The following is a 57,671-nucleotide window of genomic DNA, read 5'->3' as shown; positions in this document are numbered from 1 at the left end:
CATGGAGGTGATATGCAATCCTTCTTCCACTTCTTTATTATAATCATCTAAATCTAATCTAGATGTTCTTAGGTAAAAGGTATATGCTTGGTCCATACGCCCTAGCTTGGCTGCTTGTATACTATGCACACATGGAGACAGAGAAGACTCATGTACCGTAAATGGCTCATAAAAATCAAAGTGTCTTTCTAATTCTTCTTGGGTAAACTGGTCTTCAAAAAAGTAGAAGCCTTGTAAGGTATCTGCTTGTTTTATGTAAGGTGAACGTAGAATACGGTCCCAACTCCATTTTTGGTTAATGGGCCTCTCTGAACGCGGTAAATCTTTTACCTGAACCATTTCTTTATCTAAAAAACCATCTTGTTGTAGGTACACTTGCAAATCCTCATCAAACGGAAAATACATGTCTTTTGCCACTTTTTTCCATTGGTCTAGCTCGTTGTCCGTAAGTTTAGTATGCCCCATGATACGCTCATAATCCTCATGGTATCCTTCCTTAACTTTAGCAATCTGTTCTAGCGTATAATCTATGCACCATTTTGCCAAGTAGTTGGTATACCAGTTGTTATTTACGTTGTTCTCATATTCATTAGGCCCCGTTACTCCAAGTATAACATATTTATTTTTTTGTGCGCTGTAGTTAGCACGCTGTTGCCAAAACCTTGCGATACCTATGAGTACTTCTAAGCCCATTTCTGGAATGTAACTGTAATCTCCTGTATATCTGTAATAATTAAAAATAGCAAAAGCTATCGCCCCATTTCTGTGAATTTCCTCAAAGGTTATCTCCCACTCGTTATGGCATTCCTCACCATTCATAGTTACCATAGGGTACAATGCAGCTCCATTAGAAAACCCTAATTTTTCTGCATTCTCAATAGCCTTCTCTAGATGATTGTAACGGTATTTTAAAAGTTTACGAGCAACTGTTTGGTCTTTGGTAGCCATGTAAAACGGCAAACAGTAAGCTTCCGTGTCCCAATAGGTGCTACCACCATACTTTTCGCCTGTAAAACCTTTTGGCCCAATGTTTAGCCTAGAATCCGTACCTAAATAGGTCTGATTTAGTTGGAAAATATTAAAGCGAATACCTTGTTGCGCCTTTACATCGCCATCAATAGTAATATCACTCATACTCCATATTTTGGCCCACGCTTGTTTTTGGTCTTCTAGTAGTTGTTCAAAACCAATTTTTGTAGCCCTATCTAAAACCGAATTAGCTGCGTCTACCAACGCAGAAGCCTTATGATTAGTAGATACTGTGTACCCACCAAACTTAGTAATGGATACGGTTTCTCCTTTTTTAGCATTTGCAATATAACTAAGAGAAGCAGACGTTTCCTTGCTTTCAGAATCCTCTAAAACTACCTCCGTACCCTCTACTGCTACATTGCTTTGCATAAAAGTACAAGTGGCAAAATTAGTTTTTAAGGTATGCGCCTCTATAAAAGCTCTATTATCCTTAATTTTTACACTTGTTGTATTCCAAAACTGGTCATTCCAATTGGTATCCCTGTTGGTTATACCCGAATCTATATATGGAGAAACGACAACCTTTGCATCCTTATTATTTAGGGTGATATTATATGAAATAGCTCCAACCTCATCCATAGTTAAACTTAGAAAACGGGTAGTAGTTACAGTAATTGCTATACCATTGGCCAGAGTAGCATTAAATTGACGCTTGTACCACCCTTCTTGCATATTCAATTCTCTTCTGAATCCACTTACATCGGTACATGTATTTAAATCTAGCTCCTCTCCATCAACCGAAATTCCTATCCCAATCCAATTAGGAGCGTTTAATACTTTGGCGAAATACTCAGGATAACCATTTTTCCACCATCCAACTTTGGTCTTATCTGGATAATATACTCCGGCTATGTAACTCCCCTGAAAAGTTTCTCCCGTATAATTCTCCTCAAAATTGGCACGTTGCCCCATAGCTCCGTTACCAATACTGAATAAACTTTCTGAAGATTGTACACGCTCCTTGTCAAAACCCTCCTCTATAATGGACCAGGGATTGGCCTTAATGTAATCTTGATTCATGATTCTAGTTATGTAGTTGTTAGTAGTTTTCTTTTAAGTAGACTCCCGCTCAATAAGCGTAGGCTCTATAATTTTAGTTTGAAAATATTCCTCCTCCTCGGATTCATCTTCAATACGTTTTATTAACATCTTTGCCGCCGTTTCTCCCATACTCTCCCCATGTTGTGCGATTGAAGTTAAGGAAGGATTGGAATATTTAGAAAGCAAACCATCTGTAAACCCTATAACCGATACTTCTTCTGGCACCTTCATACCCAATTCCTTGACTACTTTTAGACCAAAAACAGCAAAAATTTCGTTTACACATAGTAAGGCATCCAGAGTGATGTTTGCGATAAAATCACGAATTAACGCCTCCTCCATCTCCATGGTCGGCATTTTAAAGATATTTTTATCGTTAACTGCAATATTACTATCCGCATGGGCCCGCAAGTAACCTCTGGTTCTTTCTGAGCCAACACTTAGATAATCTTCCGTAGTTAGTAGAGCAATGTTTCTTTTACCCATATCTAACAACTTTTTGGTAGCCTTGTAAGCGCCTAATTGATCATCTATAATAACCTTATCGCACTGCACCGAATTTGTAACCCTATCAAACAAAACTAAAGGTATACCCTGTTCTGTCACCTCCTTGATATGATTATAATCTCCTTTTTGTTGCGTTTCTGAAGATAACGACATGATAAAACCATCGATACTACCGTTTGCAAGCATTTCCATGTTAATCACCTCTTTATCAAAAGATTCATCAGAAAGACAAACTATTACATTATAGCCCAAACTATTAGCGTACTTTTCTACACCGCTTATCACCGTTGCAAAAAAATGGTGCACAATATCTGGGATTATAACACCAATGTTTTTAGTTCGCTTATTTTTTAAGCTTACCGCAATATTATTAGGCCTGTAATTATATAATTTGGCAAAAGCTTGGATTTTCTCTTTAGTATCTCTACTTATTTCTTCACTATTTTTTAGCGCTTTAGAAACGGTAGATATAGAAACATCTAATTCTTTGGCAATATGCTTTAGGGTTATTTTTTTCTTCAATTTGTGCTAATTTTTAGATTCCTATAAAGATAGTTCTAATTGTAAATTTAACATATGCCTCTGCTTAAAATAAGTGTAGGAATTACAATTTAAAACAACATAAAATTGCAAAAAAGTAAGCTATTTCTTACCTTCATTTTTAATAAAACCGTAAATTGAGCCTTCAACTTATATGAAATGCATAATTAAAGAGATTTATTATTGCAATACCCTTAAATATGATCAATTTGTCAACACGAAACCGATTTCGTAAGATTTTTCATGCCCATGGTGCACATATTAACATAAATTTTATATATGTTTAACTCTTAAAATTAACTAAACTTAAAAATTAATTATCTATGAAGATTACGCTACTAAAAAGCTTGTTACTGCTTGGAGCATTCGTTTGCTTTGGGTCCATACAGGCTCAGACGGTGTCCGGTACAGTGTCGGATGCTAATGGACCGTTACCCGGCGCCAGTGTCTTGGTAAAGGGTACTACAAACGGTACACAAACAGATTTTGATGGTAATTACACCTTGAATAATGTTGATAGCGGCGCCACTTTAGTGTTTAGCTATATTGGGTTTTCTTCCCAAGAAGTTGCTGTAGGTGGTCAGTCTACCATTAATGTTACCCTTCAAGAAGATGCTCAAGCGTTGGATGAGGTGGTGATTGTAGGTTATGGTACGCAGGTAAGAAAAGAAATTACTACTGCAGTTACCAGTGTAAGTACGGAAGATTTCAATCAAGGTGTTATTAATGAACCAACACAACTATTACAAGGAAAAGTTGCTGGTTTAAACATCGTTAATAAAGGTGGAAATCCAAATGATACTCCTGTAATTAGACTTAGAGGTATTTCTACCGTTGGTGGTAATGCTGAACCACTTGTGGTAATTGATGGAGTTTTAGGTCAATCTTTACAAAATGTTGATCCGAGTGATATTGAAAATATCACTGTATTAAAAGATGGTTCCGCTGCCGCAATTTATGGAACACGTGGTTCTGCTGGGGTAATACTAGTTACAACAAAATCCGGTGGTGCAAACCAACCGTTTAAAATTAACTACAACGGCCAATTCTCCTCTCAGTTTGCAGCTAACCAAATCGAATTAATGAACCGTGAAGAATTTTTGGCAGCCGGAGGAACAGATTTGGGTAGTGATACTGACTGGAGGGACGAGGTAACCCGCAATGCTATTACTCAAGTACACAATATTGCTGCTACTGGGGGCTCTGAAGATGCTAATTACCGTGTTTCTTTGAACTTTAGAGATACTGAAGGTATTTTAAAGAATAGCGGATTTCAACAATTTAATGCCAGAACAAAGCTTACTGGAAAAATTCTTAATGATAAACTTAGGATTACTTTCAACTCTGCACTAACAAACAGAGAGAGTGATTTTGGATTTAATGAAGCATTACGTTATGCAGTTGTGTATAACCCTACTGCCCCTGTATTTGGAGCTGATGCCCCTTTCGCTTTCAATTCACCACAATTTGGAGGTTATTTTGAAACTTTGGGCCTTTTTGATAGTTTCAACCCTGTTTCTATTTTAGAACAAAATAAGAATACTGGTGTTACTAACACATTAAATTATACACTGGATTTTAAATACACCATAAGCGATGCCTTAACAGCAACCTTAACTGCTGGTGAGCAAAAAGCCAATGGTACTAATAGACAATACTACCCTACAACTAGTTTCTTTCGCGGGAACGCTGTAAGTCCATTTAGAAAAGGTAGAGCAGATTTTACCACATTTGAAAACAACAACCGTTCCTTAGAATTTTACGTTGACTTTAATAAGCAATTCTCAGAGAAATTTAAATTAGGGGTAACTGGTGGGTACTCTTTCCAAGAATTTGACAGCAATGGTTACTACTTACAAATAGGAGATTTTCCTCCAGGCGTAGACTTTGATTTTAGTAATGCAATAGAAGTATCACAAGATTTACTAGAGGCTGGGCGTATTCAAGCCAATAGCTACAGAAATGATGATGATAGAATAATTGCCTTCTTTGCAAGAGCTAATGCCACTTTTGACGATGCTATATATTTAAATGCTTCGTTGAGAAGAGAAGGGTCCAGTCGTTTTGGTTCAGATGAACAATGGGGTCTTTTCCCTTCTCTTGCCGTAGGTGCAGACCTTAACAAGTACTTAGAATTAGATAACGTAAACCTGTTAAAAGCGCGTGTTGGATACGGTGTGACTGGTGCAACTCCAAGAAACGTTGGTTTGTCTCAATCTACCTTTAGTGTAGCCAACGGTCCTAACGGATTTGGTTCTGCGGCAACAGGTTTAGGAACAAGAGCTCCAAACCCAGGATTAAAATGGGAAGAAAAAAGAGAGCTTAACTTCGGTATCGAATTTGCCATGGATAGAATGTCCGCAACCTTAGACTTGTACAATAGAGATGTTGTCGATTTCATTACAGAAGTAAATATAGATGCTGCAGCAAACCAAGGTTTCAGAACACAATTCCAAAACGGTGGTGAATTAAATACAAAAGGTATTGAATTAAGCTTAAACTATGACGTTATCAAAAACGATGATATGTCTTACACTTCTGGTTTAATCTTCTCTACCTATAAATCAACATTAGAAGAAAACACTGGAGGTACTAGAATTATAGCAAATTTAGGTGCTCCTGGTCAAAATGACACCAACGTTATTTTAGTTAAAGAAGGGGAAGAAGTTGGTCAAATCTGGGGTCCAAGATTTTCTGGCGAAGTGGATGCTAACGGATCTCCAATCCTTGTAGATTTAAATGGTGATGGTGAATTGGTTACTGACCAAGGAGATGCTTTGGCAGAAAATGCCGACTTTGAAGTGTTGGGTAAAGGTCTACCCGATTTCACTCTAGGTTGGACTAACCAATTTCAAATGGGCAACTGGGATGTAAACATGTTCTGGAGAGGAGCATTTGGTCACAGCTTGGTGAATGCCTTTAGAGCTTTCTACGAACCAAGAATCGGGTCTCAGTCTTCTTACAATTTTGTCAACACAGACCTAGCCAGAGATGATATTAGAACAGCTAAATTTAGCTCTTACTATGTAGAAAAAGCAAGTTTCTTTAGATTAGATAACTTATCAATTGGTTACAACTTAGACTTAGGTTTAGATTACATAAAAGGAGCAAGAATTTCTATTGCTGGCCAAAACCTATGGACAATCACCAATTATACGGGTACAGATCCAGAGCCTTCATTACAAGATTTTGGACCAGTAGACAATGGTGCTGTTTTGGATACAAGTACACCACAAGTACTTGCTCCTGGGGTAGACCGTAGATATAACTACTTTACAAGTACGACTTTTACCTTAGGATTAAACATTAATTTCTAAAAAAAAAGCAATGAAAAGAATTATAAGATCAACATATATTGTCGGGGCCTTGCTTTTAGGAGTTTCGTGTACCGATTTAGATGAAACACTAGAAGATGAATTTACCACTGAATTCTCTGATAATGGTGTTCAAGTAATAGAAGGTGCTACTGAAGGTGGCGGACAAGTTCCTGCCGCGCTTCAAGCAGCTTATGGAAGATTAAGAGGTGGTTCTGCCAATCATGGAGGATACTATTCCGTACAAACCGTTTCTTCTGACGAAATGGCCATTGGCCAAAAAGGTGGTGACTGGTTTGATGGTGGTATTTGGTTGCGTATGCATAGACACACCTATGGGTCCGCCAACGGTCCATTAAATAACATGTGGACAGAAACTTATGCTGGTATCTCTGAAGCAAACTTAGCATTAGAGGGTAGCCTAACTGCTGCTGAAGAAGCACAAGCTAGAACAATCAGAGCATTATTTTATTGGAGGCTACTAGACACTTTCGGTCGTGTTAAAATAATTACTTCATCTACTGGTGATGCTCCTCAAGCCACCAGACAAGAAGTTTATGATTTTGTAGAGAGCGAATTGCTAGATGTCTTGGGTATAACTGCGGTTACAGCTTCCATGGATTTATCAGGAAGTGCCCTAGGTACAGATGCTGACCCGTATATAATCAATCAGTATGCTGCATTGGGTTTATTAGCTAAATTATACCTAAATGCTGAAGTTTACACGGGTACTGCTATGTACAATGAAGCTGATTGGGCTGCATCTTATATAATAGATAATGGACCTTACCAAATATGTGGCGAAGGTTGTACGGTGACAAATTTAGCTAAAAGACCAGCTGTAGATAGTGATCCAGAAAATTTAGAAGGATACTCAGCTGTTTTTGCACCAAACAACCAATATAATCCAGAATTGATTTGGGCAATTTTCTATGATGAGACTTCTGCTACAGGTATGAACTTTAGCCAGATGAACTTTCACTACAGTACTCAGCTTACTTACGCATTAGACCAACAACCATGGAATGGTTACCAAGTATTAGAGGAGTTCTACAATAGCTATGATGATGCTGATGCCAGAAAGCAAGCAAGCTTTTTAGCTGGAGCGCAAACCGATTTTGATGGTGCTGCGTTATTAGATTATGCTTCTGATGACCCAACCCTTGTTGTAGAATACACTCCGGAAATCAGTGAATTAGAGCCTAACTCTCCTAGACAGAGCGGTGTAAGAGCTGCTAAGTTTAGTCTACAGTTGTTCGGTCGTCAAGAAATGAATAATGATTATCCTCTTTTCCGTCTTGGTCAAGTTTACCTTATTAGAGGTGAAGCTAGAGCTAGAGCAGCAGGAGATTGGAGCTTGGCGTTACCAGATGTGAACATCACAAGAGAAAGAGCAGGTTTACCTGCTGCCACCACTATGGATGCAGATACATTCTTAGAAGAGAGAGGCCACGAAATGTTCCAAGAATCTGCTAGAAGAACTGACTTAATCCGTTTTGGGAAATACGGAGAAGCTTGGTGGGAAAAAGGTGCTAGTGATGCTAGTAAAACGATTTTCCCTATTCCACAAGATCAAATTAATGCTTCTAATGGTACCCTAACACAGAATCCAGGCTACTAAAAAGAATCTTAATTAGTAATTTTAAAGGGTTGTTCAATAGAACAACCCTTTTTTTACTCCAATAAATGAGCAGACTCTTATTATTATCCTTTTTAATAGTCCTATTTACTTCTTGCAACAAAGAGGAAAACCAAAACCTTACTAAAGGAGATTCACTTTTCATATTAAAGGACAGTAATGTAACTGGTATTTACTTTAATAACGAGTTAACCTATACGGAGGATTTCAATCCTTATCTATACAGGAATTTCTATAATGGTGGAGGCGTTGCTATAGGCGATATAAATAATGATGGCTTAAATGATATTTATTTTACCGGCAATCAAGTAGGCAACAAACTCTATCTAAATAAAGGGAACTTTACTTTCCAAGATATCACACTAAAAGCAGGTGTAGCATGTAATAATATTTGGTCTACAGGTGCAACCATTGTAGACGTTAACGGAGATGGACTACAAGATATCTATGTTTGCAAAGCAGGACCGCCAGGAGGTACAAACCGCGCTAACGAGTTGTTTATTAACCAGGGAGATCTAACTTTTAAGGAGGAGGCTAAAAAATATGGTTTAGCAGTGAAAGGCCTTTCCGTGCAAGCTTCATTTTTTGATTATGATAAAGATGGGGATCTTGACTGCTACTTACTTAATAATTCACTAAAAGCGGTGGGCGGTTTCGACCTTATAAAAGACCAAAGAACAATTCCGGATAAAAGCGGTAATGGAAACAAATTTTTTATTAATGATGGTGGCAAATTTATTGAAGCATCTGAAAAGGTTGGTATTTACACAAGTAACATAGGGTTCGGATTAGGAATTACCCTTGGAGATTTTAATGATGATCATTGGACAGACATTTTCATATCCAATGATTTTTTTGAAAGAGATTACTTATATATCAACAAACAAGATGGTACTTTTTCCGAACAATTAGAAACCTACTTTTCATCCATATCCATGGGTTCCATGGGTGCGGACCTAGCTGACTTGAATAACAACTTAAAACCAGAGCTAGTAGTAACAGAAATGCTACCTTTAACTGAAGAGCGAAGAAAAACAAAGACCATTTATGAAAACTGGGATAAACAGCAACTAGCTGTAAAAAAAGGATACTTTAACCAATTTTCCAGGAACACCTTACAAACCAATTTAGGTGACAAAAACTACGTTGATATAAGTAGGGCTAGTGGGATAGCCGCTACAGAATGGAGTTGGAGCGCACTCTTTTTTGATGCCGATAACGATGGCCTAAAAGATGTATTTATATCAAATGGAATTTATAAAGACCTTTTAGATAGAGACTACCTTTCATTTGAAGCAAATGATCAAGTCATTTCAGAAAAAATAAGAAATAAGGAACCAGATGTTATCAAAAAATTAATTGATGCCATGCCTAGCCAAGCCGTACCTAACCAAATGTTTCAAAATAATGGTGGATTGAATTTTACTTCGGTAAATACAAAGTGGGGATTAGATAAACCTAGTTTTAGTAATGGTAGTGTTTATTCTGATTTAGATAATGATGGAGACCTAGATTTGGTAGTTAATAACGTAAACATGCCATCTTTTGTCTATGAAAACACCAGCAAAAATCATAACAATACGTTAAGGCTTTCGTTAAAGCAGAATGGCAACAACAACCAAGCCATAGGATCTCAATTTTATTTTCGAAAAAATGGTACTACCATAAAATTAGAAGACAATTATATTACAAAAGGTTTTCAAAGTAGTGTTTCTAGTACCATCCTGGTTAGCATGAAAAAAGAAGAATTGGCAGATAGCCTTTATATTGTTTGGCCAAACAATGATTTAACGGCTCATGCTTTAAATTGGGACCTAAAACAACTCACAATACAGAAAGAGCAACATACTATTCTAGATATTAACAAGTTACCCAATACCAACAAAGAACGCATTCTAATTCCAGCGGATTCTTTATTTGCGTTTGAGCACAAAGAAAATTTATTTTCAGATTTTAATAAAGAAAGGTTATTACCCCAAATGTATAGCAATGAAGGTCCGGGTGTAGCCACTGCAGATTTAAACCAAGATGGTATTACAGACGTTTTCATTGGAGGAGCAAAATTTCAATCCTCCTCCCTATTTCTTTCCAATGGCGCAAAAGACTTTTTGGAAAATACTACTTTTTTTGAGTCCGACAATAGATCAGAGGTAACTAAAGCCATTTTCATTGATGCAGATAATGATGGGGACCAAGATTTGTACGTGGGCCACGGTGGAAAAGCATTTGCTAACCAAGCGACTGAACTAGATGACGTATTATACCTAAACGACAAGAATAGTTTTACAAAAAGTAAGTTACAACCCAAGTTTCCAAAAAAAATAAATACGGGAGCTGTTGTCAAAGGAGATATTGATAATGATGGTGATATAGACCTAGTGGTAGGTGAGCGTTTTATAACCGCCACCTATGGCTTACCAGGATCAATTTACATTCTAAGAAACAATGGTAATGGCCAATTTACAGTAGAATCGCCAAAAGAATTAAAAGATATTGGGATGATTACATCATTGCTTGTACAAGACATAAATGGTGATCAAAAACTAGATATTGTAGTCGCCGGTGAATGGATGTCTACTAAAATATTCCTTTACACCAATGAATCTTATAAGGACGCTACTAATACCTATGGCCTAGCTAATCAAAATGGCCTTTGGACATCCTTATTACTACAAGATGTAGACAAAGACGGCGATTTAGATTTATTGGCCGGAAATATAGGCACCAACAACTTTTTTTCCAACGATATGAAAATGTACGTTGGAGACTTTGACCAAAATGGATTTGTGGAACAAATAATATGCAAAGAATTAGATGGCTTATATTTTCCCATTGTAGATAAAGATGAGCTCATAGCACAAATACCCTCATTAAAAAAGAAATTTGTATACTACAAGGACTACGCAAATACAGATATAAGTCAATTTTTTAGTCCAGAGGTATTAAAGAATGTAAGAAATCTAAGCCTTACTACCTTAGAAAGCACTTTATTTATAAATGATGGTGATAAATTTACTGCCCAAACACTACCGCAACCCTTACAATTAAGTCCTATATATACCATAAAGGCAATTGATATTGATGAAGATGGGGAAAAGGACTTAATTTTTGGAGGTAATCAATTTTTAGTTAAACCTCAATTTGGTAGTTATGATGCTTCTAGAGGTTGGGTTATATTTGGCACTAAAAACGGTAATTTAGAAGGCGAACCTATATCTCTTCAAATTAAAGGGCAAATAAGAGATTTTGCTTGGATTAAAAATCGCTTGACAGTTTTTTTAAATAATCAAAAAGTAATGTTTTATGATGTTAAGAAATAGCTTGTTGATGTTTATATTATCTGTTGTAATTCTGGTTAGTTGCGATAAGAAATCCAAATACGAACAAGTAGTGTTGGAGGAAAAAGCAACTGGTAAAATCTACGACAGTCTTTTTTTTGACTTTACTTTTGGACAAACAAAACAACAGTTCTTTAATCAGTGCTGGCAATTAAACAACCAGCAAAAAGTTTCACAGGGACCACAAAACAGTTTTGTACAATATATACTGCCCAAATCTCCAAAAGACAGCGCAACATCTAGTATTGTAATGCTCTTCTACGGTATTTTTGATAAAGACCAAATTATGACAGGGATGGATTTTAAATTTTACCATAGTGGTTGGTCTATTTGGAATAAGGATTTGCAGGCAGAAAAGCTCTTGCCTCAAGTAAGAGATTCTCTTTTAAAATGGTATCCAGGAAACGATTTTATCGAAGTTAAGGGCAAAAACAGTTCCGAAATATTTTTAACTAAAGTAGATGGTAATCGTAGAATAGTAATTGAACCGCTAAAAGACACCAAAGATATTGATGTTAGAATAGACGATTTAAGATATGAACAAAAGACAAAATAATAAATTGATGAAGTATACAGGATATTTAAGTTTATTGATTCTCATCATTTCATGTTCTAAATCTGACAAAAAACCAGATACACTCTTTGTATTAACAGACAGTACAGAAACCGGTATTTCATTTAGTAATGAGTTAACCTATACCAATGATTTTAATGTATACAAATACAGAAACTTCTATAACGGTGGTGGCGTGGCTTTAGGGGATATTAACAATGATGGTCTTTTAGACATTTACATGACTGCCAATCAAAAGGAAAACAAATTATTTTTGAATAAAGGTAATTTTACTTTTGAAGATATTACCAAAACCGCCAAAGTTGCTGGCAACAAACCCTGGTCTACTGGTGTAACTATGATAGATATAAATGCCGATGGAAACTTAGATATATACGTATGTAATTCCGGTAATTTAGATGGCACAAACAAACAAAACGAGCTTTTCATTAATAATGGCGATGGTACGTTTACAGAACAAGCTGCAGCCTACGGTCTGGACGATAAAGGTTTTTCTACACATGCTTCTTTCTTTGACTATGATAAAGACGGGGATTTAGATGCCTATATTTTGAACAATTCTTATCAAGCTATTGGCAGCTTTGACCTTAGAAGAGTGGAAAGACCCAAAAAAGACCTTTTGGGAGGCGATAAGTTACTTAGAAACGACAACGGGAAATTTGTTGATGTTAGCCAAGAAGCAGGTATTTATGGTAGTGTCATTGGCTTTGGACTGGGTGTTACTGTAGGTGACGTAAATAATGATGGCTGGGAAGATATTTATATTTCAAATGATTTTTTTGAGCGAGACTATCTATACATAAACCAGCAAAATGGAAGCTTTAAAGAAGACCTAGAAAATCAAATTTCTAGTACAAGTGCAGCCTCAATGGGAGCAGATATGGCAGACATCAACAATGATGGATATAACGATATTTTTGTAACAGATATGCTTCCATCAGAATATGAAAGACTAAAAACAGTCACAACATTTGAAGATTGGAATAGATATCGTTTAAAAGTTAACAATGATTATCACCATCAATTTACACGCAATACTTTTCAATTAAATAATGCCAATGGGTCTTTTAGTGAAATAAGTAGGTTAAGTGGTGTTAATGCGTCTGATTGGAGTTGGGGTGCTTTGCTGTTCGACATGGACAATGATGGGTATAAAGATTTGTTTATCGCCAACGGTATTTACAGAGATATAACTAACCAAGATTACCTACAGTATATTTCCAATGAAGAAATAATGAAATCCATTGTAAACAACAATACCGTGGATTATAAAAAGCTCATAGAAATTATCCCATCTAACAAAGTGGCAAATCATGCCTATAAAAATTCTGGTGGTCTGCTTTTTGAAAATTTTGAAAATAGTGGCCTATGGACCCCAAGCTTTTCAAATGGATCCGCTTATGGAGATTTAGATAATGATGGCGATTTAGATTTAATTGTGAACAATGTTAATATGCAAGCGTTTGTCTATAAGAATACAGCAGTAGAAAAGACAAATGGCCATTACATTAAATTCGATTTAAAAGGCGAAAAAAACAACCTCTTTGCAATAGGAGCCAAGATAGTTTTAGAAGATAACCAAGCTATAGAAAACCAACCAGCAAGGGGGTTTCAATCAAGTATAGATATAAGACCTAATTTTGGGTTAAAAAACAATGATCCAGTATCTGGCATCATTATTTGGCCATCTGGCAAGGAGACCAAATTCAGCAATCTTGCACCAAATAAAACGTATGAGTTCTCAGAAAAAGATGCTGACATTAAAACACAACATGACCAGTTAAATACATCTGATTCTTATTTTTTTGAGCGTACTAATATTACTGACTTTAAGCATAAAGAAAATAAGTTTGTAGATTTTTACAAAGACAGGTTACTATATCATTTTTATAGTACCCAAGGACCAAAAATGGATAGTGGCGACATCAATGGTGATGGCATAGAAGATTTAATAATTGGTGGTTCTAAAGGGAATACTACGACCATACTTTTGGGTAACCCTTCAAATTACAAAGCTTTAGAGAATAATTTTTTTGATGCTAGCCTTAGACAAGAAGATACAGACGTTCTCCTATTTGATGCAGATAATGATGGAGACCTAGACCTCTATATCTGTAGTGGAGGAATAGAATATGGAAGAAATTCCCAAGATTTTAAAGATCGGCTCTATTTTAATGACGGTAAAGGAAACTTTAACTTAAGTAGACAAATTTTACCAAACAATAAGGGTTTTTATAGCACGTCAACTGTAAAAAACATGGATGTTGATGGAGATGGAGATCAGGATTTATTTGTTGGAGAGCGCTTAGTTCCTCTTCAGTTTGGCCAAGCGTGTTCTGGATTTATCTTGTCCAATGACGGTAAAGGTAATTTTACGGACGTAACCACATCTGTTGCTCCCCAGTTAAAAAACTTGGGAATGATTACTGACGCCGAGTTTTCTGATATTGATAATGATGGAGATCAAGACTTAATTGTTGTTGGAGAATTTATGGGTGTTAGCTTATTCATTAATACAGATGGAAAATTTAATTTGGATACCTCTAGTAGTCTAAATCAGTACAAAGGTTGGTGGAATACCATTAAGAAAATAGATTTAGACAATGATAAACTTCCTGATTTTGTTCTTGGCAATCAGGGTTTAAATAGTAGTTTTAAAGCAAGTAAGGATCTACCTATTACGCTATACACCAATGATTATGATGCAAATGGGTTCATAGATCCAATCCTTGCCTTTAGAAGCAAAGATGGAAAAGACTATCCGTATGCACTTCGGCACGATTTAATAGACCAAATAAAACCTTTAAAGAAGACATTCCCAGATTACAATAGTTTTAAGGACAAAAGCATGGATCAAATGTTTACTCCTGATCTGGTTAATTCTTCCAAGAAAATAGAAACCAATATTTTGGAGTCGGTTATCTTAAAAAACAAAGGTAATGGCGAATTTGAAGTAATTGTTTTACCCATAGAAGCTCAATTCACCTCTATTTTTTCAATTCAAAATTTGGATTATGATCATGATGGAGATCAAGATTTAATAGTTGCAGGTAATTTATTTGGGGTAAAACCAGAGGTTGGCAAATATGACGGTCTAAAGGGTCTAGTGTTGGAAAACAAAGGAGATTTTAAATTTGTTCCGCATAAAGACGGCCTTGGATTAAAAATAGAAGGTGAAGTTAGAGATATGCACATTATCAATAATATTTTGGTGGTCACCAGAAACAATGATACTATTTTAACATTTGAATTAAAAGCGAATGATTAGAGTTAAGAAATCTGCCCTGTTTGTTTTAGTAATCCTCGTTTTTTTTTCGTGTACAGATAAAAAAGACATTTCTAAAGAAGTACAAATACAACCCGCCCATATTTATTTTAATTCTTTGGACGCCTCTAAAACCGGAATAGAATTTTCTAATAACCTAACTTTTAGAGATAGTTTAAACATTATAGATTACCTCTACTATTACAACGGTGGCGGTGTTGCGTTAGGCGATATAAACAATGATGGTTTGGATGATATTTACCTAAGTGCCAACCAATCTACGGACAAACTATATATAAATCTTGGTGATTTTAAATTTAAAGAAATTACCAAAGAAGCTGGTCTTAAAATAGACAGTACTTGGTCTAGCGGTGTTACCTTAGAAGATATAAACAACGACGGCTTTTTAGATATCTATGTATGTAAGGTTGGCAAATATAAAGACCTTGATGCTAAAAACTTACTATATATAAACAATGGAAACAACACCTTTACGGAAAAAGCTGAAACCTACGGTTTAGCGTTTAGTGGATTATCTACACAAGCTTCTTTTTTTGATATGGATAATGATGGTGATATGGACATGTATTTAATGAACCATTCTACCCACACAACACGTAGTTACAACAATATTAGCGCTAGAGATACTCATGATCCTATTTCAGGTGACCGCTTATATGAAAACCTTCTTAGTGATGGCCAGCGAATTTTTAAGGATGTTACAGATAAATCTGGGATATATTCAAGTCCTCTTGGATATGGATTGGCCTTGAATACTTCGGATATAAATGACGACGGCTATATTGATATATATGTAGGGAATGATTTTCATGAGAACGACTATTTGTATCTCAATCAAGGTGATAAAACGTTTAAAGAGGTAGGTCAGGACTATTTAGGGCATACTACACGCTTTACCATGGGTGTAGACGTAATGGATATGAATATGGACAACAAGCTAGATATTTTTACGCTAGATATGATGCCCAACAATAACGAAATCTTCTTGAAATCAGGCGGAGAAGACTCGGATAAAGTTGCAAAAATAAAAGAGAATTATGGGTTTGGAGAACAGTATGCACGTAATACCTTTCAACTAAACCAAGGAGACCACTTCACAGATGTTGCATTGCTTACCAATACTTTTGCTACGGATTGGAGCTGGAGTGTTTTGTTACAAGATTTTGACCTAGATGGCTTAAATGATATATACATTACCAATGGAATATATAAGCGCCCTAACGATTTAGACTATATTAAATACTTAAGTAATTTAGATTTTTCTTCATTTACCAAGGAGCAAACCACCAAAATAAAAAAAGAGCTAATAGAAAAAATGCCTACAATTAAACTACCCAATACGGTGTTTAAAAATAATGGCAATTTAAATTTTGAACCCTTTACGTTAGAAGCGGGGCAAAAACCCTCCTATTCTAATGGAGCAGCATATTCTGACTTGGATAATGACGGCGACTTAGATCTTGTAGTAAATAACATAAACCAACCAGTTAGCATTCTAGAAAATACCAGTAAACGAGATAATAATAATTACTCCAGTATAAAATTAGATGGCAATGAATTATTGCATAATACTAATGGCGCTAAAGTATATTTATATTCCAATAATAATGTACAACGTAAAGATTTATCTACCGTAAAAGGTTTTCAGAGCACCTCAACTAGAATTTTAAGCTTTGGTCTAGGTAAAAGCAAAAAGATAGATTCTGTAAAGGTTGAATGGCTAGATGGTACGGAAGATGTATTTCTAAACGTTCCTTTAAACCAAACAACCGTACTTAATAAGACAGTAAAAGCCAAGAAACAAAGTACGCCACAATCCCTTAGTCATACTTTTACTACTTTCCCTTATGTTCATTTAGAAAACAACTATTTAGATTATGAAAGGGAGAGTTTAATTCCAGAAAAATTATCTACAGAAGGCCCCTGTGTAGTCTATGCGGATTTTAACAATGATAGTCTTCCAGATTTATATCTTGGTGGTGCTAAATATCAATCTCCCTCCTTATTTATAAACGCCGGCAATGGTGATTTTAAGCTTAAAAAAGTAGAAAGCCTATTAAAAGATGGGGTTTATGAAGACACGGATGCTGTTGCTTTGGATATTGACAATGATGGGGATTTAGACCTTTATGTTATGAGCGGAGGCAATGATAATGCAGAAGGAAGCGATTATCTTGAAGACAGAATATACATCAATGATGGTGCAGCCAATTTTAGACGCTTACCGTTAGATATGCTTAAGAACAATGGAGGGAGTGTTTCTACCATAGACTTTAATACAGATGGTCATTTAGACCTCTTTATAGGCAATAGGTCTATACCAGGCGGTTACGGGCTATCACCATCTAGTTACATTCTAGCAAGTAACGGTAAAGGACAATTCAACGTTGCGGCAAAACTAAGAATGGGAATGGTAACTGACAGTCAATGGGCAGATATTAATCAAGATGGACTTCCAGACCTAGTTGTAGTGGGCGATTGGATGCCAGTTTCTATTTATCTGAATAAAGGGGAAAACAAGTTTGAAAATGCCACTCAAGATTTTGGATTGGAGAACACCAACGGAATGTGGAACACAGTAAAAGTAATCGATTTAAATAAAGATGGAAATTTAGAAATACTAGCAGGAAACACCGGCCTTAACCATAAATGGAAAGCATCCAAAGAAAAACCTGTAAAACTTTATCTAGATGATTTTGATAAGAATACGCAATTAGACCCAATTATTTTTTATGACTTCTTTGGGTCGTACGTTCCATTCGCGAACAAAGACAACCTTTCTAGCCAAATACCTAGTCTTAAAAAAAGATTTCCAGATTATAGTTCTTTCGCGTCCGTAAATAGTCTAAATGATTTATTTCCTAATAAAGAAGAAACGGTTTTGGAGATAAAGGAAATTAAAGAATTAAGGTCTATGTTATTCAACCTAAAGAATGGTAAATATACCGGCACCGTTTTACCTGTACAGGCGCAATTTAGTACCATTGAAGATTTTGCTATTGACTTGGAAAAAAAGCAGATTCTTTACGTTGGCAATTACTCTGGTTTTGTTAATGAACTCGGCAATACTGAGGCCAATGCCGGCGGTATTATCAAATATACCAATACATTGGATTTAAAACATAAAGAAAACTTAGAACTACCCCCATTTATAAATGCGAGAAAGATTATCCCTCTAAATACAACATATTATCTGGTATTAGTAAACAACGGCAGTAGTTATATATTAAAACAAAGAAATTAAAATTAAAAAAGGGCTATCGATATATTTATCGATAGCCCTTTGCTTATTTTTTTTCTTTCAAGATTTACTTAGCAAAATACCAATATATAGCAATTACGATTATACATATTATTGCGCCAAACTGCTTAACATATTTAAACGGCGTAATATTTACTTGTTTACTGTACTCTTGAATATAAGGTGTTTCTCTAGGCTTAAAATATCCTATTATTAACATCAAAATCACATTAAATAGGAAGAGTGATGCTGATACGTGCAAAAAATGCGGATAAGCCTCTGATTCAATTAAGCTAAGTTGCACAGAATCTGTAATTCCAGCTTTTGCTGCTTCATCAAGAGCATTGGCAACTAATTTTGGTTTTACAATAAACTGACTTATAATATACATTACGCTTCCAGCAATTATTCCAATTTTGGCAGCGATTGCAGGGACTCTTTTGGTTAAATAACCTACCACAATAATGGTAAAAATTGGTATACTATAAATACCATTAATCTCCTGCAAATAGTTAAATAAACTGCCTGCATTCGCAATTAATGGCGCTATAAACATTGCGGATAGTGCCAAACCTACCCCAAATATTTTTCCATATTTAACCACTGTTGTTTCCGCTGCATCTTTATTGATGTGTTGTTTATAAATATCTATACCAAATAAGGTTACAGAACTATTTAAAACACTATTAAAAGAACTTAAAATGGCTCCAAATAAAACAGCCACAAAAAAACCAACTAAATAATCAGGCAGTACCGCTCTTACCAATTCTGGATATGCTATGTCACTACTAGCAAGATTTCCTTCAAAATAATAGAAGGCAATCATACCCGGAAGCACTAAAATTAAGGGACCAAGAATTTTTAAAAAGGCAGCTAATAAAAGTCCTTTCTGCCCTTCGGCTAAATTTTTAGCACCAAGTGCACGCTGTATAATTTGTTGGTTAGTACCCCAATAAAATAATTGAACTAACATCATCCCAGTAAAAATGGTAGAAAAAGGAACTTCTTGACCTCTATTCCCAGTAGAATCAAAACGTTCGGGATTCGCATTCATTAAAGTATCTAAACCTCCAAAAACACTACCATCGCCAATAGTCATTAAACCAAATACCGGTATTAAAATACCTCCTATCATTAAACCTATGGCATTAATACTATCAGAAACCGCAACAGCTTTTAAACCTCCAAATACGGCATAAATAGAACCAATAATACCTATACCCCATATACAGATTACTAATGCAGTTTTATCGGAAACACCTAGCATTTCTGGTATATTAAACATTCCACTTATCGCTACTGAACCAGAATATAAAATTACAGGTAATAATACCACTACATAACCTGTTAAAAACAGACCTGAAGTAATTGTTTTGGTAGAAACATCAAAGCGGTCTGCTAAAAACTGAGGCACCGTAGTTAAACCACTTTTAAGATACCTTGGTAATAGAAATATAGCTGTCACTACCATTGCAATAGCTGCCAACGTTTCCCAAGCCATAACGGATAATCCATCTTTATAAGCACTACCGTTTAAACCCACTATTTGTTCAGTAGATAAATTGGTTAATAAAAGTGAGCCTGCTATTACCCCTGCAGTTAAGCTTCTACCTCCTAAAAAGTAGCCATCCGAGGTAGTTTCATTAGTTGACCTAGTTGATAAATAGGCAATAAGTGCCACGAGTCCGGTGAAGCCAACAAAAGAGATTATTCCAAGCATTTAATTGTCTATTTTGAATATATTCTTGTAAATATACAGGTCTTTAAAAAAAACAGAAAAAGAATTAGAATTTTCTAAGAATGTTGGAATTTAATACGCATTATTTAACAAACAACAGATATATCTAAATACTTATTTACCGTCGCTAACGCTATTTAGCTATCTTATCTTATTTTTGTTTCGTATTAAGTACGACCACAACAATAAATTTCAGAATGAATAAATTAAAGCTATTTGTGCTTGTTGCGGCTTTGATATCCGCATGTAACACAAACAAGAAACCCATAACAATTTCTCCAGAAGATTTTCATACTTCCGTTGATAAGGTAACTGAAATCATGATTCATGATATCTTCTCACCACCAGTAGCCAGCCGTATTTTTGCCTACCCCAACATAGCTGCTTATGAGATTTTAGCCAAAAACGACTCTAGCTACCTATCGCTGGCCGGGCAATTAACTGATTTGAATGCCATACCAGAACCAAATTCCGAAGAAAACCTTAATTATGATTTGGCCGCCTTAATTGCACATATGCAATTAGGCAAACAATTGATTTTTTCCGAAGCCAAATATGATGTTTTGATTGATAGTCTTTACACACAATGGGAAAACCAAAACGAAAAGGAGTTTTTTGCTTCTAAAGAATACGGGCTTAGTGTTGCAAAACATATCACGGATTGGATGAATAAAGACAACTACAACCAAACCCGTACCATGCCTAAATTTACAGTAGATTCTGACGACCCTACCCGTTGGCAACCTACTCCACCAGCGTACATGGACGGCATAGAACCACATTGGAACAAGATTAGACCTTTTGTTATTGATAGCGCGGCGCAATTTAAACCTATTCCACCGCCGCCATTTTCCATGGAAGAAGGAAGTGATTTTTACAAAGAAGTTAAAGAGGTTTATGATATTAGCAATGAAATTACTGCTAAAGGAGACGACTCTGAAGAAGTGGCCATTGCTAAATTTTGGGATTGTAATCCCTATGTTTCGGTCACTAGAGGGCATCTTATGTTTGCCACCAAAAAAATTACCCCTGGAGCTCACTGGATTGGTATTGCCAAAATAGCCGCTAGAAAAAGTAATGCTAATTTGATAGAGACCGTACACACTTATACCAAAACATCTTTAGCCATTGCGGACGGTTTTATTAGCTGTTGGGATGAAAAATATAGAAGTAACCTTATTAGACCAGAAACATTAATAAACGAATATTTTGATGAAGCTTGGGTGCCTGTTTTACAAACCCCTCCTTTTCCAGAATACACAAGCGGTCACAGTGTGGTTTCTGGTGCTGCCAGCACAGCTTTAACAAGCATTTATGGTGACAATTTTGCTTTTGATGATGATACAGAAATACCCTATGGCTTGCCCGTGCGCTCATTTACTTCCTTCAACTCTGCTGCAGAAGAAGCTGCTATAAGCCGTATGTACGGCGGCATACATTATCGAGCCGCAGTTGAAGTTGGTGTTAAACAAGGACGGAATTTAGGTAAGTTCCTTGTAGATAATATTAAAATGAAGGTAGATTAATATAAAGATTATAAAAACTCTAACAACAACTATAGAGTCATTCTTACTAAAGCTGTTTAACTTTAATAACAAAATTTATTAAATGGTTAAACAGCTTTTTTTATTACTTATTTTTAGTATCACCCTAGCTAATTGCCAAAACAGCGGTAATTTAAAGGTATTAACAGACTTACCATCGAGCCAAAAAGAGAACTCTGGTTTGGCTATTTATGGTGATAATCTTTGGCTTATAGAAGATAGTGGAAATAAAGATGAAATTACCCAAATGAACCTCAAAGGAGAAATTCTTAAGGATTTGGAGGTAAAAAATGCAAAAAATAAAGATTGGGAAGACCTAGCTCAAGATAACTCTGGCAATCTTTACATAGGTGATTTTGGCAATAATAGTAGCGACAGAGAAGATTTAGTGATTTACAAACTTCCTAACCCAGAAGTTGAACCTGGGGATAAGATTGATGCGGAAAAGATTAAATTTAGTTACCCCAACCAACTAGAAATTCCTTCCAAAAAAAAAGACCGTCATTTTGATGCCGAAGCTTTTTTCCACTGGGGCAACAGCCTTTACATTATCACTAAAAATAGAGCAAGGCCATACGATGGTAAAACCTTTGTTTTTAAAGTGCCTGACACTCCTGGAAACTACAAAGCAGATTTAGTAGCCACTTGGAACACATGCAATAATCAACAAAAATGCTCTATAACTAGCGCAACCATATCTAAAGATGGTTCTAAGATTGCGCTGATTAGCTATGGTTATTTATGGTTAATCACCAATTTTACCTTGGATGATTTTACCCAAGGTGATATTGAAAAAATTGATTTAGGGTATAACGGCCAGTTAGAATCTGTAGTGTTTTATGACGACAATACACTTCTTCTTTCAGATGAACGCAGCCACGGTATGGGCGGTAATTTATATTCTTTTAGCTTAAATTAAAACCCGAAGCCTATACCAAAAGCAAAACGCATACCATCTGCACTATTAAATAAGCTCACATTCGCAGAAATTAAATCGGACCCATTTAGAAAAAATCCACCTCCATAGCTATTATGCCATTGTCCAGAAGCATCATTAGGTTGCCACACTCGCCCATAATCAAAGCCGGCAAAAACACCTGGAGTTACAGGCAAAATACTAGTACGCCTTTTTCTAAAACTCAAACGTAAATCTGTTTTTTGAGAATAGGCAGTCTTACCCGTGAAACGTTGAAAACGATAACCTCTTAAGCCATTGCTTGCACCCAAGGTTGCCCCTTGGTAAAATTCGTAACCATTACCTATATTAAAATGCCCTTTAAATTCTGTAGCCAGAACCAATTGCCCGTTAGAAGATATTCTATGGTCAAACGCAATTTTGGGAATTATGTACCCAAACGTATTTTCGGACTCCGTTATATTAGCCTTATAACCACTAACCAAACTGAATGCCATACCCATTGTTGGGTAGGCTTCATTATCTGTATTGACATAACTATACTCCCCTTCTATGCCTAAAAATTGCAACTTATTCTCCTCTCCATTAGCCACGTAAAATTCGTTTACAAATCGGCCTTCAGATTCTTCTACTTCAATATCTTCAAAACTACTCCCTAAGCGTACTTTAGACCCCAATGGCCCTCTCCATACAAAAGAGGGTGAAACTGCTAGGGTTCTTAATTTTACCCTATTATAGTCTAAACCTAAATCATCATCCAAATTTTCTGTTTCGTTACCAAAACCAAAGAAATTCTGGGTAAAATTAGGGCTGGTAAATTGTGCTTTTACTTCTAGATTTACATTTTCTAGTACATTTTGAAATTCACCTCTATAACCTAGCTCAAAACCACTGGTAGCAAAGTAATATGCCCCATTTAACACGTGTTGTTGGGTAAATGGATTCTGCCTAAAACCATTATAGGTGTAGGTATTGGTAAAGCCAACTTTTACACCATCATCTGGATTAAAGCCAACCGCAGGTAATAATTGATTTGTACTTGCTTTTATTTTTAAGAATTGGTAACTATTGGTATCATAATCATTTATTTTATTAATATGCCCACCAAAGGCTTCATCGTATGTATTTTTCTTAGTTTTAAAATCATAAACATGTACGCCTTTAGCTTGTTCATTAATTTTATAAATATCATTATTCTGACCCCCTACTAGCCTAATTTTAATTTTACCTCCCTTTCCGTTTACTTCAAAAATATCATCATCATCTAAACCATAAACCCAAATCTCTTTGGTGTATTCAGGGTCATACAATTTATCAAAAAACAAGTCTTTCTTCTGACCTCCTTTATTACGATATACCTTAACATCTACTTTATTATTTGGCAAGGATTGTATTACAAAATAATCGTCCTTATCAGTTCCCGTAATTACACTGTATTTATTTAAAACTTTAAAATAGTCTCTCGCTGTATGCCACAGCCCTTTTTTACGTTCTAATAAAGTGTGTTTTATTTTTGCTACAGTCTCATCCTTCACTTCTTCTGGAAAATTGGACAACCCTTGATTTATAACCTCTTCTGTAATGTTCTTTTGTAGAAAACGAGCCTGTTCCTCCCATTGCTCTAGCGTAGTTTCTGACAATAAAGCCATATCTAAAGCAAAAGTTTTAGGGCTAGAATTAAAACCCTTAACACTGGTTATTTCTTCTTTAAAACCTTCGAACAAGCGTAAACCAGGAATAATTTTGGTTGCAACAGACATTAAAGCCCCATCGCCCATAATGGAATACACTTGGTCTCTATCTCTTGGGATTGGCTTTAAAATTTTATCGCCATTTTCTTGCTTAAATTGCGCCCAGCGCCATTGGTCATTATGGCGGTCCCAATCACCTATTAACATATCAAACAAACGTGCACGAACATAGCTATCCGCATCTAACTTGTATTCCTCGTCTTTTCTTAATTTTTCAAAAAGCTTATCTGTACTTTCTATTTTTTCAGCATAACCAAAACTAGGTATATCATGCCCTTCAGACACATGTTCCTCTATCATATACAATTCGTCCCCAAAATCGGTATTAAAATCTTCTAAGGCCTTTTGCTTAGGGATATAATACAATTTGGGGTTAGTATGGAACAGGTTTGCTGCGTCAGACAATTCGCCCACAGTAAAGGGAGCATATGGGTGAGAGCCTGTGTAAAAATCGGCAAGAATTTCTTCTGTTTTAGTGTTTTCAAACTCCCCAATAACATATTCATTTTTAAATGCTAAAGCTTGTAAATATAGCTCTGCACTTTTTTTTAAGGCACGCATAACGTACTGCCTACCATCTTTCGCCTCTAAACGCAAGGACTTAGATTGATGTCCTCCCCCTTTACGCACTGGCTTTAAGCCACCATACAAGGTATCTAAATCTACCGTTTTTGCCTTTACTGGAGTTGCATAGTACTTACGGTAACGCTCGCCCCACAAGGTTTTAAAGAAAGCCGTCTTCTCTACCTCTTCTTCTGTATAGACCGATGCATTTACGTATTCAGGAAAGTCTAAATCACCCTCATATTTAAAATATTGTCTGTCCGGAGGTAATACCAAACTACTAAAAAGGTGTTGTTCTTGAGTAGTATTTGCCCCGTAGAAATCTACTTTAGAAGAACCGTCTGTATAAACTTCCATTATAGCATATCCACGACTACCCGTTGTAAACTTACTACCATTAAGCAATCTTGTATATCCTTTTTTTGCACCCGAACCACTTACTATCTGCGGTATATTTTCTTCTACAATGTATTGTAAAGTATGCTCGTGACCCGAGACAAACACTACTTTTTCTGAGTATTGCGCCAAGGTTACAACACGCTTTTTCAATTCGTTATAGCGCTTATTACTTTGGTCTTCTATAGATCCTCCAGAAGTTCTACGTAGTACGTTTACCAAGGTTCCAAAAATAGGAAGTGGAACTTTAGAGGTTGCTTTTAAATGCTGCTTAAAAGAGAATTGTCCGCCATGAGAACCATAGGTAAACATAGGGTGGTGTAATGCAATAATGGTGGTTTTATCTCTATTATCCTTTATTTTATCTTCTAGCTCCAACAAAAATTGCTCTCTATCTTTAATATCACAATCATCATTAATAGTTGGATGTCTATCCCAATTGACTAAAAACCATTCTGAATCTATAGTTATAAGGGTAACATCTTCATTAATTTCTATATCTTCTATAGGGCAGCCGTTTTCTGGAAAAAACACATCTTTACTCCCCAATACCTCTTGTATATATTCTTCTTGGCGTTCCAATCCTTCTAGTCCTTCGTTATACCAATCATGATTACCAGGAATAAATATTTTATTGCCTTTAAAGTTATTCAGTGTAGCCAACTGGGCATCTAAATGATTTTTTGCTGTGAGCCAAGCTATGGTGGAATCTTTTTTATCTGGCAAACCTGCGGGATAGATGTTATCTCCTAAAAACAACGCCGTACTATTTTCTGGCGCATTATCTAGACGATTTTTAAACGCTTTCAACGTGTTATTCATATCTCCCATGGGCGACAAACCTGCATCCCCAATAAGAAAAAAGGTATGAGATACCTCTTTATCCACAGTTATTGGCGCATCTGTGTAGCCAGTTGCATATTTGGAACGGTATGTGGCACAGCCAATTAGTAAAACAGAAATGGATAGCGTTAGCATTAATTTTTTCATAGCGTTCCTTTATCTTTAATTTTTGTACTTTGTCTATTCAATATACAACTATGTCGCAAATACTTCAAAAAGCTGAATCTTTTGTTACTGATTTATTAACCAATGAATTAGACCCTAATTTTCTCTACCATAATCTTAGACATACGCAGCGAGTAGTAGAGAGTTTAGAAGAGCTTTTAGAACATTATAAACCTAAAGCAAAAACCAAAGAAGCGTTGCTGCTTGCTGCTTGGTTTCACGATACTGGTTACACCAAGTCCGTAACGGAACATGAGAAAAACAGCTGTATACTAGCACGCGAATTTCTGGAAAAAGAAGGAGTAGACCATGCCCAAATAGAACAAATTTGCGCTTATATCATGGCCACGGAAAAAGGATACGAGCCACAAAATTTAGAAGAACAGATAATTAGAGATGCAGATGCATCCCACTTAGGACAAAAAAGCTACCCAGATACCACAGAATTACTCCGCATGGAGTTGTCCCAACTGGGTATTGCAGAGTACTCCCCGTCTGAATGGCGAGAAGAAAACATAAAAATGTTCCGTGCAGACCACTTTTATTATACGGATTACGCTAAAGAAAATTGGCAAGCCCGCAAGGATAAAAACATTAAAAAACTTGTAAAGCGCAAAAAGAACGAGAAGGATATTGCCAAAAAAGAAATGCTTAAAGCAAAATTTAAGAGCGAAAGTCCAGAACGTGGCATACAAACTATGTTCCGTGTTACTATGCGTAACCACCTAAAACTAAGTGATATTGCAGATACCAAGGCAAACATCTTACTTTCTGTAAATGCTATTATTATTTCTCTGGTTTTAGCCAACCTTATTCCAAAACTAGACAATCCGTATAACCAGTATCTAATAATACCAACTTCTATATTTTTACTGTTCAGTATTGTGAGTATGATATTTGCCATACTAGCCACAAGGCCCAATGTAACCAGTGGTGAGTTTAGTAAGGAAGACGTAGAACAGAAAAAGGTTAATCTTTTATTCTTTGGCAACTTTCATAAAATGGCGTTGCCAGATTATGAGTGGGCTATACAAGAATTAATAAAAGACAAGGCATTTGTGTACTCTAATCTTACCAAAGATTTGTATTATCTAGGAGTTGTTCTACAGAAAAAATACAAATTACTAAGATTAACGTATACCATATTTGCAATTGGCATGGTACTCTCTGTAATCGCCTTTATTATAGCCCTAAAATTCTATGGTCCAGAACGTGTTCTAGACCAGTTAACAACCCCTTAGTGGTCCTAAAAATTTATCCGGAAATTTCTTGCATCAAATCTTTATAGGTGTACGTTTTTTCCGGAGTATTTTCATGACGATATAGAATTTCTGCACGGATAGCCTTTAGCCCCGTAACGCCCTGTAAACCATCTAGCTCTACAATTTCTATATTGTTGGTAAAATACCCTTTGCTCTTTAAAAAACGAACATACCTTAGATATTCCCTCTCATCTTTTTTCTGGGAATAGACTATGGCTAATTTACCTTTCTGGGTAAGACGTTCATTGGTGCCTTTGATATAAGATTTATCAATTCTTTTTTTAATAATCTCATACCGTGCATTGTAAGTGCCATCTACATCAAAACGTTTTTCATCCATTCTAAAACGAATAGATAATGGAGTACTGTACACTAACAGTAACGATGCGACATCTAATTTTACTGGTAATTGAGATTTAAATCCGTAATAAACGTTTTCCATCTCTAACATTACCTGTAGCTGCCACAACCTTAAGTTACTCAAATAAAGAGAGTTAAATTCGCGTTCATGAGCAATAGAACTACCAATATACATGTTATGCTCTATACCATCTGTCTTGTAACGCTCAAAATAATGCGGAAACATAGCTTGTGCTTGCTCCTGTTTTTTATCTAAAACTGCCGCTAATCTGCGGTTAATTTCTGTAACACTTTCATCGTAATTACGCCTATGGTCATAATACGATTCTGTACCCATATCTATGCTAGACTCATACTTAAGTATTAGAGCTTCTAGACGCGAGTCTTCTCTTTTTAAATGATGCAGTACAGGATTAACATGTTCTAAAATAAAATCAAAAATCGCCTGTTCGCTATTCGTGTGTAGCGTTTCTTTTATTTCGTCTAAATTACTTTCTACCCTAAATATTAACTCCTCATAAATAGGCAATTGCAGTAGTCGGAAAGCTTCTACCAGAATATCTCTTATTTCTGCGAGCTGAATCATTAAATCTCTCTGGATGGCTAAATTCCTTTCTGTAGAAGAGTCCTTAATGTCTATTTGCCCATATAGTGGAAAGACGTCTTTAAAAACAATTTCTTTAAAGGAAGGCTGTCCGCCTACCGCTTCTCTAGCAATAAAACGTTTTGCTTCTTCTTGAAATTTCCAATACACAGAATCGTGAACGGTGGTACACTCATGCTGTATTACCGCATCTATAAGATTCTTCTCTTCTTCAATAGAACGTAATACCGCAGAAACTATAAATGGCATTACATCTACCAACTTAGTAGCATTAATACTATTTAAGTCGTTTTGGTTAGGAGATACCAATTCTAGAACCCCCAAAAGTTTATCTCCATCAGAAATAGGTGCTAAAATACAGCTTCTAAAACCTTGGTCGTATAAATTTTTATAGGGTTGGCTGTGGCCAGATTTCTCGTAGTATTTTTTAATATTAGAGACGGCAAAGTAGTTTTGTTCTTTAAACAATTTTCCTTTAGAAGACTCACATAATAAGGTATCACAAGATTCATCTTCCCTATCTTTTAAGATAAAACTTGAAATGCCTTTACCGTATATTTTTAAAAATCTATTGGAATCTTGGTCATACCCAGAAAAACCAACTTGTATGTCTTTATTATTAAAAAGCGATTTAAAGGTATTCTCAAAATCCTCCATGTAGTTTTCACTACCCCGCTTATTGTTGCCGATTAAGGTGGACTTAATTTCCGATATAGAATGTTCCGCAGTAACATCAAACATATTTGCAATCACAAAACCTTTGACTACAAAACTGTTGGGCGGAAACTTAGTTTTCCAATACTCCAAATCGTCAAAATTCTCTAACAACTCATCTATATCATCTTGCGTAAACTTTTTCAACGCCTTATCGGTTGGTGTAATCTCCATGAAGTCTGCATTATATAATATTCTATAATGCCTCATGAGTCCGGTTTTATCTGGAATATCGTAAAACAATGGACGTTTAAAATCTATATTAAAACCATAGAAAAAATTGAGAATTACAGAGCATTGTACAATGTACTGCATCTTATCTGGCATATTTCTTATTTCTAAAGAAAAGTTATCACCAGCATCTTTTACTAATTGCTCAAATCGTTTAGACTGATTAAAGACTACGTTACAATAGGGAATTGCTGCTGCTTTAATCTCATTTTGTGTTAGTACAGTAGGGAACACATCTGCCAACAGCAGTGCTATAATATCGCTATGTTTTTCTAATACTGCAACATCCTCAAACCCATCGCGTAACTCAGGATAAGGTGCCACAGCATCCAAAATATGCTTAGCCCGTTGCGCCAAAGAAGCGTCTTTGTTCTTTAACTGCTGCTCATAGTACCCTAACAGTTTGTTAAAGCTAATAAGCTGTTTCATGGGGCTCTCTAAAGGAAACATTGATTCCATATCCCTATTAGTCTTACTTTAATAAGTAAAATTACAAAATTGAAGCTTGTTAAATGTTAACATATTCTTTATATAAAAGTGGGTTATATTTAGGCCTTTAAGGAAAGCATAGCATGTCTTCTACTAAACGTCTTAACAGAGCATACAAAAACGCCAGGAAAATAGCTTTTGATGACAAAAGTAAGTTTGTCATTTTTAGCGATTGCCACAGGGGTGACAATAGCTTTGCAGACGATTTTGCAAACAACAGAAACATCTACTTTCATGCTCTTAACTATTATTACAGAGAAGGTTTTGAGTATTGTGAATTGGGCGATGGCGATGAACTATGGGAAAATATAAATTTTGAATCCATTTTTGAAGCTCATAAAAACGTATATCAGTTATTGCGCCAATTTCACTTACAAAATCGCTTACATATGGTTTGGGGCAATCATGACATGGTGTATAGAGACCAAAAATATGTGGAAAAACACCTCTCTAGCTATTTTGAGCCCATTGATGGGGAAGACAAATCCCTCTTTGTAGGAATTACATATCATGAGGCTTTAGTGCTACAACATAAGGATACCGGACAAGAATTGTTTTGTACTCATGGCCATCAAGCAGACTGGTGGAATTATAACTTTTGGAAGGTAGGTAGATTTTTAGTTCGTATTCTTTGGAAACCCTTGCAAGTAGTGGGCATTGCAGACCCTACGAGCCCAGCAAAAAATTACAAAGAACTTATTCGTATAGAAAAGCGTATAAAAAAATGGATTTTAAACAATCAGTTAAAGCTCACTATTGTTGGGCATACGCATAGACCTAGATTTCCAGAACCAGGGCAGATTCCTTTTTTTAACGATGGTAGCTGCGTACACCCAAGGAGTATAACGGGGATAGAAATAGTTAATGGTGAAATTTCTCTGATTAAATGGCACATTAGCACCAAACCAGACGGCACATTACAAATTGTAAGAGTTCTGCTAGAAGGTCCTGAACAACTTAAAGCATATCATAACCTGTAGGATACCAATGCGGATTTATCCATTGTATTAACCAAACATCGATTTTAACGTCTAGTTATTAAATAGATGGCAAGGTATTTGTTAACTTTAGTACTGTCTAACGACTCATGTGCTATGAAAAGACTTTTACTTTTCTTTTTTACTATTGCTATAAGCCATACGCTATGGGCTCAAGGAGATATACCTACTACTAAACCTTTAGAAGTGGGTAGGCAAAATAATTTGGATGCACTACCCAGCAACCAAGGTACTGTATTGCGTATGCCATCGGTTTTAGATAAGGACTTAATTAGTAAAGATAATCCTATAAAAATGTTACCAGATAGGCAGCTGGTGCAAGCAGGACACGATTTAAAAATTAGCCCAAGAATTAACGAAAAAGAACATAAAGGCTCTGTACCCTATTTTGGTGATATGTATTTGGGTGATTTTAAAACCAATACAAAATTTGTTGGTATTGTAGCACGAGACCACGAATATATAGATGGAGACCGAGTAAAAGTCCTGGTTAACGACCAAGTGGTAGAATACAACCTTTTGCTGTCTGGCTCCTTTAAAGGTGTAAACGTAGATTTAGTAGAAGGGTTTAATAAAATAGAATTTGTTGCCCTTAATCAAGGTTCTTCTGGACCAAACACCGCACAAGTTGTAGTTACAGATGCTGAGGGTAAAGTGCTCCACAACAACCGTTGGAATTTATCTACTGGTTCTACCGCTACCTTAATTGTGGTAAAAGAACCAGAACCCCAAGAATAATTACTTTACCGTAGTAAAAGTAGAATCCCGTATTATCAAATGAGTCTTTACTTCTACTGTTTTTAAAAAGGATTCTTCTTCCTTCTCAATTTCGTTAATTAAATAAGTAATAGCCGTACTGCCAATTAAATTTCCAGGTTGGTCTACAGTGGTTAATGCCGGACTAATGATAGTAGCATGTTCAGAATTACTAAAACCAATAACGGCAATATCTTCTGGTATTTTTACATTGTATTTTTTTAATGCTTTAATAGCACCAATAGCTGCTGCATCCGTAATGGCAAAAATAGCATCTGGTTTGTTCCGTAAGGTTAAAAGAGCGCTAGCCATTATGCGTCCTTTATCCAAAGAAATATCTTCTGTACTCACTATTAACTTTGGGTCCACCTCTAGATTATGGTCTTCCAAAGCTTTTTGGTACCCTCTAAAGCGCATCTCTGAATTATAGGAATTCTCTGTTTCTTTAATGATGGCAATTCGCTTTTTTCCGATGTTAATTAGGTGCTCAACAGCCCCGTATGCCGCATCTACCTCATCTATAACTACTTGTGTGCATGGCACCTTATTTGACACTTTATCAAACAAAACTAAGGGTACACGTTGCTTTATTTTTATAATACTAGAAACATCATATGTTCTCCTTGCCATACTTAAAAGAATACCATCCACTCCAAATTGTATCATGGTATTTAACATGGCGAGTTGTTTATTTACATCATTTTGAGATTCGGCTACAATAACCTGGTATCCCATTTTTTCTCCCTGTTCTAAAATACCTTTTAAAATGGTCGTGGTAAAAAAGTGCGATATGTTTGGCACCACAACACCAATTATATGGGTATGTTTAGTTCTAAATCCTTTTGCAAATAGATTGGGCACATAATTGTATTGCTTAGCCAAAGCCTGAACTTGTACTTTAGTGATTTCACTAATGTCTGGGTGATTATTTAACGCTCTAGAAACAGTTGAAACTGAAAGATTTAGTTCTTTAGCAATATCTTTAAGGGTAATATTTCGTTTCTTTTTCATTTTTGATTGACTAATGTGATTACAAAAATACAATTTGCAAACGATTGCGGAAACGTTTGCGTAATATTTTCTCATAAATACCAATTGTATTTGAAGAAATTGCTAATAATATTGATTCATATTTAATAATAACTCAATACTGCAATTATTCAATTAATTAAAAACTAAATCCTATGCAAAAATCGATTTTTAAGGTATTGGCATTATTTGTAGGTGTATTTACGTATGCACAGACAGATATTACCGGTAACGTATCGGACACCAGTGGCGTTCCTGTTTTGGGCGCCAACGTGGTTATAGAAGGGACTACAGAAGGTACCACTACAGATTTTGACGGAAACTTTACTTTAACTACTAGTAAGACTGGGACACAAACCTTGGTCTTTAGTTTTATAGGTTTTGAAACTAAAAAAGTATCCGTAGACTTGACCAATGCAAGTAATCTTAAAGTTGTACTAGCAGAAAGCGGACAGCAATTAGACGAGGTAGTCATTACAGCTTCTTCTACTTTTAGGTCTCAAAAGCAAGCGCCACTTTCTATTAGCTCCAAAAAGATGGCAGAAATTACTAAGCTCTCTGCTAACAGCCAGGCAGATATTTTAAGAGATGTCCCTGGTATTACTGCAGAAGGGGGTGGTGGTGAAACAGCAACCAACCTCTTTGTAAGAGGTTTACCCTCTGGCGGACAATATGTCTTTAATCCGCTACAATATGATGGCATGCCCCTAATGAGCACATTTGGGCTTAATTCTTCTGCACATGATGTGTACGCAAGACCAGATATTGGTTTTAAAGGTGTAGAATTTGTGCGTGGTGGTGCGGCTGTACTTTACGGCGCAGGGTCTGTTGCTGGTATCATTAACTATACCAGTAAAACCGGCGATACCAATCCTGGGAATATCATAAACATGGAATATGGGACTAGAGGCAGATTAAAAACTGACTTTTATTCTGGAGGAAAGTTGGGTGGAGAAAATAGTAACACTTATTATGCCCTAACCGGATTTATCCGTAAAGATGATGGTCCTATAGATACAGGCTTACCAACAAAAGGGGTACAGCTTAGAGGTAATATTAAAAAGAAGTTTGACAAAGGTTCTTTTACCATTTCTGGTCAGTTTATTAATGATAATGCACAATTTTATTTGCCATTACCATTAGCTGGTGGTTCTAGAGAACGCCTAGCAGGTAATGACGGGGAAGATGTAGAACAGTTGCTTTCTGGAGATTTAGCCAACACCTCTTTCTTAACACCTGGTGGTGTTTACAATAGCCCTATAGAAGATGGGGTGTCTACCCAAGGGGGTTATGTAATGGGAGATTTTAACTATTTTCTTACAGAAGATTTAAAATTTACTTCAAAAATTAAATATGCCAATTACAAGCACAACTTTGCTTTGTACGTGGGTGGTAGTGGCAATCCAATTGCTTTAAATGAGTACATTGCAAATGTCGCGCCTGGCAACCAAGGCTTTTTTGCCACTTATCAAGGTGGTGGTGACACGCAGATTAATGGCGGAGATTTAGTGGTAGAAAACCTTCATGTAGACCGTTTACGCCCTATGACCGACTATTCCGGAGAGGCTAATCTTATTTTAAAATCAAAAGATAGAAAACATACATTTACTTTGGGTACTTTTCTTTCTAGAACAGAAGCGGAAGATGTAAACTACCAATACCGTGTTTTATCAGAATTTAACAACAATCCAAGGTTGGTAAATCTTAGCTACACATATGCAACAGGAACAGATGTTACCTACGCTACAGGTGGTTTGTATGATAGAATTGGTATGACCGCCAATAGATTTTTATCACAAAATAGAACCGCGGTTTACTTGACAGATGAAATGGTTTTAGATAGATGGCGTTTTGATGTTGGCGTTCGTGTAGAAAATACCAAGGGTACCTTCCAAAATGGTGGATTGCAAGATTTTCAGGTGTATGAAGATGCTTCGCTTACAACCGCCTTAAACACCGTTAGGTTTGAAGATGGTAGCTTTACTACAGCAGAAATTGATGCCACAGATTGGGCTGTTTCTTTAGCTGGTTTGTATGAACTTACTGAGGCAACCAACCTATATGCTAACTTTAGTAGAGGTTTCTTTTTTCCGCAACAGAGAGGTTTTGTACCAACACCAGGTATTAGAGAAACCAACTATAATGCAGAAAGCATTATTCAATTTGAAGCTGGTGCTAAATTTGGTACTGCTAAATTTTCTGGTTCCCTTGCAGGGTATTACGTAGGTTTAAGTGATCGTATTAGAATTGACCAAGCTATAAGCAATGGCGAGTTGGTGGATCAGGCCCGTACAGAACAAAATACTTCTACTATAGGCTTAGAAGCGACATGGAAATATAGATTTACAGATGCCTTAAGTTTTAGCGGTACTGCAACCTACCAAGACCATGAAATAACTAAGAACATACAGCAAAACTTAGTTACAGGAGAAAGTACTACTGTTAATGAAGGTAATGAGCTGCAAAGACAGCCTAACTTTTTAGGTAGTGCTGGTTTAAATTATGATGACAGAAAGTTTGATGCAAACTTTACCTTAAACCACACCGGAGCAAAATTTACTTCTGACATTAATGACATAGAATTAGATGCCATTACGTTAGCACGTATTGGAGCAGGATACACCTTTGCTTTAGAAAATGAAAACTCTGTAAGATTAGGATGTTCTGTATTCAACTTATTTGATAGCCAAGGGTTAACAGAAGGTAATCCCAGAGCTGGTATTGCTGGCCAGTCAGAAAACGAATTCTTTGTGGGTAGACCTGTATTGCCTAGAAGACTGTTTTTAACAGCAACTTTTAACTTTTAGAGTAATAGTTTCATATAGTTTGGTTTAGTTTAATTAGCCTTGGGGGCTACAAGCCCGCAGCCCCCAAGCATTTTTTACACATAAATATGTACAACGATTTAATACAAAAGGCTAAAACGGTCCTAGATACTAATTTTCAACCAGGTGGATTCACCATTCCAAGTAAAGGTCTATATCCGTTTCAATGGAAATGGGATGCCGGGTTTATCGCCATAGGTTTTGCTCATTATGATGTGGTTAAGGCCAAAAAAGAAATAGAAACCTTGTTAAACGCACAATGGAAAAACGGTTTCATTCCGCACATTGTGTTCCATACAGAAAGTGACACCTATTTTCCAGGTCCCGATTTTCATCAATCGCACCTCAGCAAAGAATCTAATCCAGATTATCCTTCCACAGGTATGGTACAACCACCCGTACTTGGTTTTGTGTTAGAACACATGCTCAACGTGGTTGAGGATAAAAAAGCTATGCTTCAATTTATAAGCACACAAATAGATAAGGTCTTTTGGAACCATGAGTATTTTTATAAGGAGCGAGATGTTACTAATGAAGGCTTAGTGTACATCTATCACAATTGGGAATCTGGCACGGATAACTCGCCTATTTGGGATGATATTTGGGCAACTATGAACCCTCCACAGTACACATTTAAAAGAAAGGACACAAGCCATGTAGATGCATCTCAAAGACCGAGCAATAGAGAGTATGACCACTATTTGTACTTGATAGATATTGCAAAAAAATACAATTACGAGGATGCTAAAATAGCGGAGCACTCTCCTTTTTTGGTGTTAGACCCATTGTTTAATGCAATGCTTATAAAATCTAATGAATCCCTAATTAACTTATATAAAAAATTAGGCGGGCATGCCGATAAAATTAAACAACTCGAAACATGGCAAAAACAGTCCGTAGCGTCTTTTAATCGTAAACTGTTTAATGAAGAATTGGGCGCTTTTGTACATTATGATTTAAAATCAGACCAACAAATACCCTTTGTGTGCTCTTCTTCTTTTGCGGCATTATACGCTCCCATTGTAGATGCAGACCGTACTGAGATATTGGTGAATACGTTACAGCATAAATTTGGAGATGAATCCTTATATTTATGTGCCTCATTTGACCCATCGAGTGAAAGGTACGACCCAAAAAGATACTGGCGTGGACCCGTATGGATTAACATGAACTGGATTTTATATTTGGGTTTAAAACGAGCAGGTAAAACAGCCTTAGCAGCTCGTATTAAGGCAGACACTTTAACGCTTTTAAAGCGTTATGGCTTTTACGAGTATTTTGATGCACGTAAAAAAGTACCAGATGATGCCTTTGGCGGTTATGGAGGCGATAATTTTTCTTGGAGCGCCGCCCTATTTTTAGATTTTGTCAACGAAAAATAAGCGTTGCAAATATATACTCATGAGCTGGAGTTAGCATGCTAATTCCAGCTTATCAATTCATCACGTACCAACTAACATAACTACCCATGAACTATTTAGATTACATCATCATTGTTGTTTACCTAGTAGGTTTTTTAAGCCTTGGGTATTTTTTTAAGGAAAATAAAAATTCTGGCGACTATTTTTTAGGCGGTAGAAGTATGGGTTGGCTACCATTAAGCCTATCTACCATGGCTACCCAACTTTCTGCCATAAGTTTTATTTCTGCACCAGCCTTTGTAGGTTTAAAACAAGGTGGCGGACTGCAATGGCTTACCTACGAGTTTGGAGTACCCCTGGCCATGGCTTTTTTAATGTTGGCTTTAATCCCTACGCTATACAAATCGGGAATCGTAAGTGTGTATGAATATTTAGAAAAACGTTTTGATGCCTCTTCTCGGTTACTAATCAGTTTCGTTTTTCAAATCAGTAGGTCTGTAGCTACTGGAGTTATGGTTTATACGATGGCCCTTATTTTGCAAGCCACACTAAATATAGAGTTTTGGATTTCCGTGCTTTTAATCGGTGTTATTACACTAGCCTATTCCTACCAAGGCGGTATGAAAGCTGTGATTTGGGGTGATGTTATCCAAATGACCATCCTCTTTTTAGGTATTGTTATCTGCTTAGTATACGGTTTAAGTGAATTGGGCGGATTTGAAAATTTCTTGACCCATGTAGACAAAGACCGCATTGCAACGGTAGACTTTAGCAAATGGGGGTTTAACAATGCAGACAAACAAGACGAATTTGGATTTTGGCCCATGGTAATTGGTGGTTTCTTTTTATACGCTTCGTACTATGGTACAGACCAGTCCCAATCCCAACGGCTACTCTCTGCTAATGGGTTGCCAACCATTAAAAAATTACTTTTGGCCAATGGCCTATTTCGTTTTCCTATCACCCTAACCTATTGTATTATGGGTTTAGTGCTAGGCACATTGTTTTTGCAAGATGAAAGTTTCCAAACTTTGTTAAGTAGCGTTTACCAAGCAAATATTGGCTCCTTAGAAGGTAAAAAGGCCGATTTAATGGTTCCTGTGTTTATCATCAATTACTTACCCAATGGCATCATCGGTATTTTAATTGTCGCTATCATGTCTGCCGCCATGTCTTCTTTAAGTTCCACGGTAAACTCCTTATCTGCTGTAACTATGGAAGATTTTGTAAAACGCTTTAAGCCAGACATGGGCAATAAAAAGTACATGGCTACCTCTAAGTTGTTATCGCTTTTTTGGGGAGTAGTATGCTTATTTTTTGCATTTTTTGCTGGTAGTATTGAGGGTACCGTCATAGAAGTAATCAATAAAGTCTCTTCTATCTTCTATGGTCCCATCTTAGCTGCATTTATTTTGGCAATCATGACTAAAAAGACTCATGCGCTCGGAGCTAACATAGGTATCGTTGCTGGGGTGGCTCTAAACATCTACTTATGGTTATATGTACCCGAAATATTTTGGTTTTGGTGGAATGCTATAGGTTGTTTGGTAACCATGAGTATTGCTTACGTTACTAGTTTAATCATTAAAAAAGAAACCAAACCTGGTTTAGCTATACAGTACAGCACTAGTACTAAGGAAATTACCTTACTTCTAATCTATTTTGTGCTCATAGTAGCCGTTAGTTTATTACTACCTCATTTATTACGATAAGCTGATGAAATTTATTATAGCCCCAGATAAATTTAAAGGTTCCATAACCAGTTTTGAATTCTGTGAACTAGCCGAAATGGTCCTACTAGAACATTTCCCTAAAGCAGCTATTTTAAAACTTCCATTAGCAGATGGCGGTGACGGTACTATAGAAATTGTTAAGCATTATTTAGGGGGTGAACGAATTACAGCCCAGGTTAGTGACCCTTTATTCAGGCCCATTAGTGCTAGCTACATATGGTCTGAAAGCATACAAACGGCATATATAGAAATGGCAGAAGCCTCTGGCCATCATCTCCTATCTACCGAAGAGCTAAATTGCATGGAAACCACCTCTTTGGGCACTGGGGAACTTATTTTGGATGCTTTGGAACGCGGAGTCACCACTATATATTTAGGTATTGGCGGTAGCGCTACTAATGACGGCGGCCTGGGTATGGCGCAGGCTCTAGGATACCAATTTTTAGATGCGCAAAACAAACCTATAAATCCTATTGGTAAAAATCTTTTCCAAGTTAGCAGCATAGACACCTGTAAATGCAATCCGCTACTAAAAAAATGCATGTTTAAGGTTGCTTGTGATGTAGACAACCCTTTTTATGGACCAAATGGCGCCGCCTTTGTTTACGGACCGCAAAAAGGGGCTACTCCAGAAAATGTAGCGTTTCTAGATCAAGGATTGCAGCATTTTTCGAGCGTTCTGAAACAAACTTTCGGGACAGATGTACAAAAATTGCCGGGTGCAGGTGCCGCGGGCGGCATAGGCGGCGGAGCATACGTTTTCTTAGATGCCACATTGGTCTCTGGTGTTAATCTACTCAAAGAAATGGCACAGTTTGATGAAAAAATCACCGATGCAGATTGGATTATCACTGGAGAAGGACAATTGGATGCACAAACCCTTTCTGGAAAAACCATAAATGGCGTTTTAGCATCGGCCTTAAAACAAAACATACCGGTTGCTGCTTTTTGTGGTGCGGTACGTTTAAGTAAAGAGCAACAACAAAAATTAGGTATAACTTATATAAATGCCATACTCACAGAGGTTGTAGATTTGCCCACTGCAATGGCAAATGGTAAAGAAAACCTACAAAAAGCCTTATATAATTTTTGCAATGTTTTAAAACAATATTATTCCCCTGGATGATAGGTGCGCGTTGCGCGCTTTAACACATCTTCTTTGTAAAAGGCTACATTTTTCCATTGCCCGCTGGCATAACCTTCTATTTGATCATCAAAATGGGGCGAGTTAGGGTCACCACTCTGGCCACCTGCTAAAATGGATTTTGCTTTTACCTTTTCTCCAAATTCCACTGCCGCTACAAAACTGTTTCCTCGTGTACCGTAGATTTTTTTTGTATTGTTATGGTAACGAGCGCCATAGGCTGCCAAGGCACCCCATGTACCGCTGGCAAACCCAATAGGAATGCTCGGTTTTGCATCGTCAAAAGCTTGTCTAATGTCTCCATTAAGACGCTGATATCTATTTACTTCTCCCCAAGGTATTTTCCAAGTACCAAAATCGGATACCAATTGGTCAATGGTTTTTTCAAAAAGCTGCAATTGTTCACCTTCTACGGAGCCCCAATGCTGTATACGCTCCATCGCATTCAACCCTTCTGGGTATTTTCCTTCCCTGTAATAACGCATGCCATAATAATGTGCCAAGGTCATTGCCACAGATTCTTTGCTAGTTTTAAAATCCCATGCTTTTAATACTGCAATGGGTGCTGCTAACTTTGGATTTTTATCATGCTTTTTATCGTATGCTGCAAATAAACTGGGCAGTAAGGCTTCAAACGCTGGTAAATAGGGATCATGCGCCAAGCTGATTAGACTATCTAAAGTATAGCCTTTCCTATCCGTTAAAAGGGTAATGGCATGTATGCCTCTAAAGTTTTCTTGGTCCCGAGAAATGTATTTGGGGTAATTACTGCGTTTTGGGCTATACTCCAAAGCCGCGGTATATGGGGTTGAATTGCAATTTTGTATCCAGCCGTTTGCCGGATTCTTGATTAAAATATTTTCATCTACCGTATGTAGCCCTTGCCAATCCGTTTTTGGATTACTACCATCCACAGCCTTGGTATAGTCAAAAATGGTATCTCTTTTTGGAACAAAATTACCGTGAAAATAAGCGATAGTCCCGTCTGCATCTGCATACACCGTATTATTAGACGAATTGGTACGGATGTCCATCATCTCCCTAAAACCAGCATACCCATTCTGCTTGGTTCTTATATAACTTTGCTCTAATGCCTTTACAGGTTCCCACATCATAGCAGAAGCCGTCCATTGCCCATCAATCTTATGCGTTACAGGCCCGTGATGCGTTCTATACATAGGAAATTCTTTTTCAAATAGCGCATCACCTTCTTTGTATTTCAGTTTAATTTTTAAAGAATCTACCGGGCGTAATTCTTCGCCATACAGGTACAACAACTTACCTTGGTTAGATACAATGGTTTCTTTAAACTCGTCCATGACATCCGTATAAGTGCTGGTATGCATCCAACCTGTTTTTTCATTAAAACCTTGATAGACAAAAAACTGACCCCAAGTAACTGCTCCATATGCATTTAAACCCTCTTCTGATACCACATGCACTTCTCCCCTAAAATAAAAAGAGGTATGCGGATTTATCAACAACATGGCATTACCGCTTTGGGTTAAATCGCCAGAGATAGCAATTCCGTTAGACCCTTGTGGTTCTGCCAATTCTTCTTCCTTTTGCTCTTGCAGCAATTGCATAACAGGCAGCTCCATCCCTTCTTCATAAAAAGCTTTTATCTTTTTGGTAGAGATACGCTCTATATCGCCCCCAATACTACCTTCACTAAAAAACAAAGGCATCCAAGGCTCAAAACGTGTCAATAATTTAGGTTTTACTTCTGGATGGGTATGCAGGTAATAATTAACCCCATCGGCAAACGCTTGGCACAACTCTTTTAACCAACCAGGAGCCGCTTCGTATTTGGCTATGGCCTCTTCTTGCGTCATAAATAAGTTGGCACGCAAATCACTATACAACGCATCTTCTCCATCTACCTCTGCCAAACGGCCTGTTGCCCAAATGTAGTTTTGCTCAACGCGATTAAAATCGTCCTCGCATTGGGCATACAACAATCCAAAAACAGCATCTGCATCCGTTTTACCATAAATATGAGGCACGCCGTAATCATCTCTAATTATGGTAACGCGTTCCGCCTGTGCTTTCCATTCATCTACTTCAGTCGTTGGCTTTATTGTATCGGAACAAGAAATAAATAACCAGGCCAGTAGTAAAAAAGAAAGAAATTTTATGTGATTCATAAGATTGCTGTGTTTCTCAAAAATGAATTTGTATTTGGGTGTGTTTTATTACGACCCTTCACTCTATAAATGTAACTAGAATTTACCAACTACCGCTGGCACCACCGCCACCAGAACTACCGCCACCGCCAGAAAAAGAACTACTGCTACTGCTGCTTCTAGAAAAAGAACTACTGCTACTTCCAGAATAAGAACCACTAGAGCCAGAAGCACTTCCAAAAGATGAAAAAGTCTTAGACATGTATTTTTTGTCATTTTTAAACCAAGACAACTTAAAGTCTGTGTTACCCCTTCGTTTAAGTTTTATAAATGCAATGAGGTAGGCTAAGCCAAAAAAAGGAAATAGTAACCCTACCCAATATACGTTGGCCAACGAGTTAAAAACTAAATCTACAAGTTTATCTAATTGCGGGTCTAATTGCATCAAAATCACTATAGGAATTAATGCAAAAACCAAACCTAATAAACTACTAATCGCCATAGGCAACAACAATAATATACCTGTAAGCAAGCCTAGTTTTCCTAATAGCAAACCTCTGAATATTTCGATAACCTTGCTGTACTGTTTATAAAAAATAAAGCCTCCATACCCTACAAAAACTAGTACTAACACCCCAATTATTAGATAAGCCCAAACTGGCATTTTGTTTTCGGCTTCAATCTCTTGCTTAAACTCCGCTAAGGCTTCTGGATTTTTTAAAAATGTTATGAGCTGTTCCGTACCCTGTTCAACTCCAGTATAATACGCTGCTTCTTTAAAATAGGGAATCATGGTGTTTCTAATAATTCTAGAAGCAACAGCATCAGTTATGTAAGGTTCCAATCCGTAACCAACCTCTATTCGTACTTCCCTATCTGCTTTGGAAAACAAGATGAGAATACCGTTGTCTTTTTCTGCTTGACCTATTTTATTTGCATTGAATACAGCATTGGCATACGATTCTATAGTATTAGCACCTAAACGCTGGATGGTTAACACCACTATTTGGTTGGATGTTTCCTGTTCAAATTCTATCAATCGTTGATTTAAGCTTTGGCTATCATTTACCGTAAAGACTGCAGCACTGTCCGTTACAAAATCACGTAATTGAAAGTATTGCTCTTGAGAACGCACAAAAAAGGAAACAAAAAGCAGTACAAAACATATTTTCTTAGTCATAAGTAGTTTGGCATGGTCCTCTTTTCAAAAATAATAGCTTTAAACCTAAGCTGCTAATCAAATTCTAAAACCTAGTTAATACAATTGGCTTTCCTAAGAATTGGGGTAACTTGCAAACCCATTTTCAGGAACAGCATGGCAGAAAAAAAAGTAAGCATATTAAAAGCATTTAAAACTATTATTTGGCCCAGAAGAAAACTCGTTTTTATTGGCCTTTTTCTTATTGCCGTAAGCAAGACCGCTAGCTTTGTAGCCCCCATTTCTCTGAGGTATTTTATGGATGATGTTGTACCCAACAAAGACGTATCCCTGTTAAAGCTTTTGGTCATAGCAGTGATTGTGTCTTTTTTAGTACAAGCTGTCATGTCTTTTTTGCTTACCAAAGTTTTAAGCATACAAGCCCAATACATGATTTCGGAACTACGTGCGCAAGTGCAAAAGCAGGTTTTATCCCTGCCCATACAGTTTTTTGACAATACCAAATCTGGTTCTTTGGTGAGCCGTATAATGAGTGATGTAGAAGGCGTACGCAACCTTATTGGTACCGGCTTGGTACAACTGGTTGGCGGCACCATTACAGCCGTAGTTTCCCTTATTTTGTTGCTACGCATTAGCCCAACTATGACGTTGCTAACTTTTGTGCCCTTAATTCTTTTTGCCATCATCGCCCTAAAAGCATTTAAAATTATACGCCCCGTGTTTAGGGAACGTGGTAAATTAAATGCCGAAGTTAAAGGGAGGCTTACCGAAACCTTAGGCGGTATACGGGTAATCAAAGGTTTTAATGCCGAAGAGCAAGAATCTTTGGTGTTCGAAAAAGGCGTACACAAGCTATTCCTCAACGTCAAAAAGAGTTTAACCGCACAGGCAACCTTGACCAGTTCTTCTACCTTTTTATTAGGCTTGGCCACAACCGGAATTATGATGGGTTATGGTGGTTATTTAATGATACAGGGCGATTTGACCACGGGGGAATATTTTGAGTTTACCACACTCTTAGCACTAATGGTGGCGCCTATAGTACAAATGAGTAATATTGGTAGCCAGCTTACCGAAGCTTTAGCTGGACTTGACCGTACCGAAGAATTAATGAACAAAGCTGCAGAGGCAGATGATGAAAACAGAACCATAGTTTTAGAAGATGTTGCCGGCACCATGGTTTTTGATTCCGTTTCTTTTGCGTACGAAGAAGACAAAGACGTACTGCATGATATTAGTTTTAGTGCTAAAGCAGGTGAGGTTATTGCTTTAGTGGGCAGTTCAGGCTCAGGAAAATCTACTATTGCTGGTTTGGCCGCTAGTTTTTTGCATCCAGATAGTGGCACCATTTCTATTGATGGTCTAGATATGGCCAAAGTGGACTTAAAAAGCTTTAGACAATTTCTGGGGGTTGTTCTACAAGACGATTTTCTTTTTGAAGGCACAATCAAAGAAAACATCCTTTTTCCTAAACCAGATGCAACAGAAAGTGAGTTGCAACATGCCGTTAGTGCTGCCTATGTGAACGAGTTCAGCGACCGTTTTGAAAAAGGATTGGAGACCGTAATAGGAGAACGTGGGGTTAAACTCTCTGGTGGGCAACGCCAACGCATTGCTATTGCCAGGGCCATTTTGGCCAACCCAAAAATATTAATATTAGACGAAGCTACTTCCAATCTAGATACAGAAAGTGAAGCATTGATACAGAAAAGTTTGGCAACCCTTACCGAGGGTAGAACTACATTTGTAATAGCGCACCGTTTAAGTACTATACGTAAAGCAGACCAAATATTAGTAATAGAAAATGGTAAGATAGCAGAACGCGGAACGCATGATGAGTTGATAGCGATAGAAGGCCGTTATTACAATCTATTTACCTACCAAGCTAGGATTTAAAATAATTAGTGAAAATTTACAGCTCCTCTGGCGCTAGTTCTACCTGCAAGCCATCTAATTCTGGCGTAATGTGGATTTGGCACCCCAAACGGCTGTTGTCTTCTACATTAAACGCTTCTGCAAGCATTGCCTCTTCATCATCCGATTTTTCTGGTAAGTCGTGCTCAGATTGCACGTAGCATTGACAAGAAGCACACATGGCCATACCACCACAAATACCAATAGTACCTTCTGGAGCCAATTCATAAGAACGTACTACCTCCATTAGGTTCATATTCATATCGGTTGGGGCATCTACTTCATGCAATTGCCCGTCCCTATCGATAATCCTTAATTTAATATCGCTCATGTCTGTGTTACTTCTACTTTCTAAAAAAGGTCAAAATTAACACATAGACCTTACACTAGCTTAGTAAGAATATCAATCTAAGCGAATTTTATGTTTTATTTATAAATGAGGTTGATGGTTGCTGGTAATTAATTGAAATTATTTGAACAACCCACTTTTAGCTTTATACTTCGTACTTTTTACTTCCAGAGAGCTTTCGCATTCAAAGCACAGCTTTTTCTATTGAAATGACCAAAACATGCAATTAACGTAAAAATTGTAGTTAGGAGATGCTGAAACAAGTTCAGCATAACGGTAGAGAACGATACTTTGTAGTTTTTAATAAGTATTTTCCGCCTTTTTCTATCAAAGGGATTTCTCAGTCCTAGCTATACTACTCCTATTGAAATGATACCAGGGTACGGCAAAATTAGTTAATAGCTTTTACTACCGCTTTGGGGGCTTCTTTCTTGCTACCATCAAAACCGGTTACGCCACCTACGGTGGTATATTTCATAACGTATTTTTTATCTGGAAAAATACGTTGGTAAGCACTCTGGCACATTAAAGTAGCTTCATGAAAACCACAAAGTATCAATTTTAACTTGCCAGGATAGGTGTTTACATCTCCAATAGCGTAAATACCAGGAATATTGGTTTGATAGTCCAACGTATTATCTACCTTAATGGCATTCTTCTCTATCTCTAATCCCCAATTGGCAATGGGTCCTAATTTTGGGCTTAACCCAAATAGCGGTATAAAATTATCTACTATTATTTTTTGGTCTTCTTTTGGATTGTTGTTTTTACGGACAATAACTGCTTCTAGTGCTTCCTTGCCCTCTAAACCAACAACTTCTGCAGGGGTAATAAGGTTTATTTTACCTTTATCTTTTAACTCCTGTACTTTTTCCACGGAATCCAAAGCCCCTCTGAACTCATTTCTACGGTGCACAAGAGTAACTTCTTTGGCAATATCCGCCAAAAAGATAGACCAGTCTAGGGCCGAATCACCACCGCCAGCAATCAGGACTTTTTTATCACGATAGACCTCTGGGTCCTTAATCATATATGCAATGCCCTTATCCTCAAACTTAGACAAGTTATCCAGAATGGGTTTTCTAGGTTCAAAACTACCTAACCCCCCAGCAATGGCCACAACAGGCGCTTGGTGCTTTGTTCCTTTATTGGTAGTTACTAAAAACGTGCCGTCTTCCAATTTCTCTATACTATCTGCACGCTCGCCCAACGTAAACCCAGGTTGAAAAGGCGCTATTTGCTGCATTAAATTACTCACCAAATCGCCCGCCAGTACTTCTGGAAAACCAGGAATATCATAAATTGGCTTTTTAGGGTACAATTCTGAGCACTGCCCACCTGCTTGTGGTAGCGCATCAATGATGTGGCATTTCAATTTTAAGAGTCCAGCCTCAAAAACAGTGAATAATCCTGTAGGGCCAGCTCCAATAATTAAAATATCGGTCTTAATCATGAAAAATTAGTTTGTTTGCTCAATTTAGCTGCTTGCAGAAATGGCACAGTAAGAGGTGTTATCAACTAAGATTAACTACCTCTTCTATTTGTGGAACATATTTTTTGATGGTCATTTCCACACCACTTTTCAACGTCATCTGATTAACGCTACATCCTATACAATTGCCTTCTAACCTAACTTTTACAGAGGTATCATTATCTATAGATACCAAAGAGATATCCCCACCATCACTTTGTAAAAACGGACGGATTTCCTCCAGGGCTTTCTCTACATTTTGCCTAACTTCTTCGGATGTCATTTACTTCTTTTTTACGGCGGAACAACCTGCCATTGTTGTTATTTTGATTGCCTCTGTAGGGGGCAAATCTGTGTTTCTTTTTACTACTTCTTGCACCACATTTTTAGTGAGGTCCTCAAAAGCTTGTTCTATTGGTGAGGCCGTTTGTAGTGCTGCCGGTCTACCAACATCACCAGCTTCGCGAATGCTTTGAACTAGCGGGATTTCTCCCAAAAACGGGATTTCTAAATCTTCTGCCAAATGCTTGGCTCCGTCTTGTCCAAAAATATAATATTTATTGTCTGGCAGTTCTGCAGGAGTAAAATACGCCATATTTTCTACGATACCTAACACAGGTACTTGTATAGCCTCTTGGTTAAACATAGCCACCCCCTTACGTGCGTCTGCTAGGGCAACTTCTTGGGGTGTACTTACCACTACGGCTCCTGTTACTGGCAATGACTGCATAATACTTAAATGGATGTCCCCAGTTCCTGGAGGCAGGTCTAACAATAGAAAATCTAACTCTCCCCAATGCGCATCAAAAATCATTTGGTTCAATGCTTTGGCTGCCATAGGTCCTCTCCAAATAACTGCTTGGTTGGGTTGGGTAAAAAACCCGATAGAAAGAATTTTAACCCCGTAATTTTCTACAGGCTTCATTTTAGATTTGCCCTCTACATTCACTGCCAAAGGTTTTTCCATAGCAACATCAAACATAATAGGCATGGATGGCCCATATATATCTGTATCTAACAAACCTACTTTAAAACCCATTTTGGCTAAGGTTACTGCCAAATTAGCGGTTACGGTAGATTTACCTACACCACCTTTACCAGAGGCAACGGCAACTATGTTTTGTATGCCGGGTATAGGCTCTCCCTTAATTAAGTTCGCTTTGGGTTGCGTAGGAGCTTCTACTTTTATGTTTACTTTTATTTTAGCCTTTTCATACACCTCTTTGTGTATCACCTTTAGTATCTCTACTTCAGTCTTCTTTTTGGCCTGTAAACTTGGATTTTTTATAGTGATATCTACCTCTACCTCATCCCCGAATACTTGTACATTGGTCACTGCACCACTTTCTACCATGTTTTTTCCTTCGCCTGGCACAGTTATAAGCTCCAACGCTTTTAAAATATCCTGTTTGTTCAATTTCATGCTCTATCTTTTGGCTATTCAGTCTTTTAAACTGATTCTAAATTACAAAGATACGGCAATCGTAAAAATTGTGCAGTATAGTAGGGGTAGTTTTGGTATCAGGTTTACTTATGTCTTAATTTGTTTTGCTTATCTTAATTCCTGAGCAGGATCCCAAAATAAGTTTTTGAAGTCGACCACCTGGTTATCTTCTACCTTAACCCCTTCGTTTTCCAAGAGTTGTTGCATAAGGTTGGTCCCCTCAAAATGATGTTTACCTGTTAGAACGCCCACTCTATTAACCACTCTATGAGCGGGAACATCTTTTGTATGACTATTATTCATAGCCCAACCAACCATTCTGGCACTGCGAGCTGCACCCAAGTATTTGGCAATTGCACCATAGGAGGTGACCCTACCGTAAGGTATTAAGCGAGCTACATCATATACCTTATCAAAAAAGCTAACCTCTTCCATTACTTATAGAAAATACGAATTAAGGTAATCATTAGCAATACCAACATTAAACCACTAATAATGTAGTTAGAATTTTTAGAAAACGTCTTTGTTTTCATCTCTAACTTATTAAAGTAGAATACATAAAGATAAAGCGCCGCAAAAGTGCCTAGGGATGCTGCTAGCACAAATATGGCAATATCTGTAGCTTCAAATTTAATCCACCCTGCTTGTTTCCACATAGCATTTAAACTGCTGTAATATGGAATGGTTAAAAAATTGAGTCCTGCTAAAAGAGTACCACGAAAAAAGCTATTTCGTTTTTTAACATCTGGTTCTTTTAGTTGATTTAATTTTTCTTTTTCGCGCTTAGCACTTACAAAAAAATAGATAGCAAAAAAGGCAAAAACAAAGATGGCTGCTTTTAATAAATAATCTATGACTATTGGATTATTGTAGAGAAAGCGAGAGATATTAACAGCTATGTAGGCTTGTATAAGCACCATTAATGCAACACCCAAACTAAACACTACTCCGCTGAGTTTTCCTTTTTCTACACTCGCTTTAGCTGCATTCATATTCAATAACCCAGGTGGTACTGTAGCCATGAATGCCGCGGAAAAAGTGGCAAAAAATAAAATCAGCAAATGTTCCATTAGTTGGTTGGTCGAAATTGGATATAGGTTATAGCCTTTCCGATTTCAAGATACTGATTTTCATAATAGGTTTGGATACTAGTAACTTCATCTGGCGCTCCTTCATTGGTGTATACGTTATGGTTTGCGTATAATACGGGATATCCTAAACCATGTAAAAGACCCAAGGTATACCCATGCATAAATTCGCTATCTGTTTTTAAGTGCATAATGCCGTCTGACTTTAAAATTTGGGCATAACGCGCTAAAAAAGCCTCATTGGTCATTCTATGTTTGGTACGCTTGTATTTAATTTGTGGATCTGGAAAAGTAATCCAAATCTCTGAAACTTCTTGAGCTGCAAAAAGATAATCTACCAGCTCTATCTGGCTACGTAAAAACGCCACGTTTTTAAGGTTCTCCTCTATAGCCGTTTTTGCCCCACGCCAAAAACGAGCCCCCTTTATATCTATCCCAATAAAATTTTTGTTTGGATAGCGTTTGGCCAAGCCCACGGTATATTCTCCCTTTCCGCAACCCAACTCTAGTACTATTGGATTGTCATTTTTAAAAAAATCTTTCCATTTGCCCTTATGCTCAAAATTGCCAACCACCTCTTCTCTGGTAGGTTGTATTACATTGCCAAAGGTTTCGTTCTCTTTAAATCGTTTTAATTTATTCTTGCTACCCAAAACAAAAAATTAATGTTTTGGCAAAACTAAGGAAATCAAACACTAGACTGGCTTTTCTTTCTTTGTAAATTATGCAAAATGGAAAACGAATTTTAGTAGCACCTTTAAATTGGGGATTAGGACATGCCACCAGATGCATTCCTATAATACACGCTTTACTAGATTATGGCCACCAACCCTACATAGCCTCTGATGGGGTTGCTTTACAACTGCTACAAAAAGAATTTCCAGACTTGCCTTCTTTTGAATTATCGTCTTACAAAATTACTTATGCCGAAAAAGGAAAAAATTTTAAATGGAAGATGATTTGGGATTCGCCAAAGGTTTTAAAGGCGATGAACAAAGAAAAGAAAGAGGTAAAAGCCTTGGTAAAATCACTAAATTTAGATGGTATTATTTCTGATAACAGACTTGGTGTGTATTCTAAAAAAGTACCTTGTGTTTTTATTACCCACCAACTAAATGTACTCTCTGGCAATACTACATGGTTTAGCTCTAAAATGCATCAAAAAATTATAAAAAAATTTAAAGCCTGTTGGGTGCCAGATGTTGATGGCAAACCTAATCTTACAGGTAAATTGGGACATTTAAAGAAAAGTAAGCTTAATATTCATTATTTAGGTCCGCTCAGTAGATTTACAAAGCACAACCTACCTCAAAAAAATGACCTTATGGTATTGCTTTCTGGTCCAGAGCCACAGCGTACTTTACTAGAAGAAAAGTTGCTAGAAGAACTTAAATACTACAACGGTCAAGTTTTATTTGTAAAAGGGAAAATACAGAAAAAGCAAAAACGTAGAACCTTGCAATACCAAAATGCAACGGTTGAGGTGGTAAATTTTATGCAGTCCAAAGAACTAGAAAACGCCCTAAACGAAAGCACTTTAGTCCTTTGCAGGTCTGGTTATACTACGGTAATGGATTTAGCCAAGTTGGAAAAGAAAGCGTTTTTTATCCCTACGCCAGGACAGTATGAACAGGTTTATTTAGCCAAAAGATTTCAAAAAAATGGTGTTGTACCTTTTGCCAATCAAGATGATTTTAAAATAAAAGACTTAGAATTATGTAACGAATTTTCTGGTCTCACTCAGTATGATACGACAATAGACTATGCTACGTTATTTGAAGCTTTCTCTAAGGTAAAAGAGAATTCTGAGCCTACGTCTACCTCACTCTCCACATAAATTTTTTCTCCGTGCGCTTCTATTATGTGCTTAACAATTGCAAGACCCAATCCTGAACCTCCCTCTTTACGGCTACCACTTTGGTCTACACGGTAAAAACGCTCAAACAACCTGGGAATATGCACTTTTGGTATACCCTCCCCGTTATCTGTAACTCTTATGATAACTTTATTTTTAATTAGGTTTTCTACGCTAACTTCTGTGGTGCCATTTTCATGACCATATTTAATAGAGTTTACCAATAAATTGGTTAATACTTGCTGAATTTTTTCTTGGTCTCCCATCACAAAAATAGGCTCCTTATATTCCATATCAAAAGTAAGCGTAATGAACTTTTTTGAGGCTTTCATCTCTAATAATTCGAACACACTTTTGATTAATTCAATAATATCAAAACGTCCTTTTTCTACATTCAGATTACCGGCTTCTAATTTGGTAATCATATCCAAGTCTTTAACAATGTAAATAAGGCGCTCTACCCCTTTATTAGCACGTTTTAAATATTTGTCCAAGATTTTCTTGTCCTTCATCGCCCCATCTAACAAGGTTAAAATATAGCCTTGAACAGTAAATAATGGGGTTTTTAACTCGTGAGAAACGTTTCCTAAAAAATCTTTTCGGTACTCTTCTCTAATTTTTAGGGTATCTATCTCTACTTTTTTATCCTTTGCAAATTTTTCTATCTCTTCCGTTAACGTACGCATGTCTGTAGTTATGGGTTTAGAAGAAAAACTAGAAGATTCTAGAAGGGAAACATCGTCATAAATCTTTTTAACCCTTCTGTAGATAAAACGCTCTACTCTAGATTGGATAATGATAAATGCACCAATAAATACTAATGGTGTAAAAGTTACCACCAATACCCAAGAAAATTGACCCAATGCCCAAGACAACAATCCAAGGGTAAGGGCCAAAATTATGGTAATATAAAAAGAAGAACGTAACGCAAAGCGGTACGATTTTTTAAGCGTAATCGCCATTATAACACAAACTTATACCCTACGCCTTTTACGGTTTTAAAGTGATGGTCTCCTATTTTTTCTCGTAGTTTTCTAATGTGTACATCTATAGTACGGCCACCTACAACTACCTCATTACCCCATACTTTATCTAGAATAACCTCTCTCTTAAAGACCTTACTAGGCTTAGAAGTTAGCAAAGCTAATAATTCAAACTCTTTTCTCGGCAGTACAATCTCTTCGCCTTTATTAACGATTTTGTACTCCTCTCTATTAATGACAATATCACCAACTTTTACAATATCCTCTACCTCTTGCGCATCTTCTTTAAGTCTTCTAAGTAAAGCCTTTACTTTACTTACCAATACTTTAGGCTTAATAGGTTTAGTAATGTAATCATCTGCACCAGCATCAAAACCAGCGACTTGAGAGTAATCTTCTCCTCTAGCGGTTAAAAAAGTAATAATGGTGTTTTCTAAACCAGGCGTGTTACGCATAACCTCGCAGGCTTCAATACCATCCATTTCTGGCATCATTACATCAAGAATTACTAGATGTGGTTGTTTCTTTTTGGCTTTAGCAACAGCTTCTACACCGTTTTTGGCCGTGAATACTTCATATCCTTCAGAGGAAAGATTGTAACTAACAATTTCTAGGATATCGGGTTCGTCATCTACCAGAAGTATCTTAATGTCATTTGTTTTCATCAAAATGTCAATTATGGTCGGTACGTATTTAAAAGTAATTTAAGGTTGATTCTCAGCCCATTAATTTAATAAAAATGTACCAAGAAGCGTAAAATTTGCCCAAAAGTAAAGATTCTACCACAACAAAAAAGGCAGTTAACATTGATTTAATCTCATAACATTATGGTAAAGCTACTGAAATAAACTGTTAACATGTGGGTAACATGACTTTTACAGCCTCTGGCGTTCTTTGCCGCAAATATACTTACCTATAGAATGAAAAATTTATTGATGATTATTGCCTTACTAGCTAGCACACTAGTAATGGCGCAAGAGGGTAAAGGAAGCATTGTTGGAAAATTGACCGATAAGGAATTAAACAATGAGCCCCTTGCATTTGCAAACGTGTTGATTAAAGGAACAACTACAGGTACAACTTCTGATTTTGATGGCTTGTACGAACTTCCTAACCTAGATCCAGGAACCTATATAGTGGAATATAGCTACTTGGGTTATGAGACGGTAGAAATACCTAACGTAGTTGTAGAAGCTGGTAAAGTAACTACTGTAAACGTACCTATGAGCGCCGGTGGCGGCTTTGAATTGAGCGAGGTTGTGGTTACCACAGTTTCTAGAAAAGACTCTGAAGTAGCTTTATTACTAGACCAGAAGAAAGCAGTTGAAATTAAAACTACTATTGGAGCACAAGAATTGGCAAAGAAAGCTGTTTCTGATGCGTCTGATGCTACTACTAAAGTAACAGGTGTCAACAAACAAGAAGGTTCTAGCAAAATTTATGTTAGAGGTTTAGGTGATCGTTACAACAGCACTACATTTAATGGCCTACCATTACCCTCTAACGACCCAAGAGACAAAAACATTGACCTATCTTTATTTGGGACAGGTATTATAGAAAATGTTGGGATATCTAAGGCGTTTACCTCTAATGTTTCTTCTGATGTTGCTGGAGCAAACATAAATATTGTTAGTAAGGAAATGTCTGGTGATGCATTCTTAAAAATTAGTATTTCTAGCGGAGCTAACACTAGAACCACTTTTAATGATTTCAAAAGATTGGATGGTTCTAACTGGTTTGGTATTGCAGACGAAACACAACATCAAATTACCAACCTAAACGATTATAATTTTAGCAATAGCTTTTCTCCGGAAAATACTACAGCTGCACCAAACTTTGGTCTTTCTTTAAACTATGGTAATAGATTTTCTATTTCTGAAGAAAGCTCTATTGGCATCTTCTTAGTTGGATCTTTTAGTAACAAGTTTCAATATAGAGAAGGTTTTTCTGATAATATCATAGATGTAAACAACGTAGGGTCTCAATTTGACACTAAAACGTTTGATTATGATGCTACCAAAATGTTGATGGGTAACGTAGTTTACACCATTAACCCAAATCACAAATTAAGTTTTAATCATCTCTTTGTACACTCTAATAGCCAGCAGTTTCAAGACTTTTTTGGTACCACTGCAGATATTGATGGTGATTTAAATGTCAATCTAATTTTACAAACCGAAATACAAAATCAACTTTTTGTAAATCAGTTGCACTCTACCAATAAATTGGGAGAATCCATAGACTTAAACGGTTCTGTTGCATACAATGCAATTTATAACGATGAGCCAGACCGTAGAAAAAACACTTTTGTTTTAGATAACAATACTGGCAATACTAGAGTAGCTCAAAATGCAGTGAGAGATAACAGTAGATTCTTCGGAAATCTATTTGAAACCGATTTGGGTGCCAACTTAGAAGGAATAAAATACTTTGGTGACCGCGTAGAAAACAAAGGAAAACTAACCGTAGGTTATAACGGCAGAAAAACAGACAGAAAGTTTGATGGCATGTACTTTGACCACAACTTTACGAACCCAAGAGGCACCTCTGTGGACTTGAATAATTTAGATGCTATTTTTAACCAAGAGAATATAGATAATGGTACGTTCCGTTTAGAAACTTCTAGAGGTAGAAATAGTGACGACCCAGAAACGTATTTACCGCAATTATATGATGGTGAAAAAACAGTACACGCAGGTTTCTTAGACTTTGTTTACAAAGTTGGAGAGAAATTCACTTTAAATCCTGGGCTTAGAGCAGAAGATATTAAAATGAATGTAACCTGGAATACCAATATTACACTACCTGGTTTGTCTAGTGATAGCGGTATTAATTTAGATAAACAATATATTTTACCTTCTTTAAACTTAAAGTATGAGTTGTCTGAAAAAATCAACTTAAGAGCATCTGGTAGTTTAACTTACACCTATCCACAGTTTAAAGAAATTGCTCCTTTTGTTTATGAGGGCATCAACTTTCAAGAATCTGGTAATCCAAACTTAGTACCATCTGACAATTATAATGCAGAATTAAAATTTGAATTCTTCCCTAAATCTAGTGAAGTATTTGCAGTAGGTGTTTTTGGTAAGGTTATCCAAAATTCTATTAACCGTTTAGAGCGTAACTCTGCTGTAGAAAGAGATTTTACATTTGACAACTCTGGTGACGCCACTATTTATGGGGCTGAAGTAGAAGCGAAATTTGATGTATTGAACGTAGATGACGACCTTAAGAATAAAAATCTAAGTGTTGGCGCTAACGCTACATTTATGAAAACAGAATTAGAGTTCGACACTAGTAATACACTTTTTAACTACACTGGTAGCAATTCTCAATTAGAAGGAGCGGCGCCGTTTACTATCAATGCTGATCTAACTTACAAGTTCAGCAAGGACCAAAAAGAAACTACTTCTTCTTTAGTATTTAACTATCAGAGTGACAAAGTGTATAGTATTGGTACCAACTTTAAAGAAAATATCATAGAAAAAGGTGTTCCAGTACTAGATTTTGTATTGCGCCATCAGTTTAATGAGACCTTTACATTGAATTTCAATGCTAAAAATTTATTTGACCCAAGTTTTGAAAGATACAGAGATATCCCAGAAGAGTTAACCATGTCTTCTTATAAGAGAGGTATGAATATTTCTGCTGGATTATCCATCAATCTATAAATAACACTTTAGAACCCTAAACTAGAGTTTTTACAAACACTTATTTAACCCTAATTATTAAATCTAATTAAAAAATGAGAACATCAATTAAAGCAATCTTATTGCTAGCTCTCGCAAACTTTTTTGTTGCTTGTTCATCTGATGATGACAATAGAACAATTGACCCAGAACCAACTCCAGACCCAGGTTCTGAGGTGGTAGAACTTACTGGTGAAGTTACAGAAGATACTACATTAGAAGCGGCTACTGAATATATTTTGGCTGGTCCATTAACTGTTAAAGATGGAGTTACTTTAACTATTGAGGCAGGTACTACTATCGAAGCAAAAAGTGGTAGAACAGATGTATTTTTAGCGGTAGAAAGAGGAGCTAAATTAATGGCAAAAGGTACTGCTGCTGCGCCTATTCGTTTTACTTCTGATGCTGCTTCTCCAGAAGCAGGTGACTGGGGTGGTATTGTACTTGCTGGTAAAGCACCTTCTAACAAAGGTACAGACGTAGAGTCTGAAGTTGCAGGTGTACTTTATGGTGGTACAGATGCTGCGGATAATTCTGGTGAGCTTAGCTATGTTATTGCGGAGTATACTGGTGCAAAAATTAACAATGAGCAAGAATTTAATGGTATTTCTTTCTTCGGTGTTGGTAGCGGAACTGTAGTAAACAACATCGTTGTAAATAATGGTGCTGATGATGGTATCGAATTCTTTGGTGGTACTGTAAACGTAACTAACGTGTATTGTTCTAATATCGCTGATGATATGTTTGACTGGACAGAAGGATACCAAGGAACCATCACCAATGCTTTTGGTGTTCGTAACAATGGTTTTGATATGGCTACTGAAGACCCAAGAGGTATTGAAGGTGATAGCAACTCTAACGACCCTACAGCTGCTCCTATCTCTACGCCTACGTTAAACAACGTTACCATTCTTAACTTAAACCAAACTGTGGCTTTAAAAGCTGGTGCGGAAATTAGAAGAGGTACAGACGCAACAATTAATAACATCTTATTTGCAGCGTACAGAGAAGCTTCTTTTGAGAATAGAATAGACACTAAAGATGACAATGGTGATGGCGCTGTAACACTTACAGAAGCCTATTCTCAAGGAAATGTTGGTGCAGACAAAGATGGTAGCACTATAGAAGGTACAATTACAGAAATAGGTGATGGTATTGTAATTTCTGACAACAACACTGTAGAAGGAAAAGCTGGTGTTGGAGCAGATTTAGCCGCGTTTGATTGGGCTAACCCAACTTTTGTAGTAACACAAACTGATGGTGTAGTTGTAGAAGAGCCAGAATTACAAGGTACGATTACAGAAGACACCAAATTAGTTTCTACTGTAGAATATTCTTTAGCTGGTCCTTTAACTGTAAAAGAAGGAGCCACTTTAACTATTGAAGCTGGTACTACTATTAAGGCTGTAAGCGGTAGAACAGACGTTTTCTTAGCGGTAGAAAGAGGCGCTAAGCTTATCGCTGTTGGTACTGCAGCTGCTCCTATTCGTTTTACTTCTGATGCTACTTCTCCTGCTGCTGGTGACTGGGGTGGTATTGTACTTGCTGGTAAAGCACCTTCTAACAAAGGTACAGACGTAGAATCTGAGGTTGCTGGTGTACTTTATGGTGGTACAGATGCTGCGGATAATTCTGGCGAGCTTAGCTATGTTATTGCT

Annotated in this window: 36 protein-coding genes (1 of these 36 running past the window's edge); 19 read left to right on the top strand and 17 right to left on the bottom strand. The window is 36.8% G+C overall.

The features are described from left to right. Both FBT53_RS07925 and FBT53_RS07920 read right to left on the bottom strand, forming a co-directional pair. A protein-coding gene (locus FBT53_RS07925; RefSeq protein WP_136950647.1) for a glycoside hydrolase family 65 protein crosses the window boundary here: on the bottom strand, positions 1-2,052 show its 5' portion. It extends 252 nt beyond the left edge of the window; only the first 2,052 of its 2,304 coding nucleotides appear in the window; its start codon is at positions 2,050-2,052; its stop codon lies off the left edge, out of view. 33 nt (positions 2,053-2,085) lie between these two features. Further along, entirely contained in the window at positions 2,086-3,102 is a 1,017-nt protein-coding gene (locus tag FBT53_RS07920; protein ID WP_136950646.1) for a LacI family DNA-binding transcriptional regulator, read from the bottom strand. A 341-nt stretch (positions 3,103-3,443) separates the two neighbouring features. Between FBT53_RS07920 and FBT53_RS07915 the strand changes: the two genes are divergently transcribed. From FBT53_RS07915 to FBT53_RS07890, 6 genes are all read left to right on the top strand, one after another. Further along, positions 3,444-6,437 carry a SusC/RagA family TonB-linked outer membrane protein gene (locus FBT53_RS07915; RefSeq protein WP_136950645.1) on the top strand — a complete coding sequence of 998 codons (2,994 nt, stop codon included), beginning with the start codon at positions 3,444-3,446 and terminating at the stop codon, positions 6,435-6,437. 10 nt (positions 6,438-6,447) lie between these two features. Then, entirely contained in the window at positions 6,448-8,055 is a 1,608-nt protein-coding gene (locus FBT53_RS07910) for a RagB/SusD family nutrient uptake outer membrane protein (RefSeq protein ID WP_136950644.1), read from the top strand. A 65-nt stretch (positions 8,056-8,120) separates the two neighbouring features. Beyond that, entirely contained in the window at positions 8,121-11,393 is a 3,273-nt protein-coding gene (locus FBT53_RS07905; RefSeq protein WP_136950643.1) for a VCBS repeat-containing protein, read from the top strand. After that, positions 11,377-11,967, top strand: a complete 591-nt coding sequence (locus FBT53_RS07900) for a hypothetical protein (protein WP_136950642.1) — start codon at positions 11,377-11,379, stop codon at positions 11,965-11,967. The genes FBT53_RS07905 and FBT53_RS07900 overlap by 17 nt, the downstream gene beginning before the upstream one ends. Before the next feature lie 7 nt (positions 11,968-11,974). Then, positions 11,975-15,253 (top strand): VCBS repeat-containing protein, encoded by a 3,279-nt coding sequence (locus FBT53_RS07895; protein ID WP_240729784.1) that lies wholly within the window; start codon positions 11,975-11,977, stop codon positions 15,251-15,253. After that, on the top strand, positions 15,246-18,515 hold the full coding sequence (locus FBT53_RS07890) for a VCBS repeat-containing protein (RefSeq protein ID WP_136950640.1): 3,270 nt from the start codon (positions 15,246-15,248) through the stop codon (positions 18,513-18,515). Before FBT53_RS07895 ends, FBT53_RS07890 begins: the two co-directional genes overlap by 8 nt. A gap of 64 nt (positions 18,516-18,579) precedes the next feature. Here FBT53_RS07890 and FBT53_RS07885 read toward each other — a convergent pair whose 3' ends face one another. Further along, complete coding sequence (locus FBT53_RS07885) at positions 18,580-20,232, bottom strand: solute:sodium symporter family transporter (RefSeq protein ID WP_136950639.1); 1,653 nt, start codon at positions 20,230-20,232, stop codon at positions 18,580-18,582. Positions 20,233-20,447: 215 nt separating this feature from the next. Between FBT53_RS07885 and FBT53_RS07880 the strand changes: the two genes are divergently transcribed. After that, entirely contained in the window at positions 20,448-21,776 is a 1,329-nt protein-coding gene (locus FBT53_RS07880) for a vanadium-dependent haloperoxidase (protein WP_136950638.1), read from the top strand. Between the two features lie 82 nt (positions 21,777-21,858). Continuing rightward, entirely contained in the window at positions 21,859-22,713 is an 855-nt protein-coding gene (locus FBT53_RS07875; protein ID WP_136950637.1) for a hypothetical protein, read from the top strand. Here the strand turns inward: FBT53_RS07875 and FBT53_RS07870 are convergent. Continuing rightward, a complete protein-coding gene (locus FBT53_RS07870; protein WP_136950636.1) occupies positions 22,710-26,411 on the bottom strand; it encodes a metallophosphoesterase in 3,702 nt (1,233 codons plus the stop codon). The genes FBT53_RS07875 and FBT53_RS07870 overlap by 4 nt on opposite strands. Positions 26,412-26,461: 50 nt before the next feature. Between FBT53_RS07870 and FBT53_RS07865 the strand changes: the two genes are divergently transcribed. Further along, positions 26,462-27,670, top strand: coding sequence for a Pycsar system effector family protein (locus FBT53_RS07865; RefSeq protein WP_136950635.1), 1,209 nt, complete (start codon positions 26,462-26,464; stop codon positions 27,668-27,670). A gap of 13 nt (positions 27,671-27,683) precedes the next feature. Here the strand turns inward: FBT53_RS07865 and FBT53_RS07860 are convergent, their stop codons facing one another. After that, the gene (locus tag FBT53_RS07860) at positions 27,684-30,029 is read right to left on the bottom strand and encodes a GAF domain-containing protein (RefSeq protein ID WP_370323696.1); all 2,346 of its coding nucleotides are present in this window, start codon (positions 30,027-30,029) and stop codon (positions 27,684-27,686) included. Positions 30,030-30,172: 143 nt separating this feature from the next. On the opposite strand from FBT53_RS07860, the gene FBT53_RS07855 reads away from it, so the two are divergent. After that, positions 30,173-31,069 carry a metallophosphoesterase gene (locus FBT53_RS07855; RefSeq protein ID WP_136950633.1) on the top strand — a complete coding sequence of 299 codons (897 nt, stop codon included), beginning with the start codon at positions 30,173-30,175 and terminating at the stop codon, positions 31,067-31,069. 114 nt (positions 31,070-31,183) lie between these two features. Continuing rightward, positions 31,184-31,825 carry a hypothetical protein gene (locus FBT53_RS07850; RefSeq protein ID WP_136950632.1) on the top strand — a complete coding sequence of 214 codons (642 nt, stop codon included), beginning with the start codon at positions 31,184-31,186 and terminating at the stop codon, positions 31,823-31,825. Here FBT53_RS07850 and FBT53_RS07845 read toward each other — a convergent pair whose 3' ends face one another. After that, the gene (locus tag FBT53_RS07845) at positions 31,826-32,854 is read right to left on the bottom strand and encodes a LacI family DNA-binding transcriptional regulator (protein WP_136950631.1); all 1,029 of its coding nucleotides are present in this window, start codon (positions 32,852-32,854) and stop codon (positions 31,826-31,828) included. 173 nt (positions 32,855-33,027) lie between these two features. Here FBT53_RS07845 and FBT53_RS07840 point away from each other — a divergent pair, with 173 nt between their 5' ends. The 4 genes from FBT53_RS07840 (at position 33,028) to FBT53_RS07825 (ending at position 39,917) form a co-directional block, all read left to right on the top strand. Continuing rightward, on the top strand, positions 33,028-35,679 hold the full coding sequence (locus FBT53_RS07840; protein ID WP_136950630.1) for a TonB-dependent receptor domain-containing protein: 2,652 nt from the start codon (positions 33,028-33,030) through the stop codon (positions 35,677-35,679). Between the two features lie 86 nt (positions 35,680-35,765). Next, the gene (locus tag FBT53_RS07835; protein ID WP_136950629.1) at positions 35,766-37,079 is read left to right on the top strand and encodes a trehalase family glycosidase; all 1,314 of its coding nucleotides are present in this window, start codon (positions 35,766-35,768) and stop codon (positions 37,077-37,079) included. Positions 37,080-37,165: 86 nt separating this feature from the next. After that, on the top strand, positions 37,166-38,770 hold the full coding sequence (locus tag FBT53_RS07830; RefSeq protein ID WP_136950628.1) for a sodium:solute symporter: 1,605 nt from the start codon (positions 37,166-37,168) through the stop codon (positions 38,768-38,770). 4 nt (positions 38,771-38,774) lie between these two features. Next, positions 38,775-39,917 carry a glycerate kinase gene (locus FBT53_RS07825; RefSeq protein WP_136950627.1) on the top strand — a complete coding sequence of 381 codons (1,143 nt, stop codon included), beginning with the start codon at positions 38,775-38,777 and terminating at the stop codon, positions 39,915-39,917. Here the strand turns inward: FBT53_RS07825 and FBT53_RS07820 are convergent. Together FBT53_RS07820 and FBT53_RS07815 are read right to left on the bottom strand one after the other, a co-directional pair. Beyond that, the gene (locus FBT53_RS07820; RefSeq protein ID WP_136950626.1) at positions 39,902-42,082 is read right to left on the bottom strand and encodes an acylase; all 2,181 of its coding nucleotides are present in this window, start codon (positions 42,080-42,082) and stop codon (positions 39,902-39,904) included. The genes FBT53_RS07825 and FBT53_RS07820 overlap by 16 nt on opposite strands. Before the next feature lie 82 nt (positions 42,083-42,164). Beyond that, a complete protein-coding gene (locus FBT53_RS07815) occupies positions 42,165-43,241 on the bottom strand; it encodes a YgcG family protein (RefSeq protein ID WP_136950625.1) in 1,077 nt (358 codons plus the stop codon). Between the two features lie 135 nt (positions 43,242-43,376). On the opposite strand from FBT53_RS07815, the gene FBT53_RS07810 reads away from it, so the two are divergent. After that, positions 43,377-45,116 carry an ABC transporter ATP-binding protein gene (locus tag FBT53_RS07810; RefSeq protein ID WP_136950624.1) on the top strand — a complete coding sequence of 580 codons (1,740 nt, stop codon included), beginning with the start codon at positions 43,377-43,379 and terminating at the stop codon, positions 45,114-45,116. A 16-nt stretch (positions 45,117-45,132) separates the two neighbouring features. Here FBT53_RS07810 and FBT53_RS07805 read toward each other — a convergent pair whose 3' ends face one another. The 7 genes from FBT53_RS07805 to trmB all read right to left on the bottom strand — a co-directional run bounded on the left by FBT53_RS07805 (position 45,133) and on the right by trmB (position 50,139). Beyond that, on the bottom strand, positions 45,133-45,465 hold the full coding sequence (locus tag FBT53_RS07805; RefSeq protein ID WP_136950623.1) for a 2Fe-2S iron-sulfur cluster-binding protein: 333 nt from the start codon (positions 45,463-45,465) through the stop codon (positions 45,133-45,135). Positions 45,466-45,874: 409 nt separating this feature from the next. Then, positions 45,875-46,936, bottom strand: coding sequence for an NAD(P)/FAD-dependent oxidoreductase (locus tag FBT53_RS07800; protein ID WP_136950622.1), 1,062 nt, complete (start codon positions 46,934-46,936; stop codon positions 45,875-45,877). 61 nt (positions 46,937-46,997) lie between these two features. Continuing rightward, positions 46,998-47,237: a NifU family protein gene (locus FBT53_RS07795; RefSeq protein WP_136950621.1), complete on the bottom strand. Its 240-nt coding sequence runs from the start codon at positions 47,235-47,237 to the stop codon at positions 46,998-47,000. Beyond that, a complete protein-coding gene (locus tag FBT53_RS07790) occupies positions 47,238-48,377 on the bottom strand; it encodes an Mrp/NBP35 family ATP-binding protein (protein ID WP_136950620.1) in 1,140 nt (379 codons plus the stop codon). A 129-nt stretch (positions 48,378-48,506) separates the two neighbouring features. Next, positions 48,507-48,833 (bottom strand): MGMT family protein, encoded by a 327-nt coding sequence (locus FBT53_RS07785; protein WP_136950619.1) that lies wholly within the window; start codon positions 48,831-48,833, stop codon positions 48,507-48,509. After that, positions 48,833-49,468 carry a LysE family transporter gene (locus tag FBT53_RS07780; RefSeq protein ID WP_136950618.1) on the bottom strand — a complete coding sequence of 212 codons (636 nt, stop codon included), beginning with the start codon at positions 49,466-49,468 and terminating at the stop codon, positions 48,833-48,835. Before FBT53_RS07780 ends, FBT53_RS07785 begins: the two co-directional genes overlap by 1 nt. Then, complete coding sequence (gene trmB / locus FBT53_RS07775) at positions 49,468-50,139, bottom strand: tRNA (guanosine(46)-N7)-methyltransferase TrmB (RefSeq protein WP_136950617.1); 672 nt, start codon at positions 50,137-50,139, stop codon at positions 49,468-49,470. Before trmB ends, FBT53_RS07780 begins: the two co-directional genes overlap by 1 nt. A gap of 71 nt (positions 50,140-50,210) precedes the next feature. On the opposite strand from trmB, the gene FBT53_RS07770 reads away from it, so the two are divergent. Continuing rightward, a complete protein-coding gene (locus tag FBT53_RS07770) occupies positions 50,211-51,323 on the top strand; it encodes a glycosyltransferase (RefSeq protein WP_136950616.1) in 1,113 nt (370 codons plus the stop codon). Here FBT53_RS07770 and FBT53_RS07765 read toward each other — a convergent pair. Beyond that, positions 51,248-52,303 carry a cell wall metabolism sensor histidine kinase WalK gene (locus FBT53_RS07765; protein WP_136950615.1) on the bottom strand — a complete coding sequence of 352 codons (1,056 nt, stop codon included), beginning with the start codon at positions 52,301-52,303 and terminating at the stop codon, positions 51,248-51,250. The genes FBT53_RS07770 and FBT53_RS07765 overlap by 76 nt on opposite strands. Continuing rightward, positions 52,303-52,989, bottom strand: coding sequence for a response regulator transcription factor (locus tag FBT53_RS07760; protein ID WP_136950614.1), 687 nt, complete (start codon positions 52,987-52,989; stop codon positions 52,303-52,305). Before FBT53_RS07760 ends, FBT53_RS07765 begins: the two co-directional genes overlap by 1 nt. Positions 52,990-53,244: 255 nt before the next feature. Here FBT53_RS07760 and FBT53_RS07755 point away from each other — a divergent pair, with 255 nt between their 5' ends. Both FBT53_RS07755 and FBT53_RS07750 read left to right on the top strand, forming a co-directional pair. Next, positions 53,245-55,995, top strand: coding sequence for a TonB-dependent receptor (locus tag FBT53_RS07755; protein WP_136950613.1), 2,751 nt, complete (start codon positions 53,245-53,247; stop codon positions 55,993-55,995). Between the two features lie 74 nt (positions 55,996-56,069). Further along, on the top strand, positions 56,070-57,671 hold a 1,602-nt coding region (locus FBT53_RS07750), incomplete at its 3' end, for a hypothetical protein (protein WP_136950612.1).

It is taken from the genome of Flavobacterium sp. ASW18X (genome assembly GCF_005144745.1).
Classification (GTDB): Bacteria; Bacteroidota; Bacteroidia; order Flavobacteriales; family Flavobacteriaceae; genus Croceivirga.
This window is presented reverse-complemented; position numbering and strand designations above follow the sequence as displayed.

Excerpts from the sequence above, each read along its gene's own strand:
- FBT53_RS07755 (WP_136950613.1), top strand. The coding sequence starts at position 53,245 with ATGAAAAATTTATTGATGATTATTGCCTTACTAGCTAGCACACTAGTA.
- FBT53_RS07815 (WP_136950625.1), bottom strand. The coding sequence starts at position 43,241 with ATGACTAAGAAAATATGTTTTGTACTGCTTTTTGTTTCCTTTTTTGTG.
- FBT53_RS07800 (WP_136950622.1), bottom strand. The coding sequence starts at position 46,936 with ATGATTAAGACCGATATTTTAATTATTGGAGCTGGCCCTACAGGATTA.
- FBT53_RS07805 (WP_136950623.1), bottom strand. The coding sequence starts at position 45,465 with ATGAGCGATATTAAATTAAGGATTATCGATAGGGACGGGCAATTGCAT.
- FBT53_RS07900 (WP_136950642.1), top strand. The coding sequence starts at position 11,377 with ATGATGTTAAGAAATAGCTTGTTGATGTTTATATTATCTGTTGTAATT.
- FBT53_RS07790 (WP_136950620.1), bottom strand. The coding sequence starts at position 48,377 with ATGAAATTGAACAAACAGGATATTTTAAAAGCGTTGGAGCTTATAACT.
- FBT53_RS07875 (WP_136950637.1), top strand. The coding sequence starts at position 21,859 with ATGGTTAAACAGCTTTTTTTATTACTTATTTTTAGTATCACCCTAGCT.
- FBT53_RS07890 (WP_136950640.1), top strand. The coding sequence starts at position 15,246 with ATGATTAGAGTTAAGAAATCTGCCCTGTTTGTTTTAGTAATCCTCGTT.
- FBT53_RS07770 (WP_136950616.1), top strand. The coding sequence starts at position 50,211 with ATGCAAAATGGAAAACGAATTTTAGTAGCACCTTTAAATTGGGGATTA.
- FBT53_RS07845 (WP_136950631.1), bottom strand. The coding sequence starts at position 32,854 with ATGAAAAAGAAACGAAATATTACCCTTAAAGATATTGCTAAAGAACTA.
- FBT53_RS07825 (WP_136950627.1), top strand. The coding sequence starts at position 38,775 with ATGAAATTTATTATAGCCCCAGATAAATTTAAAGGTTCCATAACCAGT.
- FBT53_RS07850 (WP_136950632.1), top strand. The coding sequence starts at position 31,184 with ATGAAAAGACTTTTACTTTTCTTTTTTACTATTGCTATAAGCCATACG.
- FBT53_RS07910 (WP_136950644.1), top strand. The coding sequence starts at position 6,448 with ATGAAAAGAATTATAAGATCAACATATATTGTCGGGGCCTTGCTTTTA.
- FBT53_RS07860 (WP_370323696.1), bottom strand. The coding sequence starts at position 30,029 with ATGAAACAGCTTATTAGCTTTAACAAACTGTTAGGGTACTATGAGCAG.
- FBT53_RS07855 (WP_136950633.1), top strand. The coding sequence starts at position 30,173 with ATGTCTTCTACTAAACGTCTTAACAGAGCATACAAAAACGCCAGGAAA.
- FBT53_RS07870 (WP_136950636.1), bottom strand. The coding sequence starts at position 26,411 with ATGAAAAAATTAATGCTAACGCTATCCATTTCTGTTTTACTAATTGGC.
- FBT53_RS07905 (WP_136950643.1), top strand. The coding sequence starts at position 8,121 with ATGAGCAGACTCTTATTATTATCCTTTTTAATAGTCCTATTTACTTCT.
- FBT53_RS07780 (WP_136950618.1), bottom strand. The coding sequence starts at position 49,468 with ATGGAACATTTGCTGATTTTATTTTTTGCCACTTTTTCCGCGGCATTC.
- FBT53_RS07840 (WP_136950630.1), top strand. The coding sequence starts at position 33,028 with ATGCAAAAATCGATTTTTAAGGTATTGGCATTATTTGTAGGTGTATTT.
- FBT53_RS07885 (WP_136950639.1), bottom strand. The coding sequence starts at position 20,232 with ATGCTTGGAATAATCTCTTTTGTTGGCTTCACCGGACTCGTGGCACTT.
- FBT53_RS07835 (WP_136950629.1), top strand. The coding sequence starts at position 35,766 with ATGTACAACGATTTAATACAAAAGGCTAAAACGGTCCTAGATACTAAT.
- FBT53_RS07895 (WP_240729784.1), top strand. The coding sequence starts at position 11,975 with ATGAAGTATACAGGATATTTAAGTTTATTGATTCTCATCATTTCATGT.
- FBT53_RS07810 (WP_136950624.1), top strand. The coding sequence starts at position 43,377 with ATGGCAGAAAAAAAAGTAAGCATATTAAAAGCATTTAAAACTATTATT.
- FBT53_RS07830 (WP_136950628.1), top strand. The coding sequence starts at position 37,166 with ATGAACTATTTAGATTACATCATCATTGTTGTTTACCTAGTAGGTTTT.
- FBT53_RS07820 (WP_136950626.1), bottom strand. The coding sequence starts at position 42,082 with ATGAATCACATAAAATTTCTTTCTTTTTTACTACTGGCCTGGTTATTT.
- FBT53_RS07785 (WP_136950619.1), bottom strand. The coding sequence starts at position 48,833 with ATGGAAGAGGTTAGCTTTTTTGATAAGGTATATGATGTAGCTCGCTTA.
- FBT53_RS07865 (WP_136950635.1), top strand. The coding sequence starts at position 26,462 with ATGTCGCAAATACTTCAAAAAGCTGAATCTTTTGTTACTGATTTATTA.
- FBT53_RS07795 (WP_136950621.1), bottom strand. The coding sequence starts at position 47,237 with ATGACATCCGAAGAAGTTAGGCAAAATGTAGAGAAAGCCCTGGAGGAA.
- FBT53_RS07765 (WP_136950615.1), bottom strand. The coding sequence starts at position 52,303 with ATGGCGATTACGCTTAAAAAATCGTACCGCTTTGCGTTACGTTCTTCT.
- FBT53_RS07880 (WP_136950638.1), top strand. The coding sequence starts at position 20,448 with ATGAATAAATTAAAGCTATTTGTGCTTGTTGCGGCTTTGATATCCGCA.
- FBT53_RS07915 (WP_136950645.1), top strand. The coding sequence starts at position 3,444 with ATGAAGATTACGCTACTAAAAAGCTTGTTACTGCTTGGAGCATTCGTT.
- FBT53_RS07760 (WP_136950614.1), bottom strand. The coding sequence starts at position 52,989 with ATGAAAACAAATGACATTAAGATACTTCTGGTAGATGACGAACCCGAT.